63 protein-coding genes and 1 riboswitch (1 of these 64 cut by a window edge) are annotated in these 54199 nt (G+C 74.0%); of the genes, 43 read left to right on the plus strand and 20 right to left on the minus strand.

Annotation, left to right across the window (positions count from 1 at the left end; genetic code table 11):
- Nucleotides 1–134: 134 nt before the first annotated feature.
- From dtd to Q1K26_RS09025, 6 genes are all read right to left on the minus strand, one after another.
- Nucleotides 135–560: a D-aminoacyl-tRNA deacylase gene (dtd, locus tag Q1K26_RS09000; protein WP_300009132.1), complete on the minus strand. Its 426-nt coding sequence runs from the start codon at nucleotides 558–560 to the stop codon at nucleotides 135–137.
- Nucleotides 561–573: 13 nt separating this feature from the next.
- Nucleotides 574–2049, minus strand: a complete 1476-nt coding sequence (locus Q1K26_RS09005) for a methyltransferase (protein WP_300009133.1) — start codon at nucleotides 2047–2049, stop codon at nucleotides 574–576.
- Nucleotides 2050–2194: 145 nt separating this feature from the next.
- Nucleotides 2195–2872, minus strand: coding sequence for an anti-sigma factor (locus Q1K26_RS09010; protein WP_300009134.1), 678 nt, complete (start codon nucleotides 2870–2872; stop codon nucleotides 2195–2197).
- Complete coding sequence (locus Q1K26_RS09015; RefSeq protein WP_300009135.1) at nucleotides 2853–3410, minus strand: sigma-70 family RNA polymerase sigma factor; 558 nt, start codon at nucleotides 3408–3410, stop codon at nucleotides 2853–2855. Before Q1K26_RS09015 ends, Q1K26_RS09010 begins: the two co-directional genes overlap by 20 nt.
- Entirely contained in the window at nucleotides 3407–3994 is a 588-nt protein-coding gene (locus Q1K26_RS09020) for a class F sortase (RefSeq protein WP_300009136.1), read from the minus strand. Before Q1K26_RS09020 ends, Q1K26_RS09015 begins: the two co-directional genes overlap by 4 nt.
- Nucleotides 3995–4044: 50 nt before the next feature.
- Entirely contained in the window at nucleotides 4045–4863 is an 819-nt protein-coding gene (locus Q1K26_RS09025; RefSeq protein ID WP_300009137.1) for a DUF4397 domain-containing protein, read from the minus strand.
- A gap of 98 nt (nucleotides 4864–4961) precedes the next feature.
- Here Q1K26_RS09025 and Q1K26_RS09030 point away from each other — a divergent pair, with 98 nt between their 5' ends.
- From Q1K26_RS09030 to Q1K26_RS09065, 8 genes are all read left to right on the plus strand, one after another.
- Complete coding sequence (locus Q1K26_RS09030; protein WP_300009138.1) at nucleotides 4962–5585, plus strand: HhH-GPD-type base excision DNA repair protein; 624 nt, start codon at nucleotides 4962–4964, stop codon at nucleotides 5583–5585.
- A gap of 1 nt (nucleotide 5586) precedes the next feature.
- Complete coding sequence (locus tag Q1K26_RS09035; protein WP_300009139.1) at nucleotides 5587–5988, plus strand: metalloregulator ArsR/SmtB family transcription factor; 402 nt, start codon at nucleotides 5587–5589, stop codon at nucleotides 5986–5988.
- 97 nt (nucleotides 5989–6085) lie between these two features.
- A complete protein-coding gene (locus Q1K26_RS09040; protein WP_300009140.1) occupies nucleotides 6086–6778 on the plus strand; it encodes an energy-coupling factor ABC transporter permease in 693 nt (230 codons plus the stop codon).
- Between the two features lies 1 nt (nucleotide 6779).
- On the plus strand, nucleotides 6780–7112 hold the full coding sequence (locus tag Q1K26_RS09045) for an energy-coupling factor ABC transporter substrate-binding protein (protein ID WP_300009141.1): 333 nt from the start codon (nucleotides 6780–6782) through the stop codon (nucleotides 7110–7112).
- A complete protein-coding gene (gene cbiQ / locus Q1K26_RS09050; protein ID WP_300009142.1) occupies nucleotides 7112–7846 on the plus strand; it encodes a cobalt ECF transporter T component CbiQ in 735 nt (244 codons plus the stop codon). Before Q1K26_RS09045 ends, cbiQ begins: the two co-directional genes overlap by 1 nt.
- Nucleotides 7843–8724, plus strand: coding sequence for an ATP-binding cassette domain-containing protein (locus Q1K26_RS09055; protein ID WP_300009143.1), 882 nt, complete (start codon nucleotides 7843–7845; stop codon nucleotides 8722–8724). The genes cbiQ and Q1K26_RS09055 overlap by 4 nt, the downstream gene beginning before the upstream one ends.
- A gap of 105 nt (nucleotides 8725–8829) precedes the next feature.
- Nucleotides 8830–9144, plus strand: a complete 315-nt coding sequence (locus Q1K26_RS09060; protein WP_300009144.1) for a DUF3099 domain-containing protein — start codon at nucleotides 8830–8832, stop codon at nucleotides 9142–9144.
- Nucleotides 9145–9217: 73 nt separating this feature from the next.
- Nucleotides 9218–9988, plus strand: coding sequence for an IucA/IucC family C-terminal-domain containing protein (locus Q1K26_RS09065; RefSeq protein ID WP_300009145.1), 771 nt, complete (start codon nucleotides 9218–9220; stop codon nucleotides 9986–9988).
- 24 nt (nucleotides 9989–10012) lie between these two features.
- Here Q1K26_RS09065 and Q1K26_RS09070 read toward each other — a convergent pair whose 3' ends face one another.
- Entirely contained in the window at nucleotides 10013–10420 is a 408-nt protein-coding gene (locus Q1K26_RS09070; RefSeq protein ID WP_300009146.1) for a hypothetical protein, read from the minus strand.
- A 37-nt stretch (nucleotides 10421–10457) separates the two neighbouring features.
- A complete protein-coding gene (locus Q1K26_RS09075; protein WP_300009147.1) occupies nucleotides 10458–10856 on the minus strand; it encodes a hypothetical protein in 399 nt (132 codons plus the stop codon).
- Nucleotides 10857–10982: 126 nt separating this feature from the next.
- On the opposite strand from Q1K26_RS09075, the gene Q1K26_RS09080 reads away from it, so the two are divergent.
- Complete coding sequence (locus tag Q1K26_RS09080) at nucleotides 10983–12047, plus strand: substrate-binding domain-containing protein (protein ID WP_300009148.1); 1065 nt, start codon at nucleotides 10983–10985, stop codon at nucleotides 12045–12047.
- Nucleotides 12048–12068: 21 nt separating this feature from the next.
- On the opposite strand, the gene Q1K26_RS09085 is transcribed toward Q1K26_RS09080, so the two are convergent.
- A complete protein-coding gene (locus tag Q1K26_RS09085) occupies nucleotides 12069–12503 on the minus strand; it encodes a MarR family transcriptional regulator (protein WP_300009149.1) in 435 nt (144 codons plus the stop codon).
- Nucleotides 12504–12636: 133 nt separating this feature from the next.
- Here Q1K26_RS09085 and Q1K26_RS09090 point away from each other — a divergent pair, with 133 nt between their 5' ends.
- Nucleotides 12637–13260: a hypothetical protein gene (locus Q1K26_RS09090; RefSeq protein WP_300009150.1), complete on the plus strand. Its 624-nt coding sequence runs from the start codon at nucleotides 12637–12639 to the stop codon at nucleotides 13258–13260.
- A 22-nt stretch (nucleotides 13261–13282) separates the two neighbouring features.
- Here the strand turns inward: Q1K26_RS09090 and Q1K26_RS09095 are convergent, their stop codons facing one another.
- Nucleotides 13283–13717, minus strand: a complete 435-nt coding sequence (locus Q1K26_RS09095; protein WP_300009151.1) for a MarR family transcriptional regulator — start codon at nucleotides 13715–13717, stop codon at nucleotides 13283–13285.
- 246 nt (nucleotides 13718–13963) lie between these two features.
- On the opposite strand from Q1K26_RS09095, the gene Q1K26_RS09100 reads away from it, so the two are divergent.
- From Q1K26_RS09100 to Q1K26_RS09145, 10 genes are all read left to right on the plus strand, one after another.
- Nucleotides 13964–14248 (plus strand): zinc ribbon domain-containing protein, encoded by a 285-nt coding sequence (locus Q1K26_RS09100; RefSeq protein ID WP_300009152.1) that lies wholly within the window; start codon nucleotides 13964–13966, stop codon nucleotides 14246–14248.
- Between the two features lie 44 nt (nucleotides 14249–14292).
- A complete protein-coding gene (fmdA, locus tag Q1K26_RS09105; RefSeq protein WP_300009153.1) occupies nucleotides 14293–15546 on the plus strand; it encodes a formamidase in 1254 nt (417 codons plus the stop codon).
- Entirely contained in the window at nucleotides 15543–16310 is a 768-nt protein-coding gene (locus Q1K26_RS09110; protein WP_300009154.1) for a nitrilase-related carbon-nitrogen hydrolase, read from the plus strand. The genes fmdA and Q1K26_RS09110 overlap by 4 nt, the downstream gene beginning before the upstream one ends.
- Nucleotides 16311–16357: 47 nt before the next feature.
- Entirely contained in the window at nucleotides 16358–17848 is a 1491-nt protein-coding gene (locus Q1K26_RS09115) for a hypothetical protein (protein WP_300009155.1), read from the plus strand.
- Nucleotides 17849–17861: 13 nt separating this feature from the next.
- Nucleotides 17862–18161: a hypothetical protein gene (locus tag Q1K26_RS09120; RefSeq protein WP_300009156.1), complete on the plus strand. Its 300-nt coding sequence runs from the start codon at nucleotides 17862–17864 to the stop codon at nucleotides 18159–18161.
- Between the two features lie 73 nt (nucleotides 18162–18234).
- On the plus strand, nucleotides 18235–19878 hold the full coding sequence (locus Q1K26_RS09125; protein WP_300009157.1) for a tubulin-like doman-containing protein: 1644 nt from the start codon (nucleotides 18235–18237) through the stop codon (nucleotides 19876–19878).
- 77 nt (nucleotides 19879–19955) lie between these two features.
- The gene (locus Q1K26_RS09130) at nucleotides 19956–20438 is read left to right on the plus strand and encodes a peroxiredoxin (protein WP_300009158.1); all 483 of its coding nucleotides are present in this window, start codon (nucleotides 19956–19958) and stop codon (nucleotides 20436–20438) included.
- Nucleotides 20439–20442: 4 nt separating this feature from the next.
- Nucleotides 20443–20934 (plus strand): hypothetical protein, encoded by a 492-nt coding sequence (locus tag Q1K26_RS09135; RefSeq protein ID WP_300009159.1) that lies wholly within the window; start codon nucleotides 20443–20445, stop codon nucleotides 20932–20934.
- Between the two features lies 1 nt (nucleotide 20935).
- A complete protein-coding gene (locus Q1K26_RS09140; RefSeq protein WP_300009160.1) occupies nucleotides 20936–21235 on the plus strand; it encodes a hypothetical protein in 300 nt (99 codons plus the stop codon).
- A complete protein-coding gene (locus Q1K26_RS09145) occupies nucleotides 21232–21576 on the plus strand; it encodes a hypothetical protein (RefSeq protein ID WP_300009161.1) in 345 nt (114 codons plus the stop codon). The genes Q1K26_RS09140 and Q1K26_RS09145 overlap by 4 nt, the downstream gene beginning before the upstream one ends.
- Nucleotides 21577–21591: 15 nt before the next feature.
- Here the strand turns inward: Q1K26_RS09145 and Q1K26_RS09150 are convergent, their stop codons facing one another.
- Nucleotides 21592–22419 carry a PfkB family carbohydrate kinase gene (locus Q1K26_RS09150; RefSeq protein ID WP_300009162.1) on the minus strand — a complete coding sequence of 276 codons (828 nt, stop codon included), beginning with the start codon at nucleotides 22417–22419 and terminating at the stop codon, nucleotides 21592–21594.
- A 10-nt stretch (nucleotides 22420–22429) separates the two neighbouring features.
- Nucleotides 22430–23362, minus strand: a complete 933-nt coding sequence (locus tag Q1K26_RS09155; RefSeq protein WP_300009263.1) for a pseudouridine-5'-phosphate glycosidase — start codon at nucleotides 23360–23362, stop codon at nucleotides 22430–22432.
- Nucleotides 23363–23372: 10 nt separating this feature from the next.
- Between Q1K26_RS09155 and Q1K26_RS09160 the strand changes: the two genes are divergently transcribed.
- Both Q1K26_RS09160 and Q1K26_RS09165 read left to right on the plus strand, forming a co-directional pair.
- The gene (locus Q1K26_RS09160) at nucleotides 23373–23621 is read left to right on the plus strand and encodes a DUF3039 domain-containing protein (RefSeq protein ID WP_300009163.1); all 249 of its coding nucleotides are present in this window, start codon (nucleotides 23373–23375) and stop codon (nucleotides 23619–23621) included.
- Between the two features lie 5 nt (nucleotides 23622–23626).
- Nucleotides 23627–24256 carry a class I SAM-dependent methyltransferase gene (locus Q1K26_RS09165; RefSeq protein ID WP_300009164.1) on the plus strand — a complete coding sequence of 210 codons (630 nt, stop codon included), beginning with the start codon at nucleotides 23627–23629 and terminating at the stop codon, nucleotides 24254–24256.
- Between the two features lie 8 nt (nucleotides 24257–24264).
- Here Q1K26_RS09165 and phaZ read toward each other — a convergent pair whose 3' ends face one another.
- Nucleotides 24265–25086, minus strand: a complete 822-nt coding sequence (gene phaZ, locus Q1K26_RS09170) for a poly(3-hydroxyalkanoate) depolymerase (protein WP_300009165.1) — start codon at nucleotides 25084–25086, stop codon at nucleotides 24265–24267.
- Nucleotides 25086–26774 (minus strand): alpha/beta fold hydrolase, encoded by a 1689-nt coding sequence (locus tag Q1K26_RS09175; RefSeq protein WP_300009166.1) that lies wholly within the window; start codon nucleotides 26772–26774, stop codon nucleotides 25086–25088. Before Q1K26_RS09175 ends, phaZ begins: the two co-directional genes overlap by 1 nt.
- A 363-nt stretch (nucleotides 26775–27137) precedes the next feature.
- On the opposite strand from Q1K26_RS09175, the gene Q1K26_RS09180 reads away from it, so the two are divergent.
- The gene (locus tag Q1K26_RS09180) at nucleotides 27138–28808 is read left to right on the plus strand and encodes a DEAD/DEAH box helicase (protein ID WP_300009265.1); all 1671 of its coding nucleotides are present in this window, start codon (nucleotides 27138–27140) and stop codon (nucleotides 28806–28808) included.
- A gap of 253 nt (nucleotides 28809–29061) precedes the next feature.
- Here the strand turns inward: Q1K26_RS09180 and Q1K26_RS09185 are convergent, their stop codons facing one another.
- Nucleotides 29062–29247, minus strand: coding sequence for a hypothetical protein (locus Q1K26_RS09185; protein WP_300009167.1), 186 nt, complete (start codon nucleotides 29245–29247; stop codon nucleotides 29062–29064).
- A gap of 354 nt (nucleotides 29248–29601) precedes the next feature.
- Between Q1K26_RS09185 and Q1K26_RS09190 the strand changes: the two genes are divergently transcribed.
- Nucleotides 29602–30414, plus strand: a complete 813-nt coding sequence (locus Q1K26_RS09190; protein ID WP_300009267.1) for an EamA family transporter — start codon at nucleotides 29602–29604, stop codon at nucleotides 30412–30414.
- A gap of 155 nt (nucleotides 30415–30569) precedes the next feature.
- Here Q1K26_RS09190 and ppk2 read toward each other — a convergent pair whose 3' ends face one another.
- Complete coding sequence (gene ppk2, locus Q1K26_RS09195; RefSeq protein ID WP_300009168.1) at nucleotides 30570–31508, minus strand: polyphosphate kinase 2; 939 nt, start codon at nucleotides 31506–31508, stop codon at nucleotides 30570–30572.
- Nucleotides 31509–31837: 329 nt separating this feature from the next.
- Here ppk2 and Q1K26_RS09200 point away from each other — a divergent pair, with 329 nt between their 5' ends.
- From Q1K26_RS09200 to Q1K26_RS09215, 4 genes are all read left to right on the plus strand, one after another.
- Nucleotides 31838–32953: a substrate-binding domain-containing protein gene (locus Q1K26_RS09200; RefSeq protein ID WP_300009169.1), complete on the plus strand. Its 1116-nt coding sequence runs from the start codon at nucleotides 31838–31840 to the stop codon at nucleotides 32951–32953.
- A 62-nt stretch (nucleotides 32954–33015) separates the two neighbouring features.
- The gene (locus Q1K26_RS09205; protein WP_300009170.1) at nucleotides 33016–33789 is read left to right on the plus strand and encodes an ATP-binding cassette domain-containing protein; all 774 of its coding nucleotides are present in this window, start codon (nucleotides 33016–33018) and stop codon (nucleotides 33787–33789) included.
- A gap of 64 nt (nucleotides 33790–33853) precedes the next feature.
- Nucleotides 33854–35284 (plus strand): ABC transporter permease, encoded by a 1431-nt coding sequence (locus Q1K26_RS09210; protein WP_300009269.1) that lies wholly within the window; start codon nucleotides 33854–33856, stop codon nucleotides 35282–35284.
- A gap of 82 nt (nucleotides 35285–35366) precedes the next feature.
- Complete coding sequence (locus tag Q1K26_RS09215) at nucleotides 35367–36548, plus strand: ROK family protein (RefSeq protein WP_300009171.1); 1182 nt, start codon at nucleotides 35367–35369, stop codon at nucleotides 36546–36548.
- Here Q1K26_RS09215 and Q1K26_RS09220 read toward each other — a convergent pair.
- Nucleotides 36545–36862, minus strand: a complete 318-nt coding sequence (locus Q1K26_RS09220) for a hypothetical protein (RefSeq protein WP_300009172.1) — start codon at nucleotides 36860–36862, stop codon at nucleotides 36545–36547. The two genes, Q1K26_RS09215 and Q1K26_RS09220, sit on opposite strands and share 4 nt — an antisense overlap.
- A 135-nt stretch (nucleotides 36863–36997) precedes the next feature.
- Nucleotides 36998–37109: riboswitch (TPP riboswitch) on the plus strand.
- Between Q1K26_RS09220 and Q1K26_RS09225 the strand changes: the two genes are divergently transcribed.
- The 3 genes from Q1K26_RS09225 (at nucleotide 37101) to Q1K26_RS09235 (ending at nucleotide 39674) form a co-directional block, all read left to right on the plus strand.
- Entirely contained in the window at nucleotides 37101–38099 is a 999-nt protein-coding gene (locus Q1K26_RS09225) for an ABC transporter substrate-binding protein (RefSeq protein WP_300009173.1), read from the plus strand. Its footprint overlaps the riboswitch before it by 9 nt.
- Before the next feature lie 98 nt (nucleotides 38100–38197).
- Nucleotides 38198–38920, plus strand: coding sequence for an ABC transporter permease (locus tag Q1K26_RS09230; protein ID WP_300009174.1), 723 nt, complete (start codon nucleotides 38198–38200; stop codon nucleotides 38918–38920).
- Complete coding sequence (locus tag Q1K26_RS09235) at nucleotides 38913–39674, plus strand: ABC transporter ATP-binding protein (RefSeq protein WP_300009175.1); 762 nt, start codon at nucleotides 38913–38915, stop codon at nucleotides 39672–39674. Before Q1K26_RS09230 ends, Q1K26_RS09235 begins: the two co-directional genes overlap by 8 nt.
- On the opposite strand, the gene Q1K26_RS09240 is transcribed toward Q1K26_RS09235, so the two are convergent.
- A complete protein-coding gene (locus Q1K26_RS09240) occupies nucleotides 39664–40449 on the minus strand; it encodes a tetratricopeptide repeat protein (protein ID WP_300009176.1) in 786 nt (261 codons plus the stop codon). The two genes, Q1K26_RS09235 and Q1K26_RS09240, sit on opposite strands and share 11 nt — an antisense overlap.
- A gap of 173 nt (nucleotides 40450–40622) precedes the next feature.
- Between Q1K26_RS09240 and Q1K26_RS09245 the strand changes: the two genes are divergently transcribed.
- Nucleotides 40623–40862: a hypothetical protein gene (locus tag Q1K26_RS09245; protein ID WP_300009177.1), complete on the plus strand. Its 240-nt coding sequence runs from the start codon at nucleotides 40623–40625 to the stop codon at nucleotides 40860–40862.
- A gap of 6 nt (nucleotides 40863–40868) precedes the next feature.
- On the opposite strand, the gene Q1K26_RS09250 is transcribed toward Q1K26_RS09245, so the two are convergent.
- Nucleotides 40869–42497: a CocE/NonD family hydrolase gene (locus Q1K26_RS09250; protein WP_300009178.1), complete on the minus strand. Its 1629-nt coding sequence runs from the start codon at nucleotides 42495–42497 to the stop codon at nucleotides 40869–40871.
- Between the two features lie 99 nt (nucleotides 42498–42596).
- Between Q1K26_RS09250 and Q1K26_RS09255 the strand changes: the two genes are divergently transcribed.
- The 11 genes from Q1K26_RS09255 to Q1K26_RS09305 all read left to right on the plus strand — a co-directional run bounded on the left by Q1K26_RS09255 (nucleotide 42597) and on the right by Q1K26_RS09305 (nucleotide 53677).
- A complete protein-coding gene (locus Q1K26_RS09255; RefSeq protein ID WP_300009179.1) occupies nucleotides 42597–42734 on the plus strand; it encodes a hypothetical protein in 138 nt (45 codons plus the stop codon).
- Nucleotides 42735–42753: 19 nt separating this feature from the next.
- Nucleotides 42754–44196: a DUF2252 domain-containing protein gene (locus Q1K26_RS09260; RefSeq protein WP_300009180.1), complete on the plus strand. Its 1443-nt coding sequence runs from the start codon at nucleotides 42754–42756 to the stop codon at nucleotides 44194–44196.
- 4 nt (nucleotides 44197–44200) lie between these two features.
- Nucleotides 44201–45082: an ABC transporter substrate-binding protein gene (locus tag Q1K26_RS09265; RefSeq protein ID WP_300009181.1), complete on the plus strand. Its 882-nt coding sequence runs from the start codon at nucleotides 44201–44203 to the stop codon at nucleotides 45080–45082.
- A gap of 570 nt (nucleotides 45083–45652) precedes the next feature.
- Entirely contained in the window at nucleotides 45653–45856 is a 204-nt protein-coding gene (locus Q1K26_RS09270) for a hypothetical protein (RefSeq protein WP_300009182.1), read from the plus strand.
- A 177-nt stretch (nucleotides 45857–46033) separates the two neighbouring features.
- Nucleotides 46034–47053 carry a histidine kinase gene (locus Q1K26_RS09275; RefSeq protein WP_300009271.1) on the plus strand — a complete coding sequence of 340 codons (1020 nt, stop codon included), beginning with the start codon at nucleotides 46034–46036 and terminating at the stop codon, nucleotides 47051–47053.
- A complete protein-coding gene (locus Q1K26_RS09280) occupies nucleotides 47050–47841 on the plus strand; it encodes a LytTR family DNA-binding domain-containing protein (protein ID WP_300009183.1) in 792 nt (263 codons plus the stop codon). Before Q1K26_RS09275 ends, Q1K26_RS09280 begins: the two co-directional genes overlap by 4 nt.
- Nucleotides 47842–47863: 22 nt before the next feature.
- The gene (locus Q1K26_RS09285) at nucleotides 47864–48223 is read left to right on the plus strand and encodes a hypothetical protein (RefSeq protein ID WP_300009184.1); all 360 of its coding nucleotides are present in this window, start codon (nucleotides 47864–47866) and stop codon (nucleotides 48221–48223) included.
- 43 nt (nucleotides 48224–48266) lie between these two features.
- Nucleotides 48267–49946 carry a cation acetate symporter gene (locus tag Q1K26_RS09290; protein ID WP_300009185.1) on the plus strand — a complete coding sequence of 560 codons (1680 nt, stop codon included), beginning with the start codon at nucleotides 48267–48269 and terminating at the stop codon, nucleotides 49944–49946.
- A gap of 55 nt (nucleotides 49947–50001) precedes the next feature.
- Nucleotides 50002–51507, plus strand: a complete 1506-nt coding sequence (locus tag Q1K26_RS09295; RefSeq protein ID WP_300009186.1) for a HAMP domain-containing sensor histidine kinase — start codon at nucleotides 50002–50004, stop codon at nucleotides 51505–51507.
- 194 nt (nucleotides 51508–51701) lie between these two features.
- Complete coding sequence (locus Q1K26_RS09300) at nucleotides 51702–52019, plus strand: DUF485 domain-containing protein (RefSeq protein ID WP_300009273.1); 318 nt, start codon at nucleotides 51702–51704, stop codon at nucleotides 52017–52019.
- 20 nt (nucleotides 52020–52039) lie between these two features.
- Nucleotides 52040–53677, plus strand: coding sequence for a cation acetate symporter (locus Q1K26_RS09305; RefSeq protein WP_300009276.1), 1638 nt, complete (start codon nucleotides 52040–52042; stop codon nucleotides 53675–53677).
- A gap of 100 nt (nucleotides 53678–53777) precedes the next feature.
- On the opposite strand, the gene Q1K26_RS09310 is transcribed toward Q1K26_RS09305, so the two are convergent.
- Nucleotides 53778–54199, minus strand: partial view of an NYN domain-containing protein gene (locus Q1K26_RS09310; protein WP_300009187.1) — the final stretch only. Its footprint extends 709 nt past the window's final position; 422 of the gene's 1131 nt are visible here — the last part of the coding sequence; the start codon falls outside the window, past its right edge — the gene reads right to left on this strand; it ends in the stop codon at nucleotides 53778–53780.

Below are 54199 nucleotides of genomic sequence, written 5' to 3' on the forward strand. Positions count from 1 at the left end.
CGCGTATCTTCCGCATCTGATGGGTGCCCTTCCGCCCGGGACTTTGATCTCTTCGCACAGACCATTTTCCCAGCTCAGCAGGGCACCCATCCTCATTTCGGGGCCCGTGTCGCGCACCTACCTGCGGATTCGGGTCAGACCTCCAGCAGGACCGTGAACGGGCCGTCGTTCACCGACTCCACGGCCATGTCCGCGCCGAACACGCCGGTGCCGACGGTGGCGCCGCGCTCGCGCAACGCGTCGACCACGGCGTCGACCAGCGGCTCGGCGTGGTCGGGCCGCGCGGCGGCCGACCAGGACGGGCGGCGCCCCTTGCGGGTGTCGCCGTAGAGGGTGAACTGGCTGACCACCAGCAGCGGCGCGCCGACCTCGGCGCAGGACCGCTCGCCGTCGAGGATCCGCAGCTCGTGCAGCTTGCGGGCCATGACGGGGACGGAGTCGAGGGTGTCGTCGCGGTGCACCCCCAGCAGGACGAGCAGCCCGGGGCCCGCGATCTCGCCGACCACGTCGCCGTCGACGCGCACGGCGGCCCGGGCGACCCGGGCGACGACCGCCCTCATTCGCGGCGCCCCCTCACGCCGGGACCAGCAGCCCGTGCCGGACGAGCTCGCGCACCGCGGGCACGGTCGCGGCCACCAGCTCACCCGCCGGGCGGTCGTGGGCGAACGCCAGCAGCTCCACCAGCTCGCCGAGCGGCAGCGCTCCGCGGCAGCCCGCCAGCAGGGCGGCCGCGGGTTCGTCGACCTCGTGGCGCCAGCGCGGGCCGTCCGGGCGGGCCACGGCCGTGCCCGCGGCGGTCCAGCCGTCGTCGCCGGGCTCGGCCCAGCTCTCCAGGACCACGCCCGGGGCGAGGGCGAGCCGCGCGCCGAGCAGCGCGTCGTCGCTGCCGTGGGCGCGCAGCCAGTCGACGCCGCGTAGCCAGGACGCCACCTCGGGCCCGAGCGGGTCGGTGACCTCGCCGAGGAGGTCCTCCACCACGACCACCGGGGGCTCGTCGGTTCGTCGCAGGACCAGGTGTCCGAACCCGATCGCCTCGACGCGCTCGGCGTCCATCCAGTCCAGCCACGCGCCGGCCTGCGCGCGGGTCGCCGGTGCGGTGAGGTCGAGCCCGGCGTCGCGCTGCCAGGTCCCCACGTGCATCGCCGGGTCGGCCACCTCCCGCTGCACGATCCAGGCGTCCACGCCGGGCGGGAGCCAGGAGCGCACCCGGTCGGGCCAGTCCTCGCCGCGCACGTGCAGCCAGGAGCCCAGCAGCTGTGCCACGCCGCCGGGTTCCAGGTGCGCGGGCAGGTCGGCGACCAGCGCGGCCAGCGCGTCGTCCCCGGCGCGCCCGGAGTCGCGGTAGACGTAGTCGACGCGCGCGGGTCCGGGCACGAACGGCGGGTTGGACACGATCCGGTCGAAGCGCCGCCCGGCCACCGGCTCCAGCCACGGGCCGTCCCGCAGCTCGACGTCGAGGCCGTTGAGGGCGAACGTGGCCGCGGCCATCGCGAGCGCCCGGGGGGCCACGTCGGTGGCGGTGACCGCGCCCGCGTGCCGGGTGGCGTGCAGCGCCTGCACCCCGCAGCCGGTGCCGAGGTCGAGCAGGGTGCCCACCGGCGTCCGGTCGGTCGCCGCCGCCAGCGTCAGCGACGCCCCGCCGACGCCGGTGACGTGGTCGCGCTCGTGTCGGCCCGCGTCGAGATCCGAGAGCACCCACCAGCCCGACCCCTCCTCCTCGGCGTACGGGCGCAGGTCCAGCGCGGCCGCCCAGCCTCCCTCCACGGCCCGCAGCAGCCCGGCGGCCGCGGCATCGGCCGGGGTGAGCGGGGCGAGCGCCGAGGCCACCGCGGCGTCCGGCTCGACGGCCCCGAGCAGCAGCAGCCGCACCAGCACCCCCAGCTCACCGCCGTCGCGGGTGGCCCGGTGGGCGGGCTCGACCTCGCCGCGGCCGAGCGCCGCGTGGGCGGAGTTCCCGAGCAGCTCGCGCACCCCGTCGGTGGTGTAGCGGGATCGGGAGAAGGCGGTGCGCAGGGCGTCGGCGGCGGCGGGTGAGAGGTGGGGAAGCACCCCCCGATCCAAGCCCACCGCCGCCGCACCGCCGCGGCCAGGCCCGCCCGCCCGCAGGCGTCTCGCGCGCTCGCGCTGGTCCCGCGCGCTGCCGACGGCGCGCGGGACGCGGGTCGGCGCGCGAACCCGGGGCGGGCGGGCGCGGTCAGGCCACCGGGCCGCGCAGCAGGCTGTCGCCGGAGTGGCCCGCGTCGCCGTCCCAGCGTTCCGCGGAGACGTCGAGGACCCCGAACTCGGCGAGCGGGAGGTCGGCCGGCACCGTGAAGGCGCCCCGGAAGCCGTCGCCGTCGGGCGCCAGTGACCCGAGGGACACCAGCCCGGTGCCGGTGCCGTCCATCAACCAGGCCTCCAGGTAGTCGGTGCCCGCCGGGGTCGTGACGCCGTGGACGCGCACGACCATCTCGCGCACGCCGGCGCGCTCGGTGAGCGCGGCCGTCCCCGTGCCCGCCGACTCCACCGGGGCGAGAGTGGCCAGCGGACGCTCGGCGGGCGGGGCGGCGGCCACCGCATAGCCGATGCCGAGCCCGGCGGCGACGCCGAGCACGGCGGCCGCCACCGGGAGCGCGAACCGCCGCCACCGCGTCCGCGGCGGCGGCTCCTCGACGATGTCGAGCTCGCCGGTGATCGCGGTCCAGATGCGCTCCGGCGGGTCCTCGTCCTCTCCGCCGGTGCCGCCCGCCACCGCGAGCTCCACGGTGCGGCGCAGGGACTCGACGTGCCCGCGGCACAGCGCGCAGCCGCTCAGGTGTTCGTCCACGGCCGCGTCGCGCCGCTCCGAGGGCAGCGCGGCGAGTGCGAGCAGGTCAGGATCGGGGTGCCACACCGTCGACCTCCCAGCGTCGTCGCAACCGCTCCAGCCCGCGCCGGAGATGACTCTTGACCGTGCCGAGCGGGAGACCCGTCAGCGTGGCGATCTGCTGGTGGGTCAGGTCGTCGAAGAAGGCCAGACGGACCACCGTTCGTTGCTGCGGCGGCAACCGGTTCAGCTCGTCGGCGACGACCACCGCCTCCACGACCCGATCGGGCACCCCGCGCGACACCGCCCTGCCCTCGACCCGTGCCGCTCGGGACATGATGTCGGTCTCCCGGGTGCGGGCGGTCAGCCGGTCGGCCACCTGGCGGCGGGCGATGCCGACGAGCCACTGCCCGAGCCTGCCGCGTGCGGGGTCGAACGTGGCCCGGCCGCGCCAGGCCCGCACGAACACCTGCTGGGTGACGTCCTCGGCATCGTGGTGGCTGCGCAGGCAGCGCAGGGCGAACCCGAACACGGCGCGGGCGTGCAGGTCGTAGAGCTCCCGGAGCGCGGCCGGCTCCCCGGCCAGGAAACGCCCGGCCAGGTCGCCGTCCGCGCCGCCGGTCACGGGACGGGAACCGCGGTGACGACCACGTTCTCGCGGTAGCTGCGCGTGTCCCGGTCGAAGTCGCCGCCGCAGGTCACCAGCGTCAGCACCGGGGCGCCGTCGCGGGCGAAGAGCTGCTCGACGGGCAGCTCGTCCTTGTCGATCCGGGCCACGGCGTCGACGCGGAACCCGAGCACCGTGCCGTCGGCGAGATCGACCTGCACCGGGTCGCCGACCGCGAGCTCGGAGAGCCGGTAGAACGCGCCGCGACCCTGCACCCGGTCGTCGACGTGACCCGACAGCACGCTCGACCCGGCCGGCGCCCCCGGCCCGGGGCCGAAGCGGTACCAGCCGACCGTGCTCACCTCCGGTGGCACCTCCATCTCACCCAGCTCGTCGACGCCGACGTCGACCACGGCGGCGTCGACGTCCACCGCAGCCAACCGCACCCGGACGGGAGCCGCGAGACGATCACCGTCGGCGGCCGACGCCGCGGTGGGCGCGGTCGTGGCGGCGGTGGGGGGCGCGGCAGGTGCGGGGGAGGGGCCGGGCGCCGCACACCCCGCGAGCACGACCGCAGCCACCAGCCCCCACGCAGCCACCACCCCCCGGCCACCCCGTCCCCGGCCACCCCGGGGAGGGGTGCGGGTGCCGCTCAGCGGCGGGTGCCCGTCACCGCACGGCCGGTCGCCGCGGCGGCGACCAGCGCCGCACCGGCCAGGCCCAGTGCCAGCAGCCCCGCCGGCACGCCCGGCTCGTACGGCGCACCGGACGGCGCGCCCGACGGCACGCCCGAGGGGGCGCTGTGCAGGCCGTCGACGGTGAACACGACGAGGCCGAGCGTGTCGTCCTCGAGCGAGCCGATGGCGTGCACGAACGTCGCGGTGCCCTCGCCGAGGTCGAGATCGGCCGGGCCGATGACGGGATCGGTGGTGCCGGCCGCGGCGACCGCGGCCGAGACGGTGCCCGCGGGCACCTCCAGCGCCTCCTGGTTCGGGTTGCTCAACCCGCTGACGACGGGCGCGCCGCCCGCCAGCACGTCGACGGCCGGGGCGGCCGCGGTGTGGCGCACCGCGAGCCGTGCCTGGCCCGCGGCCACGTCGGAGACGTCGTTGACGAACGGGGTGACGGTCGGCTCGCCCGCCTCGGTCAGGTGGGCGGCGAGGGTGACGCTCGCCCCGGCCGGGAGGTCGGCGGTGGCCGCGAGCAGCGGGTCGCCGGAGCCGTCGGAGTCGGCGGCGAAGATCGTGACCTCGCGGGATCCCGCGGGCAGGTCGACCGGGCCGGTGGACGTGCCGGGCTCGAAGTCGTCGATGGCGCGCTCACCGTCGACGTAGACGTCCACGGGCGTGTCCGGGATGCCGTGGACCACGTAGACGGTGCCCGTGTCCTGGGCGAAGGCTGCGGGCGCGATGGCCAGGGTCGTCGCGGCTGCGGCGAGCAGTCCGCAGGCGGCGAGGGTGAAGCGTCGCACGGATGATCCTCTCGAGGGTGGGCGGAGCTTGCGTGAGGGACTACCGACGCACGGGGCACATCGGATGCACACCGCGCAGGCGGCGCTAGGCTCGTGGCGTGCCGCTGCGACTGAGCCAGGACCCCGACTCCGACGCGCTGCTCGACCGCGACCCGCTCGCCCTGCTGATCGGGATGCTGCTCGACCAGCAGATCCCGATGGAGCACGCGTTCTGGGCGCCGGCCGAGCTGGCCCGGCGCCTGGGCCGTGACACCCTCGACGCCCGCGAGATCGCCGGGTACGACCCCGACGAGCTGATCGCCGTGTTCGCCACGCCGCGCGCGCTGCACCGCTACCCGAGGTCGATGGCCGGGCGGGTGCAGGCCCTGTGCGCGGCGCTGGTCGAGCAGTACGACGGCGACGTCACGCTCGTGTGGACCGGCGCGGCCGACGGCGCGGAGCTGTACTCCCGGCTCGTGGCGCTGCCCGGGTTCGGCAAGCAGAAGGCGCAGATCTTCACCGCGCTGCTGGGCAAGCAACGCGGGGTCGCCCCCGACGGCTGGCGGGAGGCCGCGGGCAGCTACGGCGAGGACGGCGCGTACCGCTCGGTGGCCGACGTCGTCGACCCGGCGTCGCTGGCGAAGGTCCGGGAGTTCAAGCAGGCGGCCAAGGCGGCGGCGAAGGACGCCGCGGCGAAGAACGACGCGGCGAAGAACGACGCCGCGACAGCCGCGAAGGCCTGACGTGCACCAGCTGTCCGAACCCCGCCACCGGGCGCGCGTCGTGGACCCGGACCAGGTCTGCGACGCCACCGCGGTGCTCGCCGACACCGCACAGGTCCAGCAGGCGGCCGCCGTGCTCGACGCGCTGGGCGACGTCAACCGGCTCAGCATCCTGCTCGCACTGCACCACGCGGGTGATCTGTGCGTGTCCGACCTGGCGTTCGCGGTCGGCATGAGCGACAGTGCGGTGTCGCACGCCCTGCGCCTGCTGCGCGCCCACGGCATGGTGCTCGCGCACCGCGAGGGCCGGCTGGTGCGCTACCGCGTGACGGGCGGTCTCACCGAACGGCTGCTCGACGTCGTCTCCGAGGGCGTCGTCGGCGACGTGGCCCTGCACGCGCACGGTGTCGCGGACGAAACCTGAACGTCAACAAATGAAGACCTGTTCATGCTTGCAGGTCACCCGTCCGGGGTTCTAAGGTCGCCAGACCACGCTGTCGCGACCATCCCTGGGAGCCGTCATGCACATCGCTGAGGGGTATCTGCCACCGCTGCACGCCGCGGCGTGGACGGTCGTCGCTGCGCCGTTCGTGGTGCACGGCGCCCGGGCGGTGGTCAAGCAGGTCCGCGAGGACCCCGACACCAAGCTCCTGCTGGGGGCGGCGGGGGCGTTCGCGTTCGTGCTGTCGGCGCTGAAGATCCCGTCGGTCACCGGCTCGAGCTCGCACCCCACCGGCACCGGGTTGGGGGCGATCCTGTTCAGACCCCCGGTGATGGCCATGCTCGGCACGATCGTGCTGCTGTTCCAGGCGCTGCTGATCGCCCACGGCGGGATCACGACGCTCGGGGCCAACGCCTTCTCCCTGGCGATCGTCGGCCCGTGGGTCGCGTATGGCGTGTTCGTGCTGGTCCGCAAGCTGGGCGGGGGGCTGTCCCTCGGCGTGTTCCTGGCCGCGTCGCTCGCCGACCTCGCCACCTACTCGACCACCTCGGTGCAGCTCGCGCTCGCCTACCCCGACGTCACCTCCGGCGTCCTGGGCTCGATCGTCAAGTTCGGCACGATCTTCTCGATCACCCAGATCCCGCTCGCGATCTGTGAGGGCCTGCTCACGGTCCTGATCGTGCGCCTGCTGATCAAGGTCAGCCCCGACGAGCTGCGCCGCCTCGGTGTCCTGCGCCCCCGTCCCGCCGCGTCCGCACCGCAGGAGGTCTGAGATGTCGCGTTCCACGCTGGTCAACTGGCTGCTCGTGGTGGCGGTGCTGGTCATCGCGATCATCCCGCTGGCGTTCATCGGCAGCGAGACCGAGTTCGGCGGGGCGGACGGGGTGGCCGTCGAGCAGATCGAGGCCGACAACCCCGACTACGAGCCCTGGTTCTCCCCGCTGTTCGAGCCGGAGCCCGAGACGGCGTCCACGCTGTTCGCGCTGCAGGCGGCGATCGGGGCGGGCTTCCTCGGATACCTGTTCGGCAGCCTGAACACCCGGCGCAAGCTGCGGGCGACCAGCTCGGGCGGCGCGTCCCCACCCGTCGACGACCACCGGACCTGATGCACTCCCTCGACGCGCTGGCCCACACCAACCCGTGGCGCCGACGGCACCCGGGGGAGAAGGCCGTGCTCGCGCTGGGGCTGCTCGGCTGCGCGGTGGCGCTGCCGCCGTGGCCGGGCGCCCTGCTCGTCGGGGCCTGCGCGCTCGCGGTCCTGCTCGGGCCGCTGGCCCTGCGACCCGGGCAGCTGCTGCGCGCGCTGCGGGCGCCGCTGGTGTTCGTCGCCGTCGGGTCGGTGCCGCTGCTCGTCGCCGTCGGGGGGGACCCGCTGATCCGCTGGGCGCCCGAGGGCATCGGCGCCGCGGTCGCGCTGGCCGGGCGGGCCACGGCCGCGCTGCTGTGCCTGATCCTGTTCGCCGCGAGCACGCCGCTGGCCGACGCGCTGCCGCGGCTGGAGCGCCTCGGCGTCCCGGCGGCGGTCACCGAGGTCGCGGCGCTGATCTACCGGCTGCTGTTCCTGCTGCTCGACACCGCCGCGGCCGTGCGCGAGGCGCAGGCGGGCCGACTGGGGTTCCGCACCTGGCGCACGACCTACCGGTGCGTCGCCGCGCAGGGCGCCGCGATCTTCGTGGGGTCGCTGGACCGGGCCCGGCGCCTGGAGCAGGGGCTGGCGCTGCGCGGGTACACCGGCTCGCTGCGGGTGCAGGTGCAGGAGCGGCCGGTGTCGGTGCCGTTCGTCGTCGCCTCGGTGGGGCTGGTGGTCGCGGTCGTGTCCACCACCCTGGTGCTGGCGTGACGCCGGTGCTCGAGGCGCGGGGCCTGACCTTCGCCTACGAGACCGACCGGCCCGTCCTCGACGGGGCCGACCTGGCCCTGCACCCCGGGCGTCGGGTCGCCGTGCTCGGACCCAACGGGGGCGGGAAGACGACGCTGTTCCGCCTGCTCGCGGGGGCGCTGGCCCCGGCGGCGGGTGCGGTGCTGCTCGACGGCGTGCCGGTGGTGCGCAACCGGCGCGGGCTCACCGCGCTGCGCACGCAGGCGCAGCTGGTCCTGCAGGATCCCGACGACCAGCTGTTCTCGGCCGGCGTGGCGCAGGACGTGTCCTTCGGACCGGTCAACCTGGGGCTGCCCCCCGACGAGGTGCGGTCCCGCGTCGACGGTGCGCTCGCGGCGCTGGGGATCGGAGCGCTCGCCGACCGGCCGACGCACCTGCTCTCGTTCGGGCAGAAGAAGCGGGTGGCCATCGCCGGTGCGGTCGCGATGGCGCCGCGGCTGCTGGTGCTCGACGAACCGACCGCGGGCCTGGACCCGGCGGGGGTGGAGGAGCTGCTGGACACGCTGGTCGGCCTGCACGCCGCCGGCACCACCCCGGTGCTGTCCACCCACGACGTCGACCTCGCGCAGCGCTGGGCCGACGAGGTGGCGGTCGTCGCGGACGGGCGGGTCGTCACGGGGGAGGCCTCGGCGGTGCTGGGCGACGCCGCGCTGCTGCGCTCCGCACGGCTGGGTCCGGCGTGGGCCCCCGCGGTGCATCGGCTGCTGGCCCGGGCCGGGTCGAGCGCCCGGCCGCGCACGGCCGCCGCACTGCACGAGCTGCTCGGTCCGCCCCCGACGTCCGGGGTCCCGTCGGCGTTCGGGATCACGGCCGGGTCGGCAGGCGAGACCTCGGGCTGAGTGGCACGATGGCGGGTGGCGGTCGAGTGGCCCGGTTCCCGTGGCCACCGCTGGTCACCAGCGCCGCCGGCGAGGGCGCCCCCGGGCGCCGGCGAAGGAGTTTCCGTGGCCGACCCGCAGCATGCGGCGAACCCGGTCCTGATCACGGACGCGGCGTTGTCCTACGAGGAGGAGCTCGCCGCTCGCAAGCACCGATACAAGATCATGATGGGGATGCGGATCCCGCTGATGATCCTCGCGGCGGTGTTCTACACCACCCCGTGGCTCGCGGTCACCCTGCTGGTCCTGTCGATCCCGCTGCCCTGGATGGCCGTGCTGATCGCGAACGACCGGCTGCCGAAGAAGCGCGAGGACGCCAACCGCTACCAGGGCGACCGCCGCCAGATCGAGCAGCGCGAGCACCGCGTCATCGACGGCTGAAGGGTCATCGACGGCCGAGCGCCCGTCCACGGCTGCGGGGTCCACGGCGGCCGAGGGCGATGCGGGCCCGGCGATGACCGCGGCACCCGAGGTCCTCGCCGGCGGAGCCGCGCTGGGTGACCGGTTCGTCGCCCGGCTGGGCGTCCCGACGGGGCCCGGCTGGCTGGAGGTGCCGGACCTGTTCGGGCCGGCCGTCCTCGCCGCCGCCGCCACGGCCTTCGGGACCACGAGTCCCGCGGTCGCCGCCACCCTGCTGTTCGAGCGCTACGCCCAGCGCCTGGTCGCGCCGGTGCTCGCCGCCCGGTACCGCGACCGCACCCTGCTCGACGCCCGGATGCCCCGGATCCGGGCCCGCGTCGAGGACGGCGTGCTGCGCCGCCTGGCCTTCGCCGGGGCGCCGGAGCCGATCGCCGGGGCCGCGGCCGACGAGGCCGTGCTGCACCGGCTGCTGGCCGGGAACCTCGATCCGGTCGCCGACACGCTGCACCGCCGGGCCCGGGCCGGGCGCCGCGTGCTGCGCGGGGCGATGGCCAACGCCGTGGCGAGCGCGCTGCTGCACCTGTCCTGGCCGAACGCGGACCGGGCCGCCCACGTGGCCGACGCCCTCGCCTGGCTGGAGCGGGTGCCCGGCTGGGCCGACCTGGTGGACGTGCGCGCCCAGCGGGTCGGGGGCGAGCCGTGGATGTACGTGCGCAGGAGGAGCTGCTGCCTGGCCTTCCGCACGACGGTCAACCAGGCCCGGGAGCAGCCGTACTGCAGCAGCTGTCCCGTGCTGGCGCCGTCGACGACCGCCGCGCTGTTCGAGCGGGCCACGACCGCCTACGCGGCCCGCCGTCCCCGCTGACGGTCCCCGCGCCCCGCCCCGCATCTAGGTGGCGGAACCGAACCGCGCCCACATCCCGGGCAGCCCCGCGATCGGCGCGACCAGGTCGTGCACCCCCTGGTCGAACAGGACGCCCGCGACACCGGACCGCGCGAGGGTGTCGGCCAGCCCGGTGAGGTCGGCGGGCGTGATGGTCATGGCGGCGGTGCCGGGTGCGGCGTCGGCCCCGTCACGGGCGCTCGCGAACGTCGCGACGTGCCGCTCGCTGGTGAACGCCAGCAGGTAGCGCTGCCCGCCCGCCACGCCGAGCATCGGCCGGGGGTCGGTGAGGTCGCCGGTGGGCAGCAGCCACCAGTGCTCCAGCCCGTAGACGGCCTGCCAGAGCCGGGCGAGCTCCGGGCCGGTCGGATCGGCGCGGGCCTGCGCGGCGAGCTCGTCGACGTCGGGGTCCATCCACCCACCCTAATACTTCCGAACGGAAGTGTCTTGCTCAGATCTCGCCCGCCTCCATGCGGGCGCGCCGCGAGGGCGTGAACACGCAGAGGTCGAGCAGACCGGGCGGGTCGTCGACGCCGGGCCCGCCGCCGCGCACCCAGTCGACGACCTCCGCCACGGTCTCCGGGTGCAGGACGTTCGCCAGCCACGTGGGCCGGGCCCCGGCGCGTCTGCCTGCGGGGGAGGGGCCGACCACCACGACGTTGGACCGCTCGCAGGCGTCGAGGCAGTCGGTCACCCGGACCCGCCCGGCATCGCCGACACCGTCCACGAGCGCGGCCACCTGGCCGGCGTGGTCGACGCCGGGGTGCTTGCGCTCGGTGCCGCAGCAGCACCCACGACAGACCGTCACGGTGCAGCCATCGGTGACCGGTCTGGCGCGGCGGGGGGACATGATGGCCTACTTAACATGCATAGCTGCGCAGTTACCACTCGATCGGCGCAGCCGTTGTCAATCTCACGGCAACACACCGGTCCCAGACTGGGCGCTCACCGCACCGGGAGGGCTTGGGGAGGTCGAATGGCCACGGACGTGCTCGATGTCGCCTTCGTCGTGCCCGGCAGCGGGCCGTCCGGAATCTACGGCCCGTCGTGCTGGGCGAGCGGGCGGCTGGCGGTCTCGGAGATCAACGAGGCCGGAGGCATCCTGGGTCGGGAGGTCCGGCTGCGGCCCGTGGACGGCGGTCGCACGCCGCTGGAGGTGGCCGCCGAGGTCGGATCGCTCGTCGCGTCGGGATCGGTGTCCGCGGTGGCCGGGTGGCACACCTCGGCGGTCCGCCAGGCGGTGGCGCCGCGGCTGCGCGGTCGCGTGCCCTACGTCTACACCGCGCTCTACGAGGGGGGCGAGCGCACTCCCGGGGTGTTCCTCACCGGGGAGACCCCGGCGGGTCAGGTGCGGCCCGCGATGGCATGGATGGCCCGAGAGCTCGGCGTGCGCTCCTGGTGCATCGTCGGCAACGACTACGTCTGGCCGCGGGCCTCCGCGCGGGCGGCCCGTGCCTACGCCGACTCGGTGGGCGCGCAGATCCGCGACGAGGTGTACGTGGAGCTGGGCACCCAGGAGTTCGGCCCGGCCCTGCGCCGGGTGGAGCGCTCGCACGCGCAGGGCGTGCTGATGTTCCTGCTGGGCTCGGACGCGGTCCAGTTCAACCGGGCCTTCACCGAGATGCGCCTGAACGACCGGTGCGTGCGTCTGAGCCCGCTGATGGACGAGAACATGCTGCTCGCGACCGGGGCGGCGAACACCGGGGAGCTGTACTCGGCGGCCGGCTTCTTCGAGGCGCTGGGCACCGCGCACGGCCTGGACTTCGAGCGCCGCTACGTGGACTCGATGGGCCCGACGGCTCCCGCGATCACCTCGCCCGGTGAGTCCTGTTTCGAGGGCATCACGCTGCTGTCGCACCTCGCGGCCGCCGCGGGCAGCACGGACGTCTCGGCGATCAGCGGGGCGTCGGAGGCCGTCACCTACGAGGGTCCGCGTGGCGCGGTGCAGGTACGGGACCGGCACCTGCTCCAGCGCATCTACCTGGCCCGGGCCGACGGGCTGGAGTTCGACGTGCTGGCGGAGATCAGCGGCGGCGTGTGACCGGCCCGTCTGGTCGGTGGATCACGTCCGGGCGGCGAGCCGGTCGAGCAGGTCGAGCAGCAGCGCCGCCTCGGGTCCGAGGATGCCGAGCACCTCCGCCTCGACGGCGCACACCGGCCCTACGAGGCGGTCGTGGGTGGCGCGCCCGCCGTCGGAGAGGAACACCAGCACGCGCCTGCGGTCCTGCACGTCGGGGAGCCGGTAGACCGAAGCCACGTCGACCAGGCGGTCGACGACCTTGGTCAGGGTGGGGCCGGGGACCGCGATCGCCGCGGCGATCGCGGACATCGTGCGGCCGGACCCGTCGGCCAGCAGGTGCAGCACGCGCCACTGGTCGACGGTGAGTCCCTCGGCGGCCACCGTGGCCTCGATGCGGCGGGACACCTGCCGCTCCACCTGGGCGAGCAGGCGATCCAACGGGGCACGCACCACACTGTCCGGCCGGCTGGTCGTCACCTGGTGCCCCCTGGTCCGGTTCGGCCGGGTCCGGCCGAACACCTGCTGTCATCGTAAAGCAATCGTCACGAGGATGTACTTCCGTTTGACACTATTCCCGTAGACTGTAGTGCACGCCACACGGGAGGTGCCGATGGCCCCGGACCAGGGCATGCGCTACGAGCTGACCGCCGTGGTCGGCACCCTCTCGGTGCTCGAGACCCTGGCGACGGCGCATCCGGACGCGCGCGCCGTGCCGCTCGCCGTGCCCGGTCTCGGCCTGCTGCCGGTGACCGCCCCGCTGGCCGGTGAGATCACGCCCGCGTCGCTGTGCGTGCTGGGGTCGGGGCCGCTTCCCGGCGGCACCCGCGACGCCGCCCACCGCAGGCAGTCGTGGCTGACCGGCCCCGAGTCCGGGTTCGACGTCCTCACCCCCGGACTCGCCGCGCTGGTGGAGGCCGGCTCGATGCGCGCGCCGCTGGCCTGGGTCGAGGCCGACTACCTCGGCCTCGACGGACGCCAGGCCGCAGCGGTGTGGCGGTCCGGGAGTCTCGTGTGCGGCCCGCTGCTGCTAGGTCCCCGGGAGGAGTTCGTGTCGGCCCGCGCGCCGATCTCGGTCGCCCTGCGAGCGCTCGGAGTGGTCGCGGCCGCCCGCCGCGACGAGTTCGTCGTCGCCGGGCTCGGCCGGCACCGGCGCACCGCCGACTGGTGCGCCGCGGGCCCAGGGGCGGGGGGCCGGGCCGAGGGGGATCGGGCCGAGGGGGATCGGGCGGGGTGAGGGCGGGCCGGTCGCGCCGGGGTTACTCGGCCAGACGCTCCAGCAGGCGGCGCAGCGTCGTCCGCTCGGCCGCGTCGAGGTCGCCGGACATCCGGTCCTCCGCGGCGGCCACGCCCGGCGCGAGCTCGTCGTGCACCGTGCGGCCGTGCTCGGAGAGCAGGACCAGGACCCGCCTGCGGTCGGCCACGTCGGCCCGCCGGTACACCATCGCGGAGTCGGTGAGCCGGTCGACGATCTTCGTCAGGGTCGGTGCGGGCACCATCGCGTGCTCGGCGATCTCGCTCATGGGATGCCCGGCGCCGTCGGCGAGTAGGCCGAGCACGCGCCACTGGTCGATGGTGAGCCCGGCGGCGGCGAGTTCCCGCTCGACCTCCCGGGCCATCCGGTGCGCGACGCGTCCCACGAGGTCGCCCAGCGGCACGGGACGGCGCACCTCGTCGGTCCGCACCACGGACACCGGCCGCTCCCTTCGTCGGGTTCGGAGCTCATGATCGCTCCTGGGGCCGGGCGCGGCCAGGCCGGGCGGCCGCATCCTGCCGACCGCACCCACCCGTGGTCGTTCCGCGTCGCGCGTCCGGCGCGACGGCAGCGTTGTCGGCCCGGCTTCCCCGGCTCGCGGACCCGCCCGGGGGGCGAGGGTTGACAGGTACTTCCGATCAACATAGTTTGAGATGACAGTAATTGGTCGTGAGAGGAGGCCCCGATGCCCACCTACCGGTTCTCCTGCACGGTCTGCGGACCCTTCGACCTGATCCGCCCGATGCGCGAGTCGGGGGCGCCCGCCGGGTGCCCGTCGTGCGCCCGGGAGGCGAGGCGGGTCCTCACCGCTCCGGCGCTGCGGTCGATGCCGTCCGCGTTGCGCGGCGCCCTCGACGCGCAGCACCGCAGCGCCGACACACCCGGCGTCGTCACCTCGCCTCCACCCCGAACCGGGCGGGCCCAACGGCGGGTCACCGACCCGCGTCAGCTGCGGCTGCCCCGCCCCTGAGCTCCGTCCCCTGCTCGTCCGAGAAGAATCGTTGGAGGTTCGCCGTGCCTGATGTCGTGTTCAGCGTGGACCAGGCCAAGTCGATGCGCGACCAGGTCGTGCCCGGCCACAACCGGTGGCACCCCGACATCCCGGCGGCGGCCACCGTGGCGCCGGGATCGTCGATCCGGATCGAGTGCCGCGAGTGGACCGACGCCCAGATCGGCAACAACGACTCCGCCAACGACGTCCGCGACGTCTACCTCGACGGCTGCCACATGCTGTCGGGCCCGATCGCGATCGAGGGTGCCGAGCCGGGCGACCTGCTCGTCGTCGACATCCTCGACCTCGGCCCGGTGCAGGCGCCCCAGGAGTACGGCGACGCCCCCGGCCAGGGCTGGGGCTACACCGGCATCTTCTCCAAGCTCAACGGCGGCGGCTTCCTCACCGACCAGTACCCCGACGCCTACAAGGCCATCTGGGACTTCAGCGGGCAGAAGGCGACCTCGCGGCACATCCCGGGCGTCAGCTACACCGGCATCACCCACCCCGGCCTGTTCGGCACGGCACCCTCACCGGAGCTGCTGGCGAAGTGGAACGAGCGCGAACGCGCGCTGATCGCCACCGATCCCGACCGGGTGCCCCCGCTGGCGCTGCCCCCGCTGGAGGCCGCCGTGCTGGGTGGTACCGCCACCGGCGAGCAACTGGCCGGTATCGGCCGCGACGGAGCCCGCACCGTGCCGCCGCGGGAGAACGGTGGCAACCACGACATCAAGAACTTCACCCGCGGCTCGCGCGTGTTCTACCCGGTGCACCACCCCGGCGCGCTGTTCTCCGGCGGCGACCTGCACTTCTCCCAGGGCGACGGCGAGATCACCTTCTGCGGCGCCATCGAGATGGGCGGGTTCATCGACTTCCATGTCGACCTGATCAAGGGCGGCATGCAGACCTACGGGGTCACCACCAACCCGATCCTCATCCCGGGCAACGTCGAGCCGCGGTACTCGGAGTTCGTCACGTTCATCGGCATCTCGGTGGAGCACGAGACGAACACCAACTTCTACAACGACGCGACGGTCGCGTACCGCAACGCCTGCCTCAACGCGATCGAGTACCTCAAGAAGTTCGGCTACTCGGGCCCGCAGGCGTACCTGCTGCTCGGGTCGGCGCCGATCGAGGGCCGGGTCAGCGGCGTGGTGGACATCCCGAACGCCTGCTGCACGCTCTACCTGCCCACGGCGATCTTCGACTTCGACATCACCCCGTCGGCCGCCGGTCCGATCATGGCCGACCGCGGGTCCTGCGCGGTCTCGTCGTGAGGACGGTCGGGGTCGCGGTGCTCAGCCACACCGTGCCGACGCCGCGCACCCGCGGCGAGGTGCGGCTGAACTACCTGCGCATCGCCGACCTGGTGGTCGGCATGGCGCACGGTGAGCCCGGCCTCGACCTGATCGTGTTCCCCGAGTACGGCACCCACGGCTTCCGCGGGGCGCCGGCGTCCGGGCCGCTGGTCGAGCCCGGCGAGGACGTCGCGATCTTCTCCCGGGCCTGCCGGACGGCCGGGGTGTGGGGGGTGTTCTCGACCAGCGGCGGGTGCTGCCGCCCCGAACCGGGGCACGCCGTGGTGCTCATCGACGACCGCGGCGAGGTCGTGGCGCGACACCGGCGCGGCGCGGGCGGCCGCGGGGGCGACCCGCCCGACGTCGTCGACGGTCCGGGCGGGCTGCGCACCGGCCTGAGCATCAGCCGGGACGACCCGCTGGCCGGCCCGGCCTGCCGGTACCGGGGCGCGGAGCTGCTCGTGCGCTACCAGGCCGAGCCGGGCCTGCCGGCCGCCGCGCAGGTGCGTGCGGCACGTGCGGCGGCCTGGCTGGGCACCTGCTACGTCGTGGCGCCGAACGCGGCGGGGCGAGCGGGTCCGCACCGCTGCTCGGGTCATTCGGCGATCGTCGGATTCGACGGCGCGACGCTGGCCGCCTGCGGCGACGAGGAGCACGAGTTCTCCTACGCCGAGCTGTCGGTCGACGCGCTGCGCCGGGCGCGGGCCGGCCGCCACCGACCGGAACGGGCCCGCGCCTGCTGACCCGCACCCCCCAGACCGAGTGATCAACCAGAGAGGTGCAATCCCAGATGTCAGACGACCACGGCCACGGGCACGGACACGACGACAACGGCCACGACACCACGCTGGCCCGCATCGAGGCACTGAGCAAGGAGAACGTCCACCACGCGGGCGATCACGAGGGTCCGTTCTCGCTGCACGTGCTGGGCCTGGGCGCGGCCGGTGCGGCGGTCGTCGCCGAGATCCTCGCCGACGCCCCGGACGGCTTCACCGCGCTGGCGGTGAACATCGGCGACGAGCCGCTCGCCGCCGTCCGCGCCGCGGCGGGCGGCTCGTCCGCCGTCGCCACGGTGGACCTGCCCATCCCGAGCCGGGCCGGATTGTCGGCCTCGCTCAACCGCTACCGCGAGTTCCTCAAGATGGAGTACCCGCGCTACTACTGGAACCCGAACTACGAGCCGTGGCTGCCCGGTGACCTGGCCCTGCCCGGCCCGGGCGAGCCGGTGCCCCGCGCGATCGCCAAGGCGATCTACAACTGCGAGTACTACCAGAACGGGGAGATCACGCAGGCGATGGAGGCGTTCGCCGCGGGCGTGCTCGCCAGCGACAAGACGCCGGTGGTGGTGATCCCGTTCTCGCTCGGCGACAGCTCCGCCAGCGGCATCGTCGTGGACCTGGCCCGACACCTGTCGTCGATCAAGCTGGGGCGCCGCCCCTGGGTGGTGGGCGTCGGCATCACCCCGACCGAGCCGTCGGCCGGGTTCTTCCCGGTGATCAACGAGCTGGACTGCATGATCGACAGCTCGAAGAACCAGGGCGTCATGGCCGTGTGGGGCGACCTGTACAAGAACCCGTTCACCGGCGGATTCTTCTCGGTGCCCCAGCCCGAGGGCCGTGACGTCGCCCCCGGGATCGGGAAGTTCCTGTCCGCAGGTGGCGGGAAGGACCTCTACGAGTCGCTCAAGGCGCTGAACTGGCTCGCCGTGCCCGGCGACCAGTGGCACCCGGCGATCCGCGGGGAGCAGAGCGACAAGTGGATCAACGTCCTGACCGTCACCGGCCTCGACGACGCGGGGTCGCTGGGCGACCTGGGCCTGACCAAGGGTTTCTCCACCGAGTACGCCGAGGCACGCGTGTTCGGTTCGGGCAAGGAGGCCACGGCCGCGGCGAAGGCCGTCGGCGCGGCGATCCCCGAGGTCGCGGCCACCCGGGTCGCACCGGTGGTCAAGACCGCGCCGGGCGCCGGCTTCGTCAGCGTCGTCCTGCCGCGCGCCACCAAGCTGGACCTGGCGGCGTTCGTCCCGTCCCGTGACCTCTACGACCCGCTGGAGTGGGACGACAAGCTGCTGTTGCACTCCTGGATCCTCGATCTCGGCGTGCTGCTCTGCGAGCCCTCCATCCGGTTCGACGGCATGGGTGGGGAGTGCATCTGGGGCTGTGCCTGCTGGGTCGTCGTCCCGCACGCCGCGATCCGGGGCGAGGCGATCGAGTCTCCGGTCACCGAGCCCGAGGTCGCGGCGATCGCCAGGTCCGGGGCCGGCGTGGCGGCCTCCGGATGAGCGGCGGGATCTGATGGCCACCGACTGGGCCGCCGTCGTGGAGCGCTACCGCGACGGCGCCGAGCTCCCGTCGATGCCGGGGGCGCGCACGCTCAAGGTCACCGGCGCCGACGACGGCTACATCTACGTCTCGCACCGCCTCTGGCAGGACAAGATCACCCGGGCGTACCTCGAGAAGGCGATGACGCTGCTCGACGAGGGCCGGATGACCCGCAACTACGGCGACGTGATCGACCACTACCGCACCTACATCGCCGACGAGCGACCGACGACCGCAGCCACGATCCTCAAGGACCTCGGCTACCTCGACTGACCCGTCCGCACGTCCCGGGACGTACCGCGCTGCCGCACGCCCGAAAACAGGAGGAACACCAATGGGACTGTCCATGTACCACAGTGCGACCGGCGCGCAGTCGCCGCACTGCATCCACGCGATCGGCATCGGCAAGACCGGCGCCTACATGGTCGAGGCGCTGCTGCGCACCGGTGAGATCGAGGACATGCTGGAGGACCCGCGCGCCCGGTTCACCGGCCTGTCGATCGACATCGGCGACCAGGACCAGCACGAGCTCAAGGAGTACATGGGCGGGTTCGACCAGCGGCTCGCCGAGCGCGGCATCCCGACCGATCGGGCCCAGGTCCGCACGGTCTCGCTGGACATGCCGGAGAAGAAGGACCTCATGACCAGCCTCAACCGCTGGCGCGAGTACCTGAAGATGGAGTACCCCCGGTACTACTGGAACCCGAACTACGAGCCGTGGCTGCCCGGTGACACCCAGCTGCCCAAGGCGGGCGACTCGATCCCGCGCGCGATCTCCAAGGCCGTGTACGGGCACTACTACTACGGCGAGGACAAGTCCCTGGAGCGCGAGCTCGACGACTTCGTCGCGAGCATCAACCAGACCAAGCTGCCCTCGCTCGTGCTGGTGTTCTTCTCGATGTCGGGCGGCACCGGCTCGGGCATGGTCGTCGACCTCGCACGGCACCTGTCCAACATCAAGCTCGGGCGCCGCCTGCCCGTCGTCGGCGTGGCGGCCATGCCGTTCTCCGGCGACGAGGCCCACGTCGGCGGCGACGCCGCGCTCTACCCGACCATGAACGAGATCGACTGCATGCTCGACGACGCCAAGAACCAGGGCGTCATGGCCGTGTGGGGCGACCTCTACAAGAACCCGTTCACCGGCGGCTTCCTCGCGCTGCCCCAGGAGCACTCCTGGCAGCGCCTGGGCTCCTACACCCAGACCGGCAAGCCGGCGATCCGCGACGCGCTGCGCAAGGGCGTCACCCGCAAGTTCGTCAACGACTCGTTCATGCGCTTCGTCGTGCAGGACTACGGCCGCCTGCTGTTCAAGATGCTGCGCCCGATGGGCTTCACCGGGGCCCCGCACGAGCGCAACATCTCCGGCGACCGCACCTGGACGGTCTTCGACGTCGCCAAGTACACCCACCCGGGCGTGGAGGTGCTGCCCGGCGAGCCGCGCAGCAAGTGGCGCGAGGTCGTCAACAAGTGGATCGGCTACATCCCGCAGTGGTCGGGGCTCAAGGAGGGCTTCAAGACCGACTACGTCGAGGCGCACACCGTGGCCCCGCGCGAGCTGTGGAACGAGGGGCTGGAGACCAAGCTCCGCGACACCCTGCAGACCTTCGTGCTCGATGGCGACGACGGCACCGTCAACACCTCGGTCGGGGAGTTCTTCGACGAGCTCACGGCGTACTCCAACATCATCATCCCGGGCGTGGCGAAGACCGACTTCACGGCCTTCTACGCCGCCCGCGACGCCTACGACGCGATCGAGTCGTGGGACGAGAAGCTGATGATGCACTCCTGGCTGCTCGACCTCGGCGTCATCCTGTCCGAGCAGTCCATCCGCTTCGACGGCATGGCGGGCGAGTGCATCTGGGGCTGCGCGTGCTGGGTGGTCATCCCGCACGAGGCGATCCGCGGCGACGCCCCGATCTCCAAGGACGTCTCCGCCGTGCAGGCCGACCACATCTCGATGATGGTCAAGACGGTCGTCCCGACCCCCTGACCGGCCCCTGGGCGGCCGGTCGTCGGCGAGGCCGGTCGGCCGCCCCTGTCCCGTTCCTTCCACCAGGAGAGAGAGCCATGCCCGCCATCGGAGACAAGGTCCCCGACACCACCGTGATGGTCACCACCGCGGACGGCCCCGGCCCGGCGAGTTCCGCCGAGCTGCTGGGCTCGGGCACCGTCGTGCTGATCGGCGTGCCCGGCGCCTTCACCCCCGTCTGCAGCGACTTCCACCTGCCCGGATTCGTGCTCGCCGCCGAGCAGCTCAGGAACAAGGGGGTCGACCGGATCGCGGTCGTCTCCGTCAACGACGCGTTCGTGATGGGCGCGTGGGGTCGCTCGGAGGACGCGGGAGCGGAGTTCCTCATGATCGCCGACCCGGACGCCGCGTTCGCGACGGCGATGGGTATGGCCACCGACGCGAGCTCGTTCGGCCTGGGCACCCGCTCCGAGCGCTACGCCGCGATCCTGCGTGACGGCGTGATCACCTCGCTGGAGGTGGAGTCGACGTTCGTCGAGCACGAGGTCAGCTCCGCCGAGGCCGTGCTCGCGAGGCTCTGACGCCATGCCGGACACGGTCGAGGCGCAGGTCGCCCGGGAGTTCGCCGAGTGGCTCGACCGGGTCCGGGTGACCTTCGAGGCGGTGCGCTACACCTGCGCGCACCGCCTCGCCGAGCCGGCGCTGGCCGAGCAGGTGAGCGTGCAGGTCGTGGCCGGGATGGTCGCGCGGCCTGCGGTGTTCCGGTACTTCGGCCTGCCGTACTCGGGGCGGATCGCGCGGCTGGCCGAGGCCCGGATCGCCGAGGCCGACGCCGGCGAGCTCGCCGCCGTGTGCGGCTGGGAGGAGCTGCGGGACCTGCTGGTCGCGCTGCCGCTCGAGCACCGCGACGCACTCGTCGTCATGTGCCTGCGCGGCGGTGACGTCGAGGACCTCGCGGCGGTCATCGGCTGTGACGAGCCGACGGCGGAGCTCCGGCACGAGGCGATGCTCACCTACGTGGGCGAGCTGGTCAGGCCCGGTCTGGCGCCCGCGCCGGACCCCGACGGAAGGCGCTGAGGTGCCACTGGACTGGACGAAGGTCATGGACCGCTACGCGGGAGGCACGACGATCCCGACCGTGGCGGGCGGGAAGACCCTGCAGATCACCGGCGTCGACGACGCGGGGGTGCACATCCGCAACTCGCTGTGGCGCGACACGCTCGCCCGCGAGCACCTGGAGAAGGCCGCAGACCTGATCGAGTCCGACGCGATGAGCCGGCACGCGGGGCTCTTCGTCGAGGAGTACCGGGCGCTGGTGGTCGACGCCCGCGCGACGTCCGCGGCGCACGTGCTCAAGGACCTCGGGTTCCTGGAATGACCGGTACCGGGACGGCGGGGATCGACTGGACCGCGGTCCAGGAGCGCTACCGCGGCGGCCGTGCGGTGCGTCCGCTCGCCGGGTCGTCGACGTTGCGCGTCGAGGCCGCGGGCGACGCGCTGGTCGTCAGCCAGCGGCTGTGGCGGGCGGAGCTCACGCGTGACGAGCTGGCGGTGGCGGTGCGGCTGCTGGGGGAGCAGCCGCCGGGGATCGGTGCCGTCGCGTTCTCCGAGGTGCTGCGCCGGCACTACTCGGGCGGGCCACAGGTACAGCCGACCTGCAGCCGCACGCCCAACATGAGCGCGGTGGTGCTGGTGGACCTGGGCCTGCTGGCGTCGTAACCGCGGCCCGGAGGGTCAGCAGGGGCGCGGCGGGCGGGCGCCGGGGCGGGCCACGGCCAGCGCCGCCGCCCGGCACCCGGCCCGCAGCGCCGCATCCGGCGCGGCGCCCGCCAGCCACGCCCGCAGCAGGCCGGCGTCGAACGCGTCGCCCGCGCCGGTGGGGTCGCGCACCGTGGTGGCCGCGGCCGGCACGCTCCACCTGCCGCCCGCGTCGGTCCAGCTCGCGCCGCGGGGCCCGTCCGTGGCGGCCACCGCCGTGACCGCGGAGCGCGCTCCCGGGCCGAGCGCGGCCAGCTCGTCGGCGTTGGGCAACAGCAGGTCGACCCCGCGCACCCAGCCCAGGAACCCCGGGGTGAGGGCGGGAGCGGCCTGCGGGTCCACCGACGTGGTGAGACCGGCCGCCCGCGCCGCGGCGAGCGCGGCCAACCCGGCCGGCCGCGACGACGGGTCGAGCAGCACGTAGCCGGACAGGTGCAGGTGGTCGAAGCCCGCGAGAGCGGGCAGGTCGGCGGGTGAGAGCCGGGCGGCGGCACCCCGGTCGGACAGCATCGTCCGGTCGCCGTCGAGCACCACCACCGTGCACGTCGGCGCGTCCGGGTCGACGGCCAGGGCCAGATCCACACCCGGCAGGTCGGACGCGGCCGCGCGACCTGCCGGGTCGTCGCCGATCCGGGCCACGAGCGTCACCTCCACGCCCAGATGCGCGAGCCAGGCCGCCGTGTTGGCCCCGGCGCCGCCGGCGACCGTACGGATGCGGGCCGCGACGTCGGCACCCGGCACGGCGGGCGCCGACGGCGTCACCAGCACGTCGACGCCGACATCGCCGACCACGGCCACCCTCATCCGGCGGCCCTCATCCGGCCAGCGCCACGGCCACCCGCGCGGCCAGCCCGGCGTTGGCCCGCACCAGCGCCAGGTTGGCGCGCAGGCTCGCGCCGCCGCTGCCCGCGTGGAAGTGCTCCAGCAGGGCCGGGGTGACGTCCTTGCCGGTGACGCCGCGACGGGCCAGCTCGGCGAGGCCCTCGGCCAGCAGCCGGTCGTGCACCGCGGCGTCGAGCTCGTCGGCCGCCGGGACGGGCTGGGCCAGCACGGCACCCACCCCGGGCGAGAGCGCGCGGTGCGCCCGCCACACCGCGGCGACCTCGGCGGGGGAGTCGACCCGCCACGGCACCGGGTGCCCGGAGTCGCGCCGGTAGAACCCGGGGAAGGCGTCCGTCCCGTACCCGAGTACGGGTACCGACCCGGACTCGAGCACCTCCAGCGTCGCCGGGACGTCGAGGATCGACTTGACCCCGGAACAGACCACGAGCACGCCCGTACGGGCCAGCGCGGCGAGGTCGGCGGAGACGTCCCAGGTGTCGCGGGCGCCGCGGTGCACCCCGCCCAGCCCGCCGGTGGCGAACAGGGCCACCCCGGCCGCCGCCGCGAGCGCCGCCGTGGCCGCCACCGTCGTGGCCCCGTCGCGGCCCAGGCCGGCGGCCGGTCCCAGGTCGCGCACCGAGAGCTTGACCAGATCGCCCGCGCAGACCCGGTCCAGCTCGGCGGCCGAGAGCCCCACCCGCGGCACCCCGTCGAGCACCGCCACGGTGGCCGGCACGGCTCCGTGGGCGCGGACGGCGGCCTCCAGCTCGTCGGCGGCCACGCGGTTCTGCGGTGCCGGCAGGCCGTGGGCGAGCAGGGTGCTCTCCAGCGCGACGACGGCCCGGCCCGCGGCCAGCGCCGCGCGTACCTCGGGGGAGGCGACGGCATCGGGGGACGGGGAGACGGAAGGGGACACGTGGGGCATCATGGACGACATGGCGACCCAGGTTCTGCCCGACGTCGAGACCCGCCCGGAGGGCACCGACAGCACGGGCAACGACGAGCCCAAGATGTTCCACTACGTGAAGAAGAACAAGATCGCCGAGAGCGCGGTGCTGGGCAACATGGTCCAGGCGCTGTGCGGCGAGAAGTTCCCCGTCACGCGGTCGCCCAAGCCGGGCTCCCCGGTCTGCCCGGACTGCAAGAAGATCTTCGAGGGCCTGCGTCCCGGCGGGGACGACTGAGCGCCGTGCCTGCGCGGGGCTCGGTCCGTGGCTGGGTCTACGACCGAGCCATCACCGGCCTGACCACGGGCTGGTACCGCGCGGTGCTGGACCGCCTGCCCTACGGCGCGGCCGTGCTGGACGTCGGCGTCGGCACCGGCACCTCGCTCGCCCGCTGCGCCGAGCAGGTGCGGGCCAAGAACCTGCAGTTCACGGGCCTGGACATCGACCGCGACTACCACGCGCGGTGCGTCGAGGAGATCGCGCGCGCCGATCTCGGCGCGCACGTCACGCCGCTGCTGGAATCGGTGTACGACCACCGCGGCGGCCCGTACGACGCGGCCTACTTCAGTGCCAGCCTCATGCTGCTCCCGGACCCGGCGGCTGCGCTGCGGCACGTGTCCGGGCTGCTCGCCCCCGGCGGGCACCTCTACCTGACCCAGACCTTCCACCACCGCCGCTCGGCGCTGCGCGAGCGGGTCAAACCGATGCTCCGCCACGTCGTCACGATCGACTTCGGGCGGGTCACCTACGAGGACGAGTTCCGCCGGGTCGTCCAGGACGCCGATCTGGAGCTGGTCGAACTCGCCACGCTGGACACGACCCGCACCACGTCCTACCGCCTCGCCGTCGCCCGCCCCCCGGCCTCCGGCTGACCCGCCCGTCAGGGCTGCGCGAGGAACTCGTCGATCACCGGGGCCAGCTCGTCCGCCTCGGTGAGCAGCGCGAGGTGCCCGCCCGCGTACACGTGCAGCGTGGAGTTGGGGATGCCCCGGTGCATGATGCGGGCGTTCACCACCGGGACGATCGGGTCGTCGTCACCGGCCACGATGAGCGTGGGCTGGCGGATCAGCGGCAGCCCGGGCAGACTGCTCCAGCCCGCGCCCGCCAGGAGCTGGTAGTAGTAACCCCGCTTGGGGCCCTTGCGCGTGTAGGTGTGCAGCACCTCCGACGCCTTCTCCGGATGGGTGCGCATGGTGCCGCCGTAGATCTCACCGGCGATCTGGCGCGCGTACTCCGGGTCGCGGTGCCGGCGCGGCGTCAGCATCTTGGCCAGCACGGCCGGGCGGCCCGGCACCATCAACGATCCGGTACCCGTGGCGGCGAGCACGAGCCTGCGGCACCGGCGGCGCTGCACCGCCGCGAACTGTTGCGCGAGCCCGCCGCCCCAGGAGAAGCCCATGACGTCGACCTCGCCGTAGCCCAGGCGCTCCACCAGCGTTCCGACGAGCGGCGCGAACGTCGACATGTGGTAGGGCAGCATCGGCATGGGGGAGCCGCCGATGCCGGGCACGTCGAAGCGGATCACCTCGATCTCCGGTGACAGCTCGTCGACGAAGGGCTGCAACAGCTCCAGGCTCGCGCCGATGCCGTTCATCAGCAGCAGCGGGACGCGGGTGTCGCCGACGGCCCGCCGGACCGACACGCGCAACCTGCGACCACGGATGGTGACCTCGAAGACGTCGTCGGTCACGGCGGTTCCCATCAGGTCTCCAGGATGTAGTCGCCGGGGGCCGGGACGATCGCGGGCATGCCGCGCCCGCCCAGCTCGGCCGGGGCGTCGCATTCGGGGCCGCTGCGGGCGGCGAGCCAGGCCGCGTGGTCGGGCCACCACGAGCCCTTCTCGGTGTCGGCGGCCGCGAGCCACGCCTCGGCGTCGGCGGGCGTGTCGGTCGCCACCCGGAAACTCGCCTTCGGGTTGCCCGGCGGGTTGACCATGGACGCGATGTGCCCGCTCGTCGAGAGCACGAAGCGGCTCGTGCCGCCGAGCAGCTGCGTGGTGCGGTAGCAGGACTGCCAGGCGCACAGGTGGTCGGCGATCCCGGCGATGACGTAGGTGTCGCGGTCGACCTTCGACAGGTCCACCGGCGTGCCCAGCATCGTCGCGGCCCCCGGCGTGACCAGGGCGTTGCTCATCGCGATGTCGATGAAGTCGCGGTGCAGGCCGGCCGTCATGCGGGTGGTGTCGGCGTTCCAGAACAGGATGTCGAACGCCTTCGGCGCGCGGCCGGTGAGGTAGTTGTTGACCCAGTAGGACCAGATCAGGTCGTTGGGGCGCAGCCACGCGAACACCTCGGCGAGCGTGCGGCCGTCCAGGTAGCCCTGCCTCTGCGACGCGGCGACGGCCGCGCGGGCGGTCTCCGGGTCGAGCAGTGCGCCGGTCGTGCCGGCCTTCTCCTGGTCGAGCACGGTGACGGCGAACGTCACCGAGGCCACCCGCTCCTGCGCGCCGGTGGCGGCCAGGTGGCCCAGCAGCATCGACGTGATCATCCCGCCGGAGCAGAACGCCATCAGGGCGGTGCGCGGCCGGCGGGTGATGGTCTCGCAGGCGTCCATCGCCTCGAGGATCGCCCGGCCGTAGGTGTCGAGGTTCCACCCGGCGTGCTCGGCCGTGGGGTTGCGCCACGACATGAGGAACACCTGCTGGCCGGCGCGCACCAGGTTCTCGACGATGCTGCGGCCGGGCGCGAGGTCGGCGACGTAGTACTTGTTGATCGTCGGCGGCACGACGAGCAGCGGCACCTCGCGGACGCGGTCGGTCTGCGGCAGGTACTGGATCAGCTCGAACACCGGCGTGCGCAGGACCACGGCACCGGGGGTGGCGGCCACGTCGGTGCCCACGGTGAAGGCGTCGGGCTCGACCATCGACGGCACCCGCGGCGCCGTGGACAGGTCGTTCACCAGCCGTCGCACGCCGCGGACGACGCTGGCGCCGCGGGTGTCCCTGGCCGCCTTCCAGGCCAGCGGGTTGAGCAGGGTGTTGCTCGGAGCGAGGGCGTCGACGATGTTGCCGACGGCGAACTGCACCCGTTCGTGGTCGGCCCAGTCCAGTTCCGCGTCCTCGACGAGGTCGGTGGCGGTCCCGCCGGCGGCGATGTGGGCCTGCACGAGACGGCGCAGCAGGGGGTTGTCGGTCCACGCCGGGTCGGTGTAGCGCTTGTCCTTGGGGTGCGGCCCGACCTCGGAGACGCCCGCACCGATCTTGGCCAGCTCGACGCCGAGACCGACGCCCCGGCGGGTGAGGGTCACCGGTCGGGCGGCCAGCGACGCGGCCCACCGCAGCCCGGCCGCCGCGGGCAGCATCCTGCGTAGCGGGCCCAGCGCGCCGTCGGTGAGGAGCATGTCCAGACCGGTCGCGACGTCGGCGTCGGGCCCGTCCTGATCCGCGGCCATCCCGATCTCCCCTCACCGTGTCGCCTGTCGCCCGCAGCATGGTTGGCTCAGCGGCCCCGGAGCAAGTCGGAGCGCCCCGGCGCGTCGGACGGGGCGCTCGCGCACACCCATCGGGCTCGCACACGGGTTCCAACCTGTGCGCGAGCGGGGAACCTGTGCGCGAGCGCCCTGTGTCTGCGCGTCCCACCTGCGTGCGGGCCGCCGCTCGCGGGCTCGGCGCATCGCGCGATCCCGTCCCGTTACGCTGGGGCGGGCCCCGTCCACGACGACGCGGGCCGGCGAGCCCCATCCAGCCGAGCCGTCGTCGAGCGAGGGAGTCGTGTGTCGCAGGCCCAACAGCAGCTGCCGGTGTCCCAGCGGCCGATGCGTGCCTGGCAGCGCAAGGCGCTGAGCCGATACCTCGCCGCGGGTCCGCAGGACTTCCTCGCGGTCGCCACGCCCGGCGCCGGGAAGACCGCGTTCGCGCTGCGGGTGGCCGCGGAGCTGCTCGCCGACCGTACCGTCACGAACCTCACCGTCGTGGCGCCCACCGAGCACCTGAAGTACCAGTGGAGCCAGGCCGCGGCCGCCGCCGGGATCGCGCTGGACCCGGAGTTCCGCAACTCGGCGGGCGGCACCTCGTCGGACTACACGGGCATCGCGGTCACCTACGCCGGCGTCGCGGCGCACCCGATGCTGCACCGGATGCGCACCGAGAACCGGCGCACGCTCGTCGTCCTCGACGAGGTGCACCACGCGGGCGACGCCCGGTCGTGGGGGGACGCGGTCAAGGAGGCGTTCGACCCGGCCACCCGCAGGCTCACCCTCACCGGCACCCCGTTCCGCAGCGACGACAACCCGATCCCGTTCGTCGACTACCTGCCCGACGCGGACGGCGCCCTGCGCAGCCGCGCCGACCACTCCTACGGCTACGCGGAGGCGCTGGCCGACGGTGTGGTTCGGCCGGTGGTGTTCCTCGCCTACTCCGGGGTGTCGAGTTGGCGGACCAGCGCGGGGGAGGAGATGACCGCCCGGCTGGGCGAACCGCTCTCCGCCGAGCACACGGCCCGCGCCTGGCGCACCGCGCTCGACCCGGGCGGCGAGTGGGTGCCCGCGGTGCTCGCCGCGGCCGACCGTCGCCTGACCGGACACCGCGCGGGCGGCATGCCGGACGCCGGCGGGCTCGTCATCGCCTCGGACCAGACCGCGGCCCGCGCCTACGCGACGATCCTCACCGAAGTGACGGGTACCGCCCCGGTCGTGGTGCTCTCCGACGAGCCCGGGTCCTCGGAACGGATCGCGCGGTTCGCCGCGTCCGAGGACCGGTGGATGGTCGCGGTCCGGATGGTGAGCGAGGGCGTCGACGTGCCGCGGCTCGCGGTGGGTGTGTACGCCACGAGCGCGTCGACACCGCTGTACTTCGCCCAGGCCATCGGGCGCTTCGTGCGGTCGCGGCGGCCCGGGGAGACGGCGTCGGTGTTCGTGCCCAGCGTGCCGGTCCTGCTGGGCCTGGCGAGCGAGCTGGAGGCCCAGCGCGACCACGTCCTGGGCACGCCGCACCGCGGCGACGAGCAGTGGAACGACGAGGAGCTGGCGGCGGCGAACCGCCAGTCCGACGAGCCGGGGGAGGACGAGCCCGCGTTCACCGCGCTCGGGGCCAACGCCGAGCTCGACCAGCTGATCTACGAGGGGACGTCGTTCTCCGCCGACGAGGAGGACTACCTGGGGCTGCCCGGCCTGCTCGATCCCGACCAGGTCCGCACGCTGCTGAATCAGCGCCAGTCCGAGTGGCTCGGCCGCTCCGGCCGCCGAGCCCCCGCCGTCCCCACCCCGCCGGAGCCGCCCGCCGAGCCCGCGCCCACCTCGGTCCGGGAGCGCCTCGGCGCCCTGCGCAAGGAGCTCAACACGCTCGTCGCGCTGCACCACCACCGCACGAACAAGCCGCACGGAAAGATCCACAACGAGCTGCGCACGCTCTGCGGCGGGCCCCCGACGGCGATGGCGAGCATGGAGCAGCTGGAGGAGCGCATCGCCACCCTCCGCTCCTGGCGCTGACCCCGCCCCGCGAGTCGGGCTCCGGGTGCGCGCGAGTCGGGCCCTGGGTGTGCGCGAGTCGGGCCGGGCGGGCCGCACCGAGACCCCGACTCGCGGGTTCCGAGACCCCGACTCGCGGGTTCGCAGACCCCGACTCGCGGGCGGCCGGTCGGTGCGAACGGGTCCCGGGGACGACGACGGGGCGGCACCCCGCTGGGGGTGCCGCCCCGTGGACGGTTGTCGGATGGGTTGCCGGCGTTCGGGCCGACCCCGCTCAGCTGCCGGTCTGCACGCTCGCCTCGAGTTCGCGGAGCTTGTCGGCGTGCGCGCGGGCGTGGTGCCCGCAGAAGAGCAGTTCGCCGCCGGACGGCAGTACGGCACGAGCCTTCGCCGCCGCGCCACAACGGTCGCAACGGTCGGCAAGGGTCAACTCGGGCCGGGTCAGGGTTCCTGGCTGCATGGCGGTCTCCCTCCGTCTCGGCTCCGGTAGGCCCGGAACCGCTTCCTGGACGACCGCTTGCGCGGTGACGCCCACTCTCCCAGACGTTCCACACCCCCGCACGTGTTCCCGGGGCGAGTCGCGACGACCGTCACGTTTGACCGTGAGTGATCGTGTGACCGTCGGCGCGGTGACGCCCCGGTGACCTGTGTGGGACCTTCGTTGACTACGAGTGAATGATGCGGTGCCGCGTGTGACATCGCAAGGTGGCGCGTGTAAACACCTTCGACGCGCCGACTACCGTGCGAAGTCGTGACGGCCGTCGTGCACGAGCGGGTGCCGGCGCCCGCGCTGTTCGTGCTCGGCGGGCTGTCGATGTACCTCGGTGCGGCGCTCGCGGTGGGCCTGTTCGATGTGTTGACGCCCACGGCGGTCGCGCTGCTGAGGCTGCTCGGGGCGGCCGCGGTGCTGCTGGCGTGGCGCCGCCCGGGCCGCGCGGCGTGGCGCGGCGCGCGGTTGGCGCGGGCCGTCGTCTTCGGGTTGGCCACGGCGCTGATGAACCTGGCGTTCTACGAGGCCATCGCCCGGCTCCCGCTGGGTACCGCCGTGGCGATCGAGTTCTGCGGCCCCGTGGCCGTCGCCGCGGTGGCCTCGCGGCGCCCGCGCGACGTCGCCGCCGTGGTCCTGGCGGCCCTCGGTGTGCTGCTCATCGCGGATGTGCGCTGGTCGGGCAGCCCTTCGGGGGTGTTGTGGGCGCTCGCGGCGGCGGCGATGTGGGCCGCGTACATCCTGCTCGGCAAGCGGGTGGCGTCCGCGGGAAACGGCCTCGACGACATGGCCGTCGGCTTCGCCGTGGCCGCGGTGGTGCTCTCCCCGTTGCTGCTGCTCGGCGGCCCGGACGGGCTCGGAGCGCTCGGTGACCCGGCCGTGCTGGTGCTCGCGGTCGGGGTCGGGCTGCTCTCGACCGTGGTCCCCTATGTGCTGGACCAGCTCGTGCTGCGCCGGGTCGGGCAGGCCCGGTTCGCCGTGCTGCTGGCGCTGCTGCCCGTCACGGCCACGGTGGTGGGCCTGGTCGCGCTGGCCCAGGTCCCCGGGACGGTCGAGGCGCTGGGCATCGCCGCCGTCATCGCCGCCGTGGCGCTGCGATCGCGCGACGGTGACGGTCCCGCCGTGCCGGACCCGCGGTAGCCCGTTCACGGAATGTAGTCCACCCCGATGTGACTGTCCGTGACGGAAATCGACCCATTAGGACGATGGTTCAAACGGGTGACGCACGTCTCGCCCGGGGGTCGGTGTTGCGCCGTCCGGCGGTACCGGATGAGGCGACGGGGCTCGTCCTCGGATCAGGCCTGCGGTGGCCTGCGCGTGCGGCCGGCCAGGGCGGGGAAGTGGCCGGGCTGCTCGCCGAACTCGAACACCTCGGCGGCCGGCCCGACGATCAGGGGGTCCGGGTCCGTCGCGATGTCGAGGTCCTTGTCCGGATAGTCGAACAGCCGGAGCACGTGGCGCATGGCCTCCAGCCGGGCGCGCTTCTTGTCGTTGCTCTTGATCACCGTCCACGGCGCGTCGGCGGTGTCGGTGTAGAAGAACATCGCCTCCTTGGCCTCGGTGTAGTCGCTCCACTTGTCGAGCGACGCGAGGTCCATCGGGCTGAGCTTCCACTGCCGGACCGGGTCGACCTGGCGGATCCTGAACCGCGTCCGCTGCTCGTTCTGCGACACCGAGAACCACAGCTTGACCAGGTGGATCCCGCTGCGCACGAACATCCGCTCCAGCTCGGGGGCCTCGCGCATGAACTCCATGTAGTCGCGCGCCTCCGCGAAGCCCATGACGCGCTCGACGCCCGCGCGGTTGTACCAGCTGCGGTCGAACAGCACGATCTCGCCCGCCGAGGGCAGGTGGGCGATGTAGCGCTGGAAGTACCACTGCGTCGACTCGCGCTCGCTGGGCTTCTCCAGGGCGACGACCCGGGCGCCGCGCGGGTTGAGATGCTCCATGAAGCGCTTGATCGTGCCGCCCTTGCCCGCGGCGTCGCGCCCCTCGAACAGGATGACGACCCGCGCACCGGTCTCCTTGACCCAGTTCTGGAGCTTGAGCAGCTCGATCTGCAGCAGCCGCTTGGTGCGCTCGTAGTCCGCACGCGACATTCGCTCGTCGTAGGGGTACCCCTCACGCCAGGTGTCGACGTGCGCCCCGTCCGGGTCGAGCAGTACCGGATCGTCGTCGTCGGTGTCGTCGACGCGCAGGGCGGAGTGGTCGGCGAGCAGTGCGGGGAGGTCCACGCGGTCACCATCGCGGGTACGGATGTCCGCGAGGTGAACGGTGGCTGTCCGGCGGCGGGCGACGCGCCGCTTCCTCTCGTCGGCCCCGAGCGGCCCGGTGGTGCGGCGGAGGCGACAACGGGCGCGGCACGCGGCGCCGACGCTGCGACCGTTCGGTCGCAGCAGCGGGGTCCATCCGGTGCGATACACAACAAATCCGGCCGTACGTGACCGAATCGAGACCCAAAAGCGATCACTTTCACGATCCAGTGTGCTTGGCACCACTCCGCTCCGGCACATACGTTGCCGCTCACAACATTTAGTGCGACCCCGACGACGTGGAGACGAGCATGCGCACCAGGAGAACTGCCGGGTTGGCCCTCGGGCTCGGACTCGCCCTCACGCTCGCGGCGTGCGGGCAGAACGCCGCGGCCCCCGATGCCGCCGGAGGCGCCGAGGTGGCCGAGGGGGCGCCGACCGTCGGCGTGATCCTCCCGGAGACCGAGAGCTCGGCCCGCTGGGAGGGCTTCGACCGCCCGCTGCTGGAGGCCGCCATGGCCGAGGCCGGGCTCGACGCCGACATCCAGAACGCGCTCGGCGATGAGCAGGCGTTCTCGACCATCGCCGACGGCTTCATCGCCCAGGGCGTGGACGTGCTGGTCATCGCGGCGATCACGAGCGAGTCCGGCGCCGAGGTGGCGGCGAAGGCGAAGGCCCAGGGCATCCCGACCATCGACTACGACCGGCTGAGCCTCGGCGGGTCGAGCGACTACTACGTGTCGTTCGACAACGTGGAGGTCGGCTCCCTGCAGGGCCAGGGCCTGGCCGAGGCGCTGTCGGGCCAGCAGGGTGCGCAGGTCATCGAGATCCGCGGCGCGCCCACCGACAACAACGCCACCCTGTTCTGGAACGGTGCCCGCGAGGTGCTCGACCCGCTCTACGCCTCGGGTGCGCTGGTCGAGACGGCGAGCCAGCCCATCGAGGACTGGGACAACCAGATCGGCGGCCAGACCTTCGAGCAGCTGCTCACCGGCAACGGCGGCCAGGTCGGCGGCGTGCTCGCGGCCAACGACGGGCTCGCGGGAGCGGTCATCACCGTGCTGCAGAAGTACGGCCTCAACGGCACCGTGCCGGTCACCGGCCAGGACGCCACCCCGGACGGACTGCAGGCCATCCTGCGCGGCGACCAGTACATGACCGTCTACAAGCCGATCCAGGACGAGGCCGAGGCCACCGCCCAGCTCGCCGCCGCGCTCGCCGCGGGCGACACCGCGGCCGCCGACGCGCTGGCGACCGACACGGTGAACGACCCGGAGGGCAACCGCGATGTCAAGTCGGTGCTGCTCACCCCGCAGCTGATCACCCGTGACAGTGTCAAGGACGTGATCGACGACGGCGCGGTCCCGGCGGCCGACGTCTGCGTGGCCGAGCTCGAGGCGGCCTGCGCCGAGCTCGGCATCAGCTGACCGACACCCCGTGAGGGCCCCGGCGGGTCGCCGGGGTCCTCACCGGCACGAGAGGGACAGGCATGACCGAACCGATCCTCGCGTTGCGCGGGGTGAACAAGACCTTCGGGGCCGTGCAGGTGCTGCACGACGTCGACTTCACGGTGCGGGCCGGCGAGGTCACCGCGCTGGTCGGCGACAACGGAGCCGGGAAGTCCACGCTGGTCAAGTGCGTGGCCGGCATCCACCCGACCGACAGCGGCGAGGTGCTGTTCGACGGGAAGCCGGTGACCGTGGCGGCCCCCTCCGACGCGGCCAAGCTCGGCATCGAGGTCGTCTACCAGGATCTTGCGCTCGCCGACAACCTCGACATCGTCCAGAACATGTTCCTGGGCCGGGAGCGCGGCAGGCCGTGGCTGCTCGACGAGGCCGACATGGAGCAGGCCGCCCGCGCGACGCTCGCGTCGCTGTCGGTGCGTACCGTGACCTCCGTGCGGATGCCGGTCGCGGCCCTGTCCGGCGGGCAGCGCCAGACCGTCGCGATCGCCAAGGCGGTGCTCTGGGACTCCAAGGTCGTGCTGCTCGACGAGCCCACGGCCGCGCTGGGCGTGGCCCAGACCCGCCAGGTGCTCGACCTCGTGCGGCGCCTCGCCGAGCAGGGGCTCGGGGTCGTGCTGATCAGCCACAACATGGCCGACGTGTTCGAGGTCTCGGACCGCATCGCGTGCCTGTACCTGGGCCGGATGGTCGCCGAGGTGGCGACGAAGGACGTCAACCACGGGCAGGTGGTCGAGCTGATCACCGCCGGCCGGTCCGGTGACCTGGGCCTGCAGCGTCCCGAGGCGGTGACGGCCTGATGGCCGCCGACGACGCGCGCACGCCCGCGGAGGCGACGCCGTGAGCGCCCCGGAGAAGCCCGACCTGGAGAAGAAGGGTGCGGCCGAGCGGGCGGCGCCGGCGTCCGCCCGGTCCGCCGACTTCGGCATCGACACCACCGCCCGCACGACCGGCCAGGCCGTCACGGCCTACCTGCGCGGGCTGCGCACCGGCGAGCTGGGGGCCCTGCCGGCCCTGCTGGGGCTGGCCGCGCTGCTGGTCCTGTTCACCGTCCTGGACAACTCGGGCACCTTCCCGAGCCTGCTGAACCTGGCCAACCTGCTCCAGCAGGGAGCCGGACGCACGATCATCGCGATGGGCCTGGTGTTCGTGCTGCTCACCGGCGAGATCGACCTCGCGGCCGGCACCGCGTCCGGCCTCACGGCCGCGGTGATGGCGCTGCACCTGGTGAGCGGGGGCAACCTGCTCGGTGCCATGGGAACCGTGGTGTTCGTGCTGTTCATGCTGGTCATCGTGCTGGCGATCGTGCTGGCGCTGGTCCTGCGGATCTGGGCGGGCGCGGCGATCTCGGCCCTGGCACTGGGCCTGATGGTGATCGGCTTCCCGCCCAACCCGTGGCTGCAGATGCTGCTCGCGGTCTGCATCGGTGTCGTGATCGGCTGCATCACCGGCTTCCTCGTCGCGAAGGTCGGGATGCCGTCGTTCGTGGTGACCCTGGCGCTGTTCATCGCCTGGCAGGGCATCATCCTGGCCCTGATCGGCGACGGCGGCACGCTCGGCCTGCGCGACCCGGTGCTCAACGCCGTCGCGAACGGCAACCTCTCGACGCTGGGCAGTTGGCTGCTGTTCGTGATCGCCGCGGGCGGGTACGCTGCGGTGCTGCTGAACCGGCAGGTGTCGCGGCGCAGGCTCGGGCTGGTGGCGCAGCCGACCGGGCTGGTGCTGCTGAAGGTCGGTGCGGTCGTGGTGCTCGGCGCGTTGGCCACCTTCCTGCTGACGCTCAACCGGGCGCCGGGCGACACGGTCATCGAGGGCGTGCCCTACGTGGTGCCGCTGGTGCTCGCGCTGCTGGTGATCGGCACGTTCGTGCTGGACCGCACCCGGTTCGGCCGGCACGTCTACGCGGTGGGCGGCAACCGGGAGGCGGCGCGCCGGGCCGGTATCGACGTGGTGCGCATCCGCGCGTCGGTGTTCGTCATCGCGTCGGCGTTCGCGGCGATCGGCGCGATCGTCTACTCGTCGAAGGTCGGGTCGGTCAGCCCCGGCGCGGGCGGGGGCAACACGCTGCTGTTCGCGGTGGGCGCGGCCGTCATCGGGGGCACGTCGCTGTTCGGGGGGCGAGGGCGGATCTCCACGGCCGTGATCGGCGGGGCGGTGCTCGCGACCGTCGAGAACGGGCTGGGCCTGCTGCGCCAGCCCGCGGCCGTGGTGTTCGTCGTCACCGGGCTGGTGCTGCTGCTCGCGGCGTCGGTGGACGTGCTGTCCCGCCGCCGCTCGGCGGTCGCCGGCAGGTGAACCGTCCGCCCCGGCACGTCGGTGCCACGACGCCGTCCACGACCGTGAGGATGTGCGTCGTGGCTCCGACGCGTGGGTGCGTGTGAACCGCGCCTGGGTGGGGGAGGGCCCGGGTGGCGCCCGGCCCGACGAGGCCCGCCGGCACAACCGGGCCGCCCTGCTGCGGCGCCTGCACATCGACGGGCCGTGCACCCGGGCCACCCTGGCCGCCGAGCTGGGGCTCAACCGCAGCACGATCAAGGCTGTGGTGGACGGGCTCGCCGAGTCCGGCGTCGTCACCGAGGCGGTGCCCGCGCGGCGCAACGGGGCGGGGCGGCCGTCGCTGATGGTGCTGCCGCAGCCGGAGTCGGCGGTGGTGCTGGCCGTCGACGTCCGGGTGGAGCAGGTCGCGATGTCGATGGTCGGGCTGGGGGGCCAGGTGATCGGTCGGCACAGCTGGAACCTGCGCCGGGCCACCCGCACACCCGGCGAGGTGATCACGCACGTCGCCGAGTCGGCGCAGCTGCTGGCCGAGGAGCTCGCGGTGACCCCGGCGGGGGCCGGGATCTCGGTACCCGGGGTCGTCCGCCGCGACGACGGCTGGGTGCACGAGGCGCCCAACCTCGAGTGGCGCGACATCGCGCTGGGCAGTCGGCTCGCGGCGGTGCTGAGGCTGCCGGTGCAGGTGGCCAACGACGCGGAGCTGGGGGCGCTCGCCGAGCACGTGCGGGGCATGGCCCGCGACGTCGACGACCTCGTCTACATCTCCGCGGAGCGGGGGGTCGGCGGCGGGGTGATCTCGGCGGGCCGACCGCTGCGCGGCACCCGCGGGTACGTCGGCGAGCTGGGGCATCTCGCGGTGCGGCCGGGCGGGCGGCCCTGCTACTGCGGGTCGCGGGGCTGCTGGGAGACCGAGGTCGGCGAGGCGGCGCTGTGCCGGGCGCTCGGGCTCGACGAGGACACGCCCCGCGGGGTGGTCGTGGCCGAGCTGCGGTCGCTGGGCACCGCGCCGCAGCCGGGCCCGCTCGACGAGTTCGCCGAGTGGCTGGCGACGGGGCTCGTCACCGTCGTCAACATGATGGCGCCCGAGCTGGTGGTGCTGGGCGACCTGTTCACCGCGCTGCCGCGCGGGCTGGTCGACCACGTGCGCGCGCTGGTGCACGAGCGCAGCCTGGTCAGTCGGGCCGTCGGGGGCACGCGGATCGAGACCAGCCCGCTGGGCCGCGACGCCGGCCTCGTCGGGGCCGCGGAGCTGGCGTTCGAGCCGGTGCTCGGCGCGGTCTAGGAACGCCGTACCTGCATCCCCACGTCCTGACCGGAGATCGAGTCGACGCGGACCAGCAGGCCGCCGACCTGAGCGCTGTCCCCGACACCGAGCTCGGCGGCGTCCCCGCGCGCCGAGACCGTCACGGCGTCGGGGCCGATGGGCCCGACCCGCAGGTCCCGCTCGAACGACCCGATCTCGATCTCGACGGTCTGCTCGCCGCTGAGGGCGACGGTGCAGACGCCGTTCGTGCACCGGCTCGACCGCGACGTCGCGGTGCAGGAGGCCAGGACGAGCAGGGTCAGCAGGACGGCGGCGACGGCACGGGCACGCACGGCACTCTCCTCGGTCGGTGGACGGCGATCCGAAGTATCGGGGTCCCGACCGGTCCGGCGAACGGGTGGCGGTACCGCCGGACACGGTGATGCCGGCACGCACGTGCGGGGAGGGGCACCGGCCGCGTAGAGTCGTCGCCGACCCGCGGGAGCCCACGATCCGAGGCTGAGAGGGCGGCAGGCCGGCCGTCGACCGTTCGAACCTGACCCGGTTAGCACCGGCGTAGGGAGGACCGTCATGGCCCGTCTTCTGGTTGCGCTGCTCGCCGCGGCCGCGCTGGTGCTCGCCGGCTGCTCCGGTGACCCCGGTCCCCGGCCGATCCGCGTCGCACTGGACTGGACACCGAACACCAACCACACCGGCCTCTACGTCGCCCAGGCGCAGGGGTACTTCGCCGACGCGGGGCTCGACGTCGAGTTCCTGCCCTACAACTCCACCTCGCCGGACACCCTGGTGTCGTCGGGGGCGGCGGAGTTCGGCATCTCGTTCCAGGACTCGTTCACCTTCTCCAGGGCCGCGGGCGCCGAGATCACCTCGGTGATGGCGATCCTGCAGCACTGGGCCACCGAGATCGCCGTGCGCGCCGACCGCGCCGACATCGTCACCCCCGCCGATCTCGACGGGAGCGTCTACGGCGGCTTCGGCGGTCCCGGTGAGGTGCCGAAGATGCAGGCGGTGATCCGCGCCGCCGGGGGCACCGGCGAGTTCACCACCGTCGTGCTCGGCACCGCCGCCTACGAGGCCCTCTACGCGGGCGAGGTCGACTTCACCGAGCCGTTCGTGGCCTGGGAGGGCATCGAGGCCGAGCTGCGCGGGCAGCCGCTGAAGACCTTCGCCTACACCGACTACGGTTTCCCCGACGCCTACGCCGTCCTGCTGATCGGCAACTCGCCGTGGCTCGCGGCCAACCCGGACGCGGCGCGCGCCTTCGTGCAGGCCGCGCAGCGCGGCTACCAGCTCGCCGCGGACGACCCGGCGCGCGGCGCACAGCTGCTGATGGACGCCAACCCCGGGGTGTTCGCCGAGCCCGAGCTGGTCACCCGCAGCCAGGAGATGCTCGCCGCGGAGTTCCTGCGCGACGGGTCCGGAACCGTCGGCCCGCAGACCCTGGAGCGGTGGGCGGGCTACTCGGGGTTCGTCGTCGACTCGGGTGCGCTCGCCGGCCCGGACGGGGCGCCGCTCACCGCCCGCCCGGACTTCGCGACCTGGTTCACCAACGACTACCTCGCGCGGTGACGGCCACCCTGGGGCGCACGCATACCCCGACTCGCGCGCCCGCAGGCCCCGACTCGCGCGCACGGATACCCCGACTCGCGGGGCGGGTGGGGCCGCCGGTGCTGCTCGTCGTCGCCGGGCTGCTCGCGTGGCAGGTGGGCGTGGACGCGTCCGGGGTGCGGCCGCAGGTGCTGCCCTCGCCGCTGCGGGTCCTGGAGCAGGGGTGGGCCTACCGCGAGGCGATCTGGTCCAACACGGTGCCCACGCTGCAGGCCACCGCGGTGGGGTTCACGGTGTCGCTGGCGCTGGCCTGGGCGATCGCGGTGGCCGTGGACTTCTCCCCGTGGCTGCGCCGCGCACTCACCCCGCTGCTGGTGGCCTCGCAGACGCTGCCGATCATCGCGATCGCGCCGCTGCTGATCATCTGGTTCGGGTTCGGGCTGGCGCCGAAGGTGGTCGTGATCGCGCTGGTGACGTTCTTCCCCATCGCGGTCGGGCTGATCGAGGGCTTCGGGTCCACGCCGCGGGAGGCCACCGACCTGCTGCGCAGCATGGGCGCGTCCCGTCTCGCGCAGTTCCGGTACGTGCGGCTGCCCGGCGCGATGCCCTCGTTCTTCACCGCGTTGCGGATCGGGATCACCTACGCCGTCACCGGTGCGATCTTCGCGGAGTACGTCGGGGCCACCGCCGGGCTGGGCATCTTCATGAGCGTGCAGAAGAACTCCTTCCGCACGGACCTGGTGCTCGCGGCGGTGATCGTCACCGCGCTGGTGTCGGTGGCGCTGTTCGGGTTGACCTACCTGGTGCAGCGGGCCGTCGCGCCGTGGAGCGCGCGTGGCTGAGCCGAAGCTGCGGGTCCAGGCCGTCCACCGGGGCTACCCGGGGCTCCCGGTGCTCGACGGGGTGTCCTTCGACGTGGCGCCCGGGGAGTTCGTCGCCGTGATCGGCCCCAGCGGCTGCGGCAAGTCGACGCTGTTCAACGTGGTCGCTGGGCTGGAACGGCCGGACGCGGGCCGGGTGCTGGTGGACGGGGTGGACGCCACGGGCCGTGTCGAGCCCTTCGCCTACATGCCCCAGCAGGACCTGCTGTTCCCGTGGCGCACGGTGCTGGACAACACCGCGCTGGGCCTGGAGGTGGCCGGGGTACCGAAGCGGGAGGCCCGGCGGCGTGCGGCGCGGCTGTTCGCACCGTTCGGGCTGGCCGGTTTCGAGCAGGCCCGGCCGGGGGAGCTGTCGGGGGGGATGCGCCAGCGGGCGGCGCTACTGCGCACCGTGGTGCAGGACCGGGCGGTGCTGCTGCTCGACGAGCCGTTCGGGGCGCTGGACTCGCTGACCCGCTCGGACATGCAGACCTGGCTCGACGGCGTCCGCGCCGGGTTCGGCTGGACCGTCCTGCTGGTCACCCACGACATCCGCGAGGCGGTGCGGCTCGCCGACCGGGTGATCGTGCTGGGCCCGCGCCCGACCTCGGTGCGCGCCGACATCGCGGTGCGCCTGCCCCGGCCGCGGCCCCCCGAGCTCGTGGCCGCCGGAGAGTTCGTGGCGGTCGAGGCGGAGCTGCTGGCGGTGCTCCGGCAGGAGTCGGTCACGCGCTGAGCCCGAGCCGCTGCGGGCGGTCGGCCGCGGGCGAGCGGACGTCGGCGAGATCGGCCCGCAGCGCGCGGGTGTCGGGGTGGTCGGGGCCCAGCAGCTCGGTGGCGTCGGCCACCGCCTGTTCGAGCCCCCCGACGGCGTCCGCCCGGCGGCCCAGCACGGCACGGCAGCTCGCCAGCGTGGCCCGGATCGTGATCGTGCGCAGGTCCCGCGAGCCCAGTGTGTAGTCGGCGTTGCGCAGGGCCGACTCGAGGATGCCCGCCGCCGCGGTGGGGTTGCCGTCGGCGACCTGGGCCAGCGCCAGCCCGGTGTGGGAACCCAGGGTGTCCGGGTCGGCCGGACCGAACAGGTGCCGCCGGGTGTCCGCGACACGTGCGGCCGTGTCGAGGGCCTCGGCGTGCCGTCCGGCGAGCCGGTAGGCCGTGGCCAGGGCGTCCTGGGCGTCGAGGGTGCGGGGGTCCTCGGGGCCGAGGACCCGTGCGCGGTCCGCGGCGCAGCCCAGCGAGAGGTCGACGCCCTCGTCGAACCGCCCGTCGGCGACCGTGGCCACGGCGAGATTCCCCTCCGCGGTCAGCGTGTCGGGGTGGTCGTCCCCGAGCAGGGCGCGGCAGGCGACCACGGTCGAGGTCAGCAGCCGTACCGCCGCGGCGGCGTCGCCGTCGGCGAGGTGCCGGGCGGCGTCGCGGTTGCGGGCGGCGAGCCCCTCGATCCGCTCGGCCCGCGTACCGTGCCGGGGCGTCGGTCGGGCCCCCGTCGTGGTGCGTTTCCACCAGGCCATCGCGCGCCCCCCGGGTCGGTGACTGTTCCCGGCGGAAAGTACCGGCCCGACTTTTCTATCGTCCATTACCGGCGTCAGATTGTGGGATACCGCATTGCCATTTCTCTCATTTATCACGGTGCGTGGGTGAATGATCACGAGGGGTTCTCGGCGGGCGCGTTTATGCTCGCACCGTGCGACTGACGAGCAGCGCCCGCAAGCACGGCGTCGCCGCCGACGACGTGCGCCGGGTGCTGGAGCGCCCGCTGCGGTCGGTGCCGCAGGACTCGCCGCGGGGTCCGGTGGTGCTGCACATCGGCGTCGCGGCCGACCGGGACCTGATCGAGGTGGTCGTGGCGGCCGGGGACCCGCCGGTGGTGCTGCACGCCATGCGCCTGCGCCCGGCCAACTACCGGTATCTGACGCCGTCGTGACCGACCTCAGGGGGCGACCGGCAGCGTGAGGCGACCGCCGCCGAGGGTGTGCAGCGAGGACACCAGCGTCGTGGCCTCGGCCGGGTGCTCGGCGGTGCCGGTGTTGCGTGCGAAGCGCGGGTGCGACCCGCCCGCCACCAGCAGGCGCAGCCGGTGCCCCGCGGCGAAGCGGTGGGCGCAGGCGTCCAGCTCCAGGCGGACCGGCCCGTCGGCGCGCGCCGGGTCCAGGCGCAGGTGGGCGTCGGTGACGTTGCGCGAGCGGCCGCGCGCGTCGACGTCGCAGAGGCGGACGAACAGGTCGGCGTGCGGGTTGTCGGTGTGGTGCTCCAGCTCCAGCACGGGTGATCCGATCACCTCGACCGCGGCGCCGAGCGGCTCGGAGGTGAACGCCACGACGTCGGCCCTGGCCTCCAGCGGCGCGTTGTCGCGCACGCCGGCGGGCGGGTTGAGCAGCCGGCCGCCGAGGGTGGGCGTGGGGTCGGCGGGGTCGTAGCGGAACGCCGCCACCGGCCCGGTGCGGCCCGGGTCGCGGCCGACCAGCCGGCCCGCCGTCAGCCAGCGGACCTGCGGGGCGGTCGGCGGCGGCCACTCCGGCAGGTCGCGCCATCCGCCCCCGCCGGTGACGTGGATGCGCACCGGGGAGCGCCGCGCGCGGCCGGTGGCCCCGGCCAGGTTCTCGTCGAGCCAGCCCAGCGCCTCGCGGGCCACGTCGCCGGCCAGCGCGGCCTGCACGTGGGTCCAGGGACCCACGGTCAGCGCGACGTCGACGCCGCGCCCGCGCAGCGTCGCGTACTGGTGCAGGGTCTGGTCCAGGAACAGGTCCTGCCAGCCGCCCACGAGCAGCACCGGCAGGTCGGCCTTCTCCAGCGCGTCGGTGACGCGGCGCGGCTCCCAGAACGGGTCGGCCGGATCGGGGTGCGAGACCCAGTCCCGGTACCAGGGCGCGCGGCCGGCCAGCACCGGTTCGGCGGCCGCGGGCAGCGGCAGCCCGCGGAACGCCGACTCGAGGGCCCGTCGCCCGCGGGCACCGCGGAGCAGCCTGCGCACCATCCCGCCATCCTCCTGCCCGGCCACCATCGCGCTCCAGCCCAGGAACCCGAGCAGCGTGAACGCCCCGGTGCCGTGGGTGACCTCGGCGAAGTCGTGCGGGCCGACGATCACGACGGCCGCCGCGAGCTCCGGGGGCGGGTCGGTCAGCAGCGACCACTGGGTCCAGCCCAGGTAGGAGGCGCCCATCGTGGCCAGCCGCCCGTCGAACCACGGCTGCTCCCGCAGCCACGCCACCGTGTCCAGGCCGTCGTCGACCTCGTGCACCATCGGGTCGAACACGCCGCCGGAGCCGAACGTGCCGCGGCAGCTCTGCACCAGCACGTGGTAGCCGCGCGCGGCGAGGGCACGCGCCGACCCGATGTCGAGGGGCGTGCCCCGCCCGTACGGGGTGCGGACCAGCACCGTGCCCAGCGGGTGGGCGGTGTCGGGCACCAGGTGCTCGGCGAGCAGCACCGCGCCGTCGCGGACGGGGACGGCTTCCTCGCGGACCCCGTAGCCGGTGCGGGCGGGCGGCAGCCCCAGCAGGCGGGTGGCGATCCGGTCGACGGCCCGGGCGGCCGGGCCCGGCGGGACGGGGGTGGTCATGGCCCCATACTGCCCATCGGAGGGCCGGCGCGGCGCACCGAACGGATGACGCGCCCGCCCGGGTGGTAACCGATGCCGCGGGGACCGCGATGACCGGACATGACCGTCGTCACCGTCCCGGGCCGCACCGCCGCCCCCGGACCCGCCCTGACCACCGGCCCCACCGCGGACCGCGTCATCGCCGTCCTGTTCGCCGTCAGCGTCGCGGTGTTCCTGCTCGCCCTCGTCACCCTGTAGAGCGGCGTAACCTCGTCCGGTGCCTCCCATCCCGATGACCGCGCTCCCGGGGCACACCGTGCTCGCCGACGCCGACGGCACCGCGTACGCCTCGCTGCGCAGGCGCCCCGCGCACCGCTCCGAACGGCACGCCATGGGCAAGGCGCTGCGCAAGCGGGTGCCCCGCTCGTCGCTGGGGGACTGGCGGGCCCTGCCCGGGCGACCCGACCCGCTCGCCCTGATCCGGGAGTCCCACCGCGGCCGCCTCGACCGGCTCGTGCCGATCCGGGTGGGCCGCATGACCGCCTCGCCCTACGGTTTCCTGCGCGGCAGCGCCGTCGTGATGGCCTCCGACGTGGCGGGGCTGCCCGCCACCGGGATCACCCCGGTGGTCTGCGGGGACGCCCACCTGGGGAACTTCGGCTTCTACGCCTCCCCCGAGCGCGACCTCGTCATCGACCTCAACGACTTCGACGAGGCCCACCCGGGCGGCTGGGAGTGGGACCTGCGGCGCCTGGTCGCGAGCATCTGGGTGGCCGGGCGGGAGAACGGGGCGTCGGAGGACCGCTGCGCGGACGCCGTGGCCTCCTGCGTGAGCGCCTACCGCGCCGAGGTGCGGTTCCTGGCCGACCAGCCGCTGCTGTCGCGCTCCTACGAGCGGCTCGACGTGGACCGGCTGGCCGACGGCGTCGACGGCTCGCTGCGGGCCGAGGTGACCCGGGCGGCCAAGCGCGCGCGGCGACGCACCAGCGACCGTGCGGTGCCGCGGTTCACCGAGCAGGTGGCCGACCGGCGCCGGATCATCGAGGAGCCACCGCTGATCACGCGCGTGCCCGACGACGAGGCGGACCGGCTCGCGGCGGCACTGGACGACTACCTGCACACCCTCGCCCCGCACTGGCGCCGCGTGCTCGGCGGCTACACGCTCGTCGACATCGCCCACAAGGTGGTCGGCGTGGGCAGCGTCGGGCTGCGCGCCTACATCGCGCTGCTGGAGGGCTCGGCCCCCGACGACGTCGTGTTCCTGCAGCTCAAGCAGGCCCGCCGGTCCGTGCTGGCGCGCTACGTGCACGGCGCCACGGCGCTGCACGCGCACCAGGGGCAGCGGGTCGTGGAGTACCAGCAGGCGTTGCAGACCGTCAGCGACCCGCTGCTGGGCTGGACCACCGTCGGTGGGCCCCACGGGGAGGAGACGCAGTACTACGTGCGCCAGTTCCGGGACATGAAGGGCACCGTCGCGCTGGACGGGATCGACGGCCGCGCGCTCGTCGACTACGCGGGCGTCGTCGGGCACCTGCTGGCGAAGGGCCACGCCCGGACCAGTGGCGCGTCGATGGTGGCGGGATACGTGGGGAAGGGCGACAATCTGGACCGGGCCATGATCCGGTTCGCCCGCGGGTACGCCGATCAGACCGAGGCCGACCACGCCGCGCTGGTGGCCGCGGTCGACCGCGGCGAGCTCCCGGCGGAGCGGGGGGTCTGACGTCGTGCGGATCGCGTCGTTGCTGCCCGCCGCCACCGAGATCGCCGCGGCGGTGGGCCTCGCCGACGATCTCGTGGCCGTCACGTTCGAGTGCGACCATCCCGCGGGGATCCGGGAGCGCTGCGCGGTGGTGGTCGACTCGCCGCTGCCGCCCGGGCTCGATCCCGCCGGCATCGACGCCGCCGTGCGCGAGCGCGTCGCCGCCGGCCTGCCGATGTACGCCCTCGACGCCGACGCGCTGGCCCGGCTGGACCCGGAGCTGATCCTCACCCAGGACCTGTGCCGGGTGTGCGCCCTGCCCGCGGGCTCCGTCGACGACGCGCTGGCCACCATCGGCTGCGCCGCCGACGTCGTCTCGATCGACCCGTGCACCGTGGACGACGTGCTCGCCGCGATCGCGGAGGTCGGGCGCCGGGGCGGAGCCGGGGCCCGGGCGGAAGCGCTGGTCGCGGCGCTGCGCGAGCGGCTGGACGCGGTCGAGCGGGCCGTCGCCGGCCGGGTCCGGCCGCGGGTGCTCGTGCTGGAGTGGACCGACCCGCCGTTCCTGGCCGGGCACTGGGTGCCGGAGCTGGTGCGGCGCGCGGGCGGCGAGCCGGTCGGCGGGGCGGACGCCGGGCGCAGCGTGACCGGGGACTGGGGCGAGCTGGCCGCGCTCGCCCCGGACGTGGTCGTCGTCGCGCCGTGCGGCTACGGGCTGGCCGACGCCCGCGCGCAGGCCGCGGCCGTCCGGGACCGGTTCCCCGGGGTGCCGCTGGTGGCGATGGACTCGGCGTCCTACGTCGTGCGGGCCGGGCCCCGGCTCGTCGACGGGATCGAGGCGCTGGCGTGGGCCCTGCACCCGGGCGCGGTACCGGCCCCGCCGCCGGGGCGGATCGCGCACCTGTAGGTCCGGCCCGTCCCGGCGGCCGGGGTCGTCGTTCCCCGGTCCGCCCGTCAAGATCGCGTCAACGCGGTCACCCTCGCCGTCAGGCTCCCGTTCGAGAGGCCACCGGCGCGCTCGCGCGGGTGGACGATCCGGTCCGGCCCACCGGAGGTACCGGTGGGTGGTGGGAGGAACCGGACGTGGCTGATCTGGCGTACGTGCTGCTGATCGTCGGCGGCTTCCTGGGCGACCCGGCGGTGAACGTGACGGAGCTGAACCCGGCCGTGGCGTCGGCGACCGGCTGAGCCCATTGCAGCATGGCCACCTACACGCAACGTCATTGCGTGAAGGTGGCCTTCCTGCAACTCGGGAGGCCTGGTCGCGCCGGTGGCGGGGCGCCTGACCCCGACCCGGGTCCCGGCGGCGCAGCCGTGACCCGCGTGCTCGGAGGCCGAACCGTCCCGGCCTGAGCACCTGATCACCGAGCCGGGTATGGGCTATCGCTTCGAGATGTGAGGCGCGGCACCGTGGAGGGGTAGGGTCGGTGGGTCGGGCGAACGGGTCCGGCACCACAACCGAAGGAGTCGCGGACACGTGAGCTGGACCGGAAGCCCTTCGACGAACGAGCAGAACGGCAGCTTCGCGGCGGCCCAGGCCGCCAACGACACGAGCAACGAGCTGCAGAACCGCCGGGCCGCCCGTGTGGTGGCCGGCCGCGCCATCGACGTGGACGACTGCGCCGAGATGCTCGCCATGCTGGGTCTCGACGCCGGCACCGAGCGGGTCGCCGCCGACTGAACCCGTCCGCACCGCCGCTGCGCCCGCGCGGGTCGACGACGCGGCCGGTGGGTGCGTGTGGCACCGCTCGACCGGGTCACCTACCGTCACCTGGTTCCGATGGAGGCGTGCATGGTGGCGGTGTCGCGGCGTGGTGGGTGGTTCCGGCCCTCCGCCACGTCCGGTGCGGCCGGGGCCATGGCGGCCCTGGCGGCGGCGCGGCGGGTGGCCGCGGAGCTGCGCGGCGGGCTCGACGGCCCGGGGGTGGCCGCCGCGGCACGGGAGCTGCGGCGGTTGCTCGACGTGCGGGCCGTCGGGCTCGGCGGGCTGCGGGGCGAGCTGGTGTGGTCGGGGCAGCCCTCGGACGTCGCTGCCGTGGACGGGCTGGTGGACCGCGTGCTGCGCACCGACGCGCGGGCCGCGCGCGGCGAGGTGGTCGCGCTGCCGGTGCACGCCCGCGACGAGCTCGTGGGCGTGCTGGTGGTGGAGGGCGAGCAGACGACCGCTCAGGCGCGCGAGGCCGCGGCCTGGGTGGGGGAGGCGCTGGACCGGGCCCGCCTGGAGGCGTCGGCCGGGGTGGCCGAGCAGGCCGAGCTGCGGGCGCTGCGGGCCGAGATCTCGCCGCACTTCGTCTACAACAGCCTCACGGTGATCGCCTCGTTCGTGCGGACCGACCCGGAGCGGGCCCGCGAGCTCATGCTCGACTTCGCCGCCTACACCCGCCACAGCCTGGCCCGCCACGGCGACTACACGACCGTCGCCGGCGAGTTCGCCGCCATCGAGGCCTACCTGGCGCTCGCGCGCGCGGTGCTCGGCGAGCGCCTGGTCGTGCAGGTCCGGATCGCCCCGGAGATCCTGCCGGTCGCGCTGCCCTACCTCGCGCTGCAGCCGCTGGTGGAGAACGCGGTGCGGCACGGGGTGGAGCTCGGGTCGGGCGGCCTGGTCCAGGTCACCGGCGAGGCGCAGGGGAGCGAGTGCGTGATCAGCGTCGAGGACGACGGGCCGGGGATGGATCCCGGGTACGTGGCCGACGTGCTCGCCGGGCGCGGTCGCCCGGGCAGCCTCGGCCTCGTCAACGTCGACCGCAGGCTGCGCACCGTGTTCGGCCCCGGCTACGGCCTCGTCGTGGAGACGGCCGCGGACGCGGGCACGAAGGTGGTGCTGCGCGTGCCGCGGTTCCAGCCCGGCGTCAGCGCCGAGTGGGCGGTGAACCGGTGAGCCCGGGCGGTGGTCCGGCGCTGCGTGCACTGGCCGTCGACGACGTGGCGCCGGCGCTGGAGGAGCTGCGCCGGCTGCTGCTCGAGTCGCCCGAGGTGAGCGAGGTCGCCACGGCGCGCGACGCGCTGACCGCGCTGAAGCTGATCCAGGCCGGGCCGTTCGACGTGGTGTTCCTCGACGTGTCGATGCCCGCGATGGACGGGATGGAGCTGGCCTCGCTGCTGTCCCGGATGACCGAGCCCCCGGTGGTCGTGTTCGTCACCGCGTTCGAGGAGCACGCCGCGTCCGCCTTCGGCATCGGAGCCGTCGACTACCTGCTCAAGCCGGTCGGCCCGGAACGCCTCGCCGCGGCCCTGGACCGCGTGCGCCGATTCACCGCTCCCGCCGACCGGTCGGCCACCCCGGCCGCGCGGGCCGTGGACGCGCTCGCCGCGGTGCCGGTGGAGCTGGGCGGCCGCACCCGGTTCGTCCGCCGCAGCGATGTGCGGTTCGTGGAGGCGCAGGGCGACTACGTGCGGCTGCACACCGGCTCCGGTGGCCATCTCGTGCGGATCCCGATCTCGCGGCTGGAGGAGCACTGGCGCCACGCCGGGTTCGTGCGGGTGCACCGCAGCTTCCTGCTCGCCGTTCCCGCGGTGCGCGAGCTGCGCAGCGACGTCAGCGGCGGCCTGCTCGCCCACACCGACGTCGGCGACGTCCCGGTGAGCCGCCGGCACGCCCGCGAGCTGCGCGAGCTGCTGCTGGAGGCGGCCACCCGGGGCGACTTCGACCCGCGCGCACGGTCGTGACGGTGGCGAACGGGACGGCACCGTGACGAAGCAACGCCGGGTGGCGGTGGCGAGCCCGCAGACCCGCCTCGCGATGGCCCGACGCCGGTCCGGGGTGCGCGCCGACCGGCCGCACCTCGCTCCCGCCGACCTGGAACGGGCCCGTGTCGTCCACCGCGCCCAGCTGCGGTCCGCGCTGCTCGCCGTCGGCTGGCTCGCCGTCCTGATCATCGGGCTGCCGCTGCTGCTCGCCGCGTTCCCCGCCCTGGACGACGTGCCGGTGCTCGGGGTCCCGCTGTCCTGGCTCGCCGTCGCGGTGCTGCCCTACGCGGTGCTGGTCGCGCTGGCGGGCTGGGCCCTGCGGCGCGCCGAGCGCACCGAGCGCACCGAGCGGCGACCGTGACGGGGCGGACCGAGCCGGGGCGGACCCCGACCGGGCCCCCGGCATGATCGGGGCGGCGATCGTCCTCGTCGTGCTGGCGACGCTGCTGATCGGCGCCCGTGGGGTCGCCGCGATGCGCACCACGTCGGACTTCCTGGTCGCCTCGCGCCGGATCCCGCCGTGGCTCAACGCCGCGGCCGTCTCGGGGGAGTACCTGTCGGCGGCGTCGTTCCTCGGGGTGGCCGGGCTCGTCGTCAAGGACGGGATCGGGGCGCTGTGGTACCCGGTCGGGTTCACCGCCGGGTACATCGCGATGCTCGCGCTGGTCGCCGCGCCGATGCGCCGCACCGGGGCGCTGACCGTACCCGACTTCGCCGAGGCCCGGCTCGGGTCGGCCGGCCTGCGCAAGCTGTCGGCCGTGGTCGTGCTCGTGATCGCCACCCTCTACGTCGTGCCGCAGTTCAAGGCGGCCGGGCAGGTGCTGGCCGTCGTCGCCGGCACCCCCTACTGGGTCGGGGTGGTCGTCGCGGGCGCGGCGGTCAGCATCACCCTCGCGCTGGGCGGCATGCGCGCGGCCACCTACGTGCAGGCCTTCCAGTTCGGGCTCAAGCTCGTGCTGTTCGTCGTGCCCGCGGTCTGGCTGGTACTCACCGTCAGCGCCGAGACCCGCTCCGCCGCCCTCGCCCCGGTGCAGTTCACGACGTTCGAGCGCACCACACCGGTCGACTTCCGGCTGGGCACCGAGCTCGCGGTCACCGAGGCGACCACCGTGGCGATCGACGGCCGGGATCCGGAGGTCCTCGCCCCCGGCCGGTACGTCGTGGAGGCCGGCAGCCGGTGGACCTTCGCCGCGGGTGCCGACGTGCCCGACGTGGCCGGGGCGGTCCCGCCGGGCGGGGAGAGCTGGTCGCGCCCGCTGCTCGACCCCGGAGAGGCCGGCTTCCCGGTGCTCGCGACGCTGTCGGTGCTCGTCGCCACGGTCCTGGGCACGATGGGGCTGCCGCACATCATCGTGCGCTTCCACACCAGCGCCGACGGCCGCGGCGCCCGGCGCACCGCGGCGATCACCGTCGTCCTGCTGTCGGCGTTCTACCTGTTCCCGGCCGTCTACGGGGTGCTGGGGGCGGTGCTGCTGCCCGAGCTGTACCTGTCCGGTGGCACCGACACCGTCGTCGTGCAGCTTCCCGCGCGGGTCGACCCCGGCCCGGTGGGCGCCCTGTTCACCGCCCTGCTCACGGCGGGCGCGTTCGCCGCGTTCCTCGCCACCTCGCTGGGGCTGCTGCTGGCCCTGACCGGAGCGGTCTCGCACGACCTGCTCCCCGACACCACGCTGCGCAGGCTGCGGCTCACCCCGTTCGCCGCCGCCGCGCTCGTCGTCGCGCTGGCGCTGCCCGCCGTCGAGCTGGACGTGGGCGTGCTCGTGACGTCCGCGTTCGCCGTCGCGGCCTCGACGTTCTGCCCGCTGCTCGTGCTGGGCATCTGGTGGTCGCGGCTCACCGCGCGGGGAGCCGTCGTCGGGATGGTGGTGGGGCTCGCCGCGTCGGCCGGGGTGATCGGCGTCGACCTGCTGGTCGGGTCCCCACCGGGGCTGGCGTCGATCCTGTTGGGGCAGCCCGCGCTGTGGTCGGTGCCGCTGGCGTTCGCCACGATGGTGCTGGTGTCGCTGCGCGGGCGCCCACCGGCGTGGGCGGCGGCCGCGATGCTGCGCCTGCACCTGGACGAGACCCGGCCCGGCCGGCTGTGAAGTCTCTCAGCTCCGGCTCACCGGATCCTGCCGCGGACCCGCGAGGATGGGCTCCGTGACCGACACGGCCGGGCTGGCGATGGCGACGGGTACGGCTGTCGGGTTCGGGGAGCCCGCCGTCGCGGCCGAGGACGGCCGGCGGGGCGTGCGGGTGCGCAGGCGGGTCCCGGCCCGCCTCGCGATCGTCGGCTGGGTCGTCGGCCTGATGTTCGGCGTGCTCACCGTCGTCAACCTCGCCTCGCAGCACGCGCTGCTCGCCGAGGTCGACGAGCTCGTCACCGAGACGCTCGCCCGCGAGTCCGGCGAGTTCGCGCGGTTCGCCGTCGCCGGCGTCGACCCGGACACCGGGCTGCCCTTCGCCGACGACGGCGCGCTGCTCGCGAGCCACCTCGACCGCCAGAGTCCCGACGACGACGAGATCGTGTTCGGTGTGCTCGCCGCGGACCGGGCGGCCATCACCGTGCTGCGCCAGCCCGGAGCCCCGCCGTGGGACGCATCGGCCGACGCGCCCACGCGCGGCGCGATCCTGGACGACCCCGTGGCCGCCGGCAGCATCGACACCCCGGCCGGGGAGATGCGCTGGGAGAAGCGACCCGCGGGCACCACCGGATGGTTCGTCGCCGGGTACTTCATCGACCGCGACCGCGCCGACGTCCGCGACTCGATGCGCACGCTCGTGCTCTACAGCCTGCTCGGTCTCGCGTTGGCCGGCGTGGGTGCGTGGTTCGTCTCCGGGCGGATCATGGCGCCCGTACGGCTGGTGAGGTCGGTCGCCGCGGAGATCACCGAGCGCGACCTGACGCGGCGGATCGCCGTGGACGGGCACGACGACATGGCGGCGCTGGCCCGCCAGTTCAACGGCATGCTCGACCGGCTCCAGGAGGCGTTCGGCGCCCAGAACCGCTTCATCGACGCCGCGGCGCACGAGTTGCGCACTCCACTGACGATCGTGCGCGGCAACCTCGAGCTGCTCGGGCTGCAGGCGGTGGGCGACGATCCGCAGGAGCGCGCCGAGGTGGTCGCGCTGGCCACCGACGAGCTGGACCGCATGGCGCGCATCGTCGCCGACCTGCTGACGCTCTCGCGGTCGCAGCGCCCCGACTTCCTGCGCAGGCGGCCCGTGTCGGTCGCCGAGCTGACCTGCGACCTCGCCGACGAGGCCGCCCGGCTCGCCCCGCGACGCTGGACCGTGGGCGACGTGGGCGAGGGCCGCGCCGACCTCGACCCGCACCAGTTGGTGCCCGCGCTGCTGCACCTGGTCCGCAACGCCGTGCACCACACCGGTGACGGCGACGAGATCCGGATCTCGTCGTCGGTGGAGGGCGGTGTCGCGCGGTTCCGGGTGTCCGACCGCGGGCCCGGGGTGTCCCCGGCCGCCGCGGCCACGATCTTCGACAGGTTCGCCCGCGGCGGGTCGGCCCGTGCGCGGGCCACGGGCACCGGCGCGGGCCTGGGGCTCGCCGTCGTCCGCGCCGTCGCCGAGGCACACGGCGGCACCGCACGGCTCGACCCCGCGCCGGGCCCGGGGGCCACGTTCGTCGTCGAGATCCCCTGCGGCTGAGCCGTGACGGGGGTGCCGCTCGTCGTCCCTGCCCACCGTTCGTCAGCCGTTCGCCGCCTGTCCGGGTGCTGTGTCGCGGACCACTACCGCCCCTGCGGGTGATCGCCTTTCCTGTGCGCGGACATCTGGGCGTCCGAGTGCGAGGAGGCACCGTGAGCACCACCGATCCGTCGTCACCACCGGGCGGCGAACGACTGGACCAGTCGTCGCGCGACTGGTTGGCCGTGGAGGCCGAGCCGGAGTTCCAGGAGCTCCGCAGGCGGCTGCGCAACTTCGTCTTCCCGGTCACCGGCCTGTTCCTGGGCTGGTACCTGCTCTACGTGCTGCTGGCCACCTACGCATCCGACTTCATGGCCGTCCCGGTGTTCGGCAACATCAACATCGGGCTGCTCTTCGGGCTCCTGCAGTTCGTCTCCACGTTCGCCATCACCGCCTGGTACGTCCGCTTCGCCGACCAGCGGTTCGACCCGCTCGCCGCGAAGGTCCGCGCCGGGATCGAGGGGGAGAAGTGACCGTCCTCGCCCAGGACCACCTGGCCCAGTCCTCCGCGGTCGCGGGCAGCAACCCCGTCCTGAACATCACCGTGTTCGGGATCTTCGTCGTCTTCACGCTCGGCGTCGTGATCTACGTGAGCCGGCGCGCCACCTCGGGCGCCTCGGACTTCTACACCGCGGGCGGGGGGTTCTCCGGACCGCAGAACGGCATCGCGATCTCCGGTGACTACCTGTCGGCCGCGTCGTTCCTCGGCATCGCGGGCGCCATCGCGCTCAACGGCTACGACGGTTTCCTGTACTCCATCGGCTTCCTGGTGGCCTGGCTGGTCGCCCTGCTGCTGGTGGCGGAACTGCTGCGCAACACCGGCAAGTTCACGATGGGCGACGTGCTGGCGTTCCGGATGCGCCAGCGACCGGTGCGCGCGGCCGCGGCCTCGTCCACGTTGGCGGTGTCGTTCTTCTACCTGCTCGCGCAGATGGCGGGCGCGGGCGGCTTGGTGGCGCTGCTGCTCGACATCCAGGACCGCACCCAGCAGAGCATCGTCATCGCGATCGTCGGCGCGATCATGGTGGCCTACGTGCTCATCGGCGGGATGCGCGGCACGACCTGGGTGCAGATCATCAAGGCGTTCCTGCTCATCGTCGGTGCGGCCGTGATCACCCTGTGGGTGCTGGTGCTCTACGGGTTCAACTTCTCGGCGATCCTGGCCGAGGCGGTGGCCCGCGGCGGCGAGGCGGGCCAGGCGCTGCTGGCGCCCGGCAAGCAGTACGGCACCAGCGGGCTCACCCGGATCGACTTCCTCTCGCTCGCGCTGGCCCTGGTGCTCGGGACGGCGGGCCTGCCGCACATCCTGATGCGCTTCTACACCGTGCCCACGGCCAAGGAGGCGCGCCGCTCGGTGGTCTGGGCGATCTGGCTGATCGGCCTGTTCTACCTGTTCACCCTGGTCCTGGGCTACGGCGCCGCCGCCATCGTGGGACCGGAGACGATCCGCGCCGCTCCGGGCGGGGCCAACTCGGCCGCGCCGCTGCTGGCCGCCGCGCTGGGCGGCCCGGTGCTGCTGGGCATCATCGCCGCGGTCGCGTTCGCCACCATCCTCGCGGTCGTCGCAGGCCTGACGATCACCGCGTCGGCCTCGTTCGCCCACGACATCTACGCGAACGTGATCAAGAGCGGCCAGGAGGTGTCCGGCGACCAGGAGGTCAAGGTCGCCCGGACGACGGCGGTGGTGATCGGGCTCGTGGCCATCGTCGGCGGCATCCTGGCCAACGGCCAGAACATCGCCTTCCTGGTGGCGCTGGCCTTCGCCGTCGCGGCGTCGGCGAACCTGCCGACGATCCTGTACTCGCTGTTCTGGAAGCGGTTCAACACGACCGGGGCGCTGTGGAGCATCTACGGCGGCCTCTCGATCTGCATCCTGCTGATCGTGTTCTCTCCGGTCGTGTCCGGGAAGCCGCCGACGACGCCGGGCGGGCGCAGCCCCTCGATGATCGACGGCGTCGACTTCAGCTGGTTCCCGCTGGACAACCCGGGCATCGTGTCGATCCCGCTGTCGTTCCTGCTCGGCTACCTCGGCACGGTGCTGGGCAAGGACAAGGTGGACGCGAACAAGGTCGCCGAGATGGAGGTCCGCTCGCTCACCGGTGTCGGTGCCGAGAAGGCGAGTGCGCACTGATCAGTGCCCTGATCGGTGCGTGAACCAGCGGCGCTCCCGCCCGTCCCCTCGGGTGGGAGCGCCGCTCGTCATGTCCGCGTCGTCACGGGTCGCACGTCGTTCACGCCACGGTCGCCCGCAACAGGTAGTCGCCGGTCTCCTCGTCCCACTCCATCGTGACGAGGTCGCGGGCCCGGGCGGCCTTCGCGAACGACAGGAACGTGTTGAAGCCGTAGCGCTTCTCGCTGAAGTCCGGGAGGCGCTTGCGGAGCTGGTCCTTCAGCCCCGAGAGCTGCGGCCGGAACCGCGGGGTCTGCAGCTCGCGGACGACGTCGACGAGCAGCCGGAACGCGTCGTCCTCGGCCGGACCGGCCTCCGCGATGCGGACCTCCGGATCACCCTGGGCGCTCCCGGTGCGTAGCTCCACGACGCCCTGGGACTCCAGATGGCGCAGCAGCTCCCCGAACCCGCGGAACCCGTGGTCGGCCTCGTCGAACGTGGGGTCCTTGCGCAGGATCGCGCGCTTGAGCCGTGACGCGAGCA

This window comes from Pseudonocardia sp., from assembly GCF_029263155.1.
Classification (GTDB): domain Bacteria; phylum Actinomycetota; class Actinomycetes; order Mycobacteriales; family Pseudonocardiaceae; genus Pseudonocardia.

Coding starts and splice junctions, on each gene's coding strand:
- Q1K26_RS09205 (WP_300009170.1), top strand. CDS start 33,016: ATGACCGAACCGATCCTCGCGTTGCGCGGGGTGAACAAGACCTTCGGG.
- Q1K26_RS09130 (WP_300009158.1), top strand. CDS start 19,956: ATGCCCGCCATCGGAGACAAGGTCCCCGACACCACCGTGATGGTCACC.
- Q1K26_RS09090 (WP_300009150.1), top strand. CDS start 12,637: ATGGCCCCGGACCAGGGCATGCGCTACGAGCTGACCGCCGTGGTCGGC.
- Q1K26_RS09145 (WP_300009161.1), top strand. CDS start 21,232: ATGACCGGTACCGGGACGGCGGGGATCGACTGGACCGCGGTCCAGGAG.
- Q1K26_RS09150 (WP_300009162.1), bottom strand. CDS start 22,419: ATGAGGGTGGCCGTGGTCGGCGATGTCGGCGTCGACGTGCTGGTGACG.
- Q1K26_RS09075 (WP_300009147.1), bottom strand. CDS start 10,856: ATGTCCCCCCGCCGCGCCAGACCGGTCACCGATGGCTGCACCGTGACG.
- Q1K26_RS09250 (WP_300009178.1), bottom strand. CDS start 42,497: ATGACCACCCCCGTCCCGCCGGGCCCGGCCGCCCGGGCCGTCGACCGG.
- Q1K26_RS09175 (WP_300009166.1), bottom strand. CDS start 26,774: ATGGCCGCGGATCAGGACGGGCCCGACGCCGACGTCGCGACCGGTCTG.
- Q1K26_RS09080 (WP_300009148.1), top strand. CDS start 10,983: ATGGCCACGGACGTGCTCGATGTCGCCTTCGTCGTGCCCGGCAGCGGG.
- Q1K26_RS09070 (WP_300009146.1), bottom strand. CDS start 10,420: ATGGACCCCGACGTCGACGAGCTCGCCGCGCAGGCCCGCGCCGATCCG.
- cbiQ (WP_300009142.1), top strand. CDS start 7,112: ATGCACTCCCTCGACGCGCTGGCCCACACCAACCCGTGGCGCCGACGG.
- Q1K26_RS09190 (WP_300009267.1), top strand. CDS start 29,602: ATGTACCTCGGTGCGGCGCTCGCGGTGGGCCTGTTCGATGTGTTGACG.
- Q1K26_RS09290 (WP_300009185.1), top strand. CDS start 48,267: ATGATCGGGGCGGCGATCGTCCTCGTCGTGCTGGCGACGCTGCTGATC.
- Q1K26_RS09180 (WP_300009265.1), top strand. CDS start 27,138: ATGCGTGCCTGGCAGCGCAAGGCGCTGAGCCGATACCTCGCCGCGGGT.
- Q1K26_RS09225 (WP_300009173.1), top strand. CDS start 37,101: ATGGCCCGTCTTCTGGTTGCGCTGCTCGCCGCGGCCGCGCTGGTGCTC.
- Q1K26_RS09185 (WP_300009167.1), bottom strand. CDS start 29,247: ATGCAGCCAGGAACCCTGACCCGGCCCGAGTTGACCCTTGCCGACCGT.
- phaZ (WP_300009165.1), bottom strand. CDS start 25,086: ATGGGAACCGCCGTGACCGACGACGTCTTCGAGGTCACCATCCGTGGT.
- Q1K26_RS09255 (WP_300009179.1), top strand. CDS start 42,597: ATGACCGTCGTCACCGTCCCGGGCCGCACCGCCGCCCCCGGACCCGCC.
- Q1K26_RS09040 (WP_300009140.1), top strand. CDS start 6,086: ATGCACATCGCTGAGGGGTATCTGCCACCGCTGCACGCCGCGGCGTGG.
- Q1K26_RS09240 (WP_300009176.1), bottom strand. CDS start 40,449: ATGGCCTGGTGGAAACGCACCACGACGGGGGCCCGACCGACGCCCCGG.
- Q1K26_RS09135 (WP_300009159.1), top strand. CDS start 20,443: ATGCCGGACACGGTCGAGGCGCAGGTCGCCCGGGAGTTCGCCGAGTGG.
- Q1K26_RS09045 (WP_300009141.1), top strand. CDS start 6,780: ATGTCGCGTTCCACGCTGGTCAACTGGCTGCTCGTGGTGGCGGTGCTG.
- Q1K26_RS09160 (WP_300009163.1), top strand. CDS start 23,373: ATGGCGACCCAGGTTCTGCCCGACGTCGAGACCCGCCCGGAGGGCACC.
- Q1K26_RS09120 (WP_300009156.1), top strand. CDS start 17,862: ATGGCCACCGACTGGGCCGCCGTCGTGGAGCGCTACCGCGACGGCGCC.
- Q1K26_RS09125 (WP_300009157.1), top strand. CDS start 18,235: ATGTACCACAGTGCGACCGGCGCGCAGTCGCCGCACTGCATCCACGCG.
- dtd (WP_300009132.1), bottom strand. CDS start 560: ATGAGGGCGGTCGTCGCCCGGGTCGCCCGGGCCGCCGTGCGCGTCGAC.
- Q1K26_RS09115 (WP_300009155.1), top strand. CDS start 16,358: ATGTCAGACGACCACGGCCACGGGCACGGACACGACGACAACGGCCAC.
- Q1K26_RS09200 (WP_300009169.1), top strand. CDS start 31,838: ATGCGCACCAGGAGAACTGCCGGGTTGGCCCTCGGGCTCGGACTCGCC.
- Q1K26_RS09275 (WP_300009271.1), top strand. CDS start 46,034: ATGGCGGCCCTGGCGGCGGCGCGGCGGGTGGCCGCGGAGCTGCGCGGC.
- Q1K26_RS09100 (WP_300009152.1), top strand. CDS start 13,964: ATGCCCACCTACCGGTTCTCCTGCACGGTCTGCGGACCCTTCGACCTG.
- Q1K26_RS09065 (WP_300009145.1), top strand. CDS start 9,218: ATGACCGCGGCACCCGAGGTCCTCGCCGGCGGAGCCGCGCTGGGTGAC.
- Q1K26_RS09155 (WP_300009263.1), bottom strand. CDS start 23,362: ATGCCCCACGTGTCCCCTTCCGTCTCCCCGTCCCCCGATGCCGTCGCC.